Origin of the sequence: Mycoplana azooxidifex, assembly GCF_014196765.1 — a bacterium.
In the GTDB taxonomy this organism is placed as follows: Bacteria; Pseudomonadota; Alphaproteobacteria; order Rhizobiales; family Rhizobiaceae; genus Mycoplana; species Mycoplana azooxidifex.
The window spans coordinates 57,672-115,342 of sequence record NZ_JACIEE010000013.1 but is presented as its reverse complement, the minus strand read 5'-3'; the positions used below and the strand labels follow the sequence as shown (position 1 = coordinate 115,342).

Here is a 57,671-nt window from a genome sequence, read left to right as displayed (position 1 = left end):
GAAATACGCCCGGGCTCTTCAGCCGTGACGTTGCTAACAGACGATGCGGGCGAGCGGCGCTTCCTTCTCGAATCCCTGGGCGTCGGGCAGGACTATGTTCCGAGCGCCGAGCGCTATGAGGCTCTGCTGCATGCCGATTGGGTCCATCTCGGTACGAATTCAAGCGAAACGTTGGTCCGTGGCCTCGTTGCGAATGGCGTACCGTTCAGCATCGACGTGTCCACACGGCACTTCGACCTTTCGCTTGACGGCGTGCCGCTGGTCTTCGCCTCCGGCCCAGACGATCCGGCCGAGCCTGTCGAGCCTCTGATCGCGAAGCTCAAAGCGGAGGGTGCGCGTCAGGTCGTGGTCACCTGCGGCAGGCGCGGTTCTTTCTACGACAATGGCAGCAAGGTATTTGCCGCGGGCTCCGTGCCGGTGACTGTGGTCGATACCTGCGGCGCGGGTGATAGCTTCATCGCCACCTTCCTCCTGTCGCGCATCGCCGAAAGCCTGTCCGAGGCGGTCGCCCTCGATCGGTCCGCTGCAAGGGCAGCGGAAACCTGCACCCACCTCGGTGGGTTTCCCCAGCCGATCCGGGCAATTCCCCAATGGCTGCTGGACAAATACGATGGCGTCATCCGCAAGACTCAGGGGGCATGAACATGAACACCATCAAGATGAGGCCGCCTGTGGCTGCAGCAAAGGGGGACCGCTCCTTCTGGCTGCAAAGCATTGATGCGGACGCGGTCACTCCGCCTTTTCTGGGAGACGCGGATTGTGACGTGGCGATCGCCGGCGGCGGATATGCCGGCCTCTGGACGGCTCTCCGTATAAAGGACCAAGCCCCGCAGATGCGCGTGACCGTTCTCGAAGCGGATTTCTGCGGGTCGGGCGCCTCGGGCCGCAATGGCGGACAGGTCCACAGCTGGTTTGCGGAAATTGACATGTTGCGCGCGCTTGTGGGCGAAGATGACGCGCTCATGCTGTGCCGGGCGACGACCGATGCCGTCGAGGAACTGAGCGGCTTGCAGGCCGCCGGCACCGTCGACATGGATCTTCGGCTCGACGGGTGGCTGTGGACCGCAAGCTCAACTGCACAGGAAGGCGCCTGGGCGCAAGCTTATGACTTGTGCCATACGCTCGGCGAAGAGCGCTTCCGGCCGCTCCATCGCGCAGATATCCTGCTCCGCACGGGTTCCGTCGCCTCCTATGCCGGCGTCGTCGAGGACAGGGCAGGGACCGTCCAACCGGCAAAACTGGCCATCGGGTTACGCCAACTGGCCCTTTCCAGGGGCATCGTCATCCACGAGCATAGCCCGGTTCTCGAAATCGCGCCGGGCGACCGACCGCAATTGCGAACCGCGAATGGCGCGCTTTCTGCCGGCAAAGTGGTCCTGGCCGCAAACGCCTGGCTGTCGGCCATTCCGGAACTGCACCCCTATCTCTATGTGGTCAGCAGTCAGGTCATCGCCACGGCACCTGCACCCGAAATATTGGACGAACTCGGCTGGGTGGATGGCGCATCGGTCTGCGATGCGCAGCATCACGTGCTCTATTATCAGCGAACGCCGGGCGGAGAGGTCATCTTCGGGCGGGGCACGGGCGGCATTGCCTTTGGGGACCGCATAGATGCCCGCTTCAACCGCAGCGGCGACGCGGGGGTGGACAATATCCGTGAGATGCATCGGGTCTACCCGCAACTCAAGGGAGTGCCCGTTCTCTACGATTGGACCGGTCCTATCGACTGCACGGCGCAGCACCTGCCGGTTTTTGATCATCTCAGGGACCACCCGAACATCTTCTATGCCATGGGTTTCAACGGCACGGGCATCGCGCAAGCGCCGGTCGCCGGGCGCATCATGGCAAGCCTTGTCCTCGGACGCGACGATGTGTGGAGCCGGTGTGGGCTGGTCGGCATCGACAAACGGACTCAGCTGCCGCCAGAGCCCCTGCGTTATGTGGGCGCCAAGGTCGTGCGCCGGGCCATTCGCCGGAAGAACGACCTCGAACTTCTCAACAGGAAGCCGGATCGGGTGACGCGGTTCCTGGCCGGGCTCGCGCCCTAACGGTACGCGTCCTCACGGGGTGAAATCAGAATAATGGAGCGGGAACGATGGCTGATCTGTCGCTGAGAAACATACGCAAGGCTTATGCCGATCTCGAAGTCCTCCACGGCATCGACCTCGAAATAAAATCGGGAGAATTCATTGTCTTCGTCGGTCCTTCCGGCTGCGGAAAGTCGACATTGCTTCGCTCGATCGCCGGTCTTGAGACGATAACATCCGGCGACCTCGTCATCGACGGAGAGCGGATGAACACGGTGGCGCCCTGCAAGCGCGGTATCTCCATGGTGTTCCAGTCCTACGCCCTCTATCCGCATATGACGGTCTATGAAAACATGGCCTTCGGATTGCGCATTGCCAGGGCTCCAAAGGCTGAGATCGACGACAGGGTTCAAAAGGCGGCGGCGATTCTGCAATTGAGCAAGTATCTAAAGCGGTTGCCGAAGGCGCTTTCTGGCGGACAGCGGCAACGCGTTGCCATCGGCCGCGCCATCGTACGCAATCCGCGGGTCTTTCTCTTCGACGAACCGCTTTCCAACCTCGATGCGGCGTTGCGCGTGGCGACGCGGATCGAGATCGCGAAGTTGAAGCAAAGCATGCCGGACGTGACCATGATCTATGTGACCCACGATCAGGTCGAGGCGATGACTTTGGCCGATCGCATTGTCGTGTTCAAAGACGGGAACATCGAGCAGGTTGGAACTCCCCTTGAACTTTATAAGCGACCGGCCAACCTTTTCGTCGCCCAGTTCATCGGCTCGCCCGCGATGAATCTTCTCGAAGGCACGGTCGTCGGGAAGTCGGAAGGCGTTATGCACCTCATGCTTGAGTGCGGTGCGGCGCTAGACGTTTCCGCCGATCGCGGGGCGCTGCCAGTGGGCGAAAGAATCAGCATCGGCATTCGCCCTGAAAACACGCAGATCACCGCATCCGGGGAAAGTGGCCCGGTGCTCACCGGCACGGTCGATTTTGTGGAGTATCTAGGCGAAGTTCAGATTCTTTACGTCGATCTGGCCGGTTCTGCCCAAAAATACCTGATCAAGGCAGCGGACGAAAAAACGTACGCAAGGACGGACACTATCCGCTTCACTGCCCGAGCGCATGACATCCATCTATTCGACGCGAAAGGTCGTTCCATCGCCGGGCGGGCTCTGGAGCCTCGCGAGCTCGCGCAATAGGGCCTTCAGCGCAAGTTATTGTATCCGAAGAAGCAGCTGCGGTTGCGCACGGCTTGCTATGGCATATCCATCAAGCTGTCAGCGCTGCCGCTTGATCGGTTCTCGCCGCCGGTATCAGAGACGGTCGCCTCACGTATCGCCTTATACGATCGCTTCAGCCCCTTCGGACCGCCAGGGACAACGGCTTCGGCCGCGCGAGCCATTACAAACCCGCATGGGCTCATCAGATCGTTTCATGGTGCGATTCTGGTTCTTCCCTTGACTCAAACTCGACCATCTTCTCTAAATTTAGTTGTCAGACGACTTACACAATTGGGAACGTGCCGCTGACCCATCAATCAGGAGGATCTCGTGAGAAAACTGTTAACACAGCTTGCCATCGGCGTTGCCGCACTGGCGTTCGTGACCGCCGCACAGGCCGGCGAAACGCTTGACCGCGTCATTGGCAACAAGGCTTTGGTCGTCGCCACCAACAGCGGGTGGCCGCCGCAGAGCTATCTCGACGACAACAATGAGATGGTTGGCTTCGATATCGACGTTGCCAGGGAAATAGCAAAGCGCCTCGGTGTCGAGGTCAGTTTCCAGACGCCGGACTGGGCGACGTTGACCGGCGGACGCTGGCAGGGGCGCTACGATCTAGGCGTCGGCTCCGTGACGCCGACCAAGGCTCGCGCCCACGTCATCGATTTCGCTGGCATCTACTACTACAGCCCCTATGTCTACGTGCTGCACAAGGACAGCGAGGCGAAGTCGGTTTCCGACCTGAATGGCAAGATTATCGGCGTCGAAACGGCTACGACCTCCGAGGATTTCATTCGCCGCCAGCTCGAAATCGATGCGCCGGGTCTTCCCCCGATCGAGTACAAGATCGAACCGGGTGAAGTCCGCACCTTTGCTGACTCCATGCTTCCCTTCGACGACCTGCGTCTCGGTGCCGGCGTCCGCCTCGATGCCGTCATCGCCCCCGAGCAGACCGCGCTGAACGCGATCAAGAACGGTTATCCGCTGCGTATCCTCGAGGGCGAGTACGCGTTCAAGGAGCCGCTGGTCGTTATCGCCGAAAAGGTCGATCCGGATTGGACGAAGAAGGTTGGCGAGATCATCGAGGAAATGAAGAAGGACGGCACGCTCTCAAGCCAGACCACAAAGTGGTACGGCAAGGACTACAGCGCCGACTGAACCGGACACAATGCGGGCGGCCATGGTCGCCCGCAATCTTGCTATCGTCGTTGCTTGCGCGAGTGAAAATGTCCTATCCCCAGACTTACTACAAAGACACAATCGCCGATCCGAAGGTCAGACCAGTCCTGTCAGGAACAACCGAGTGTGACACGGTGATCGTCGGTGGCGGGCTTGCTGGTCTGACAACTGCGCTCCAACTGGCGCGGGCTGGCCAATCGGTCATCGTGCTCGAAGCCGAAAGCGTCGGCTTTGGAGCTTCAGGCCGAAATGGCGGTTTTGTCAGCCCTGGATTTGCCGCGGGGGGCGACAACATCGCCCGGATGGCGGGACCGGACGCAGCAAGGCAGATCCACCGCCTCTCGATCGAGGGGGTGGACTTCGTGCGTGACACCATCGATGCGCTGAAGATAGACAGCGCGAAGATGCAGCCGGGCATCACCGGCGTCCTGCGCTATGACGATGGTGACAGCCTCAAGGCGCATGCCGAAGCCATGCGGGAAAACTATGGCTATGAGCTTGAGTACCGGGACACCGAACAGGTCCGCTCTGTCCTCAAGTCCAGCCGTTATTTCCAGGGGCTGCGCGATCCCAACGCCTTTCATATCCATCCCCTGAACTACCTTCGCGGGGTCGCAGCCGAGATCGAACGCCTCGGCGGGCGGATCTACGAGGGCTCGGCCGCCACTGACGCTGCGCTCCATGGCGCCGAAAAGACGATCGGTACGGCCGGTGGCCGCTTAAAGGCGCGCCACGTCGTCTTCACCACAGGCGGCTATACCGGAACCCTGAACGGTCGGCTGAAGCGGTCGTTCCTTCCAATCGCCACCTACGTGATGCTGAGCGAGGAAGCGCCCGACCTGATTCGCACAGCCATTGCGACGACGGATGCGATCGGAGACAACCGTCGTGCGGGAGACTACTATCGATTGGTGGAGGGCGGCAAGCGCGTGCTTTGGGGCGGACGGATCACTACGCGGGCCGCGTCACCCGTCGCCCTGGCCGCGGAGTTGCGCCGCGAAATGACGGGCACCTATCCGCAGCTTAAGGATCTGAAGACGGAGCTCGCCTGGTCCGGCCTGATGTCTTACGCACGCCACCTCATGCCCCAGATCGGCGAGATGCAACCGGGTGTCTGGCACTGCACGGCGTTCGGCGGGCATGGGCTGAACACGACGGCCATTGGCGGCAAGCTGGTTGCCGAGGGCATTCTCGGACAGTCGGACCGCTACAAGCTCTTCAGGCCGTTCGGGCTTGTATGGGCCGGCAGCTATGCTGGGCTGGCCGTGGCCCAACTCACCTACTGGAAACTGCAGGCACAGGACTGGTGGCGCGAACGCGCAGCCTAACGCCGGAGATTAAGGCATGATTGGTCGTCTGATACTTACCTATCCGGATGTTGCGCGGCGGTCCGGGATGTTCCTGATGCTGGCGCTCGTGACGCTGGCGGTCTACGGGCTCGGTATCAGCCCGGCCTGGATCGGCCACCTGCTGCCGACATCATCCTCGTGGTTGGAGGTCAATCCGACGCTGGGCCGGCTGATCGGGGCGCTGATGATCGCGCTGATCATGGCCCTGAACTGGAAGGCGTTGCGGCAGTTGCCACGCCGATGGCAGATCGCCGGCGTCTGGATAGAACTCTTCGTCCTTCTGATGCTGTTCTTCTATTCCTTCGACCTGTCCTTCGCCTTTATCGCCAAGAAGATCGGCTTTCTGATTTCGCAAGGCGTCGTCACCACGCTCTACATCTCGGTGGTCTCCATCGCCATCGCCACTGCTATTGCACTTGCCGGTGCTATAGCGAAACTGTCGAAGAATGGCGTCGTCTATGGCCTCGCTACCTTCTACACCTCACTCTTCCGCGGCCTGCCGCTTCTAATGCAGATCTACATCATCTATCTCGGCCTGCCGCAGGTGGGTTATGTCATTGGCGCCATACCAGCTGGCATACTCGCGCTGTCGCTCTGCTATGGCGCCTACATGACGGAAATCTTTCGGGCAGGCATCGAGAGTATTCCGCGCGGTCAGACGGAAGGTGCGACCGCACTCGGTCTCAGCCCCAGCCAGACGATGGGGCTGGTGATCCTCCCCCAGGCGATGCGGGTCATCATACCACCGACCGGCAACCAGTTCATCGCCATGCTGAAGGACTCTTCGCTCGTCTCGGTGGTTGGTGTCTGGGAGCTGATGTACCTGGCGCGCACGCTGGGGCAGACGGAATTCCGCCACATCGAGATGCTGATCACCGCCTCGATGATCTACTGGATGCTTTCAATCGGGCTTGAATTGATGCAGGCGCGCATCGAAGCCCGGTTCGGACGGTTCAATGCCCGTTGACGCGTCATCCCGGCTGGTGGCACGCGCGCGAATATGCGTGGCGCAATACTGGGTTTCACCGCCTTTGCGGTCTTCTCCGGCACGGACGTGTTGGTGAAGCTTTTGGCCGAACGCTTTGCCGTGCCGCAGGTCACTTTCATGGTGACAGTTGCCGCACTTCTGCTGCTCCTGGTCCAGGTCGGTACGACGGGCACACTTGCGTCGCTCCTGCCGCGCTATCCGGGCCTTGCGCTCGCGCGGGCATTCCTGCTCGCGCTGGACACCATCCTGATCCACTACGCGTTTTCGATGCTGCCCTTGTCCGAAGCCTATTTGCTCGCGTTCCTGACCCCGATCCTCGTCGCCGTGCTGGCGTTTCTCCTGCTTGGAGAAAGGCTGTCGCCAATTGCGTGGTCCGGGGTGATCGTCGGCTTCTTCGGTGTTGCCATCGCACTGCGGCCGGGCATGATATCTCTCAACCTCGGCCATGCGGCAGCGGCGGGCTCTGCGCTTGTGTTTGCGCTGTCGCTCCTGCTGCTCCGACGCACAAAGCAGACCGAGCCGGACATGGCCCTCGTTTCGACGCTGCTGGTGGTCCTTGCCGCAGTCGCCTTGGGGGCCGCCCTGTCGACCGGCGGATTTGAACCCATCGGCATGTCCGATCTGCTGTCCGCCTTCGCCGGCGGCCTTTTCCTTTTCGGAGGGCACCTGCTGCTCGTCCGCGCCTTTCGCACCGGCGATGCTTCGGTCGTCGCTCCCTTTCAATACAGCCAGATCATCTGGGGATGCCTTTACGGCGCCTTGTTCTTTGCCGCACCCACCGAGCTTCATACGCTCGCGGGCGCCCTCGTCATCATCCTGTCAGGCTGGCTGGTCCTGAAGTAACATCCTAGAGACACAGAATGCCCACTTCGATCGACATGGCCTCCTCCGACATCAATATCAGCGGCGTGCACAAGTGGTATGGGCACTATCACGCACTCGACGATATCAACCTCACCATCGCGCGTCGGGAGAAGGTGGTCATCTGTGGCCCCTCGGGCTCCGGCAAGTCGACCTTGATCCGCTGCATCAACCGCCTCGAAGCTCATCAGCAGGGCAGCATCGTTGTCGGCGGCATTGAGCTCGACGAGGACGAGCGCAAGGCAGATGCCGTGCGTGACGATCCTTGAGAACTGCGTGCTTGCCCCAATGTGGGTCAAGAAAATGCCGCGCAAGCAGGCCGTCGAGATCGCTATGCACTACCTGAACCGCGTGCGCATTCCGGAACAGGCCGGGAAGGATCCCGGTCAGCTTTCAGGCGGCCAGCAGCAGCGCGTGGCGATTGCAAGGGCGCTGTGCATGAACCCGAAGGTCATGCTGTTCGACGAGCCGACCTCTGCGCTCGACCCCGAGATGGTCAAAGAAGTGCTGGATACGATGGTCGCACTGGCAGGCGAGGGGATGACGATGGTCTGCGTCACCCACGAGATGGGCTTTGCCCGCCAGGTCGCCGACCGCGTCATCTTCATGGACCAGGGCCGGATCGTGGAAGAGGGTCCGCCGGACGCATTCTTCGCCCGTCCGAAGACGGATCGCGCGAGCCAATTTCTCAGCCAACTCCTGCACTAAGCGTGCAGGCTGCGCGGCGAATCTGCTGCGGTTCGACCGTGTCTGGGCTTGAGGGCGACACGTCGATCCCAAAGTTATAAGACAACAGACAACTTGAGCCTAAGCAGGGGCGTTCGCGAAATCAGGATTGGCGATGCAACGCCGTTGGTTGCAGGCGCTCGGGTCAATGCGCTGCGCTTGACCTTCTCAAATTCGTCAGACAAGAACATCGTATCATTGTTCACTCGGAGTGAGAGGAAATTGGTCGAACCCCTTCGCGACACGCGCACCTTGGTCATCCAGCTTCGCGACCGCATTGCTGACCTTGTCCGCGAGGAGGGGCTAAATCCCGGTGACAAATTGCCGACCGAAGCGCAACTGACGCAGCGCTTCAAGATTTCCCGCCCCGCCCTGCGCGAGGCGCTGAAACTGCTCGAGCAGGACGGCGTCATCTATGTAGAGCACGGACGGGGCCGCTTCGTCTCCGCAATGTCCGCCATTCACGTGGACAGGCCGATCACGGTGTTCGAAAGCGTCACCGACATGGCGCGGCACTATGGCTATGCGACGGTCAACAAAGTGCTGTCAATCGCCGAGGAGGCGCCCGAGGCCGACACGGCCGAACAGCTGCGGCTGGACAAGGGCGAACGCGTCATCCGGCTAGAGCGCTTGCGGCTGCACGGGGACGAGCCGATTCTCTACTGCATCGACTACATTCCGCGCGGCATTGTCCCGACCCGCTTGTACGACATCGATTGGAGCGGCTCGCTCCTCGACCTGCTGGACCAATACAAGAGCAGGCCGCGCATGTCGGCTGCGACCGTATCCGCGGTCATGCTTCCGGACGACGTCGTCCAGCGCAACGACCTGCGTGACTTCGGCCCCGCTCTCCTGATCCGTGAGACGTGCTTCAACGCCGCTGCAAAGCCAGTGGTGCACGCCCTCGACTATCACCGCGGCAGCCATTTCGCATTCAGCCTGGCACGCAAGTGAACAGATGGGAAACCACCGGAGAAATGACATGCTGCAGAAAGGCGCTGTAGCGCGCGCAGACCTACCGAGGCCGAACGTGTCTGTCGCGGCCGCCGAGGCGATTTTTCGTGACCATTATGGGCTTGTCGGCGATATCGTCGAACTTGGCAGCCAGCAGGACAGGAACTTCCGCATCGATGTCGGCGGCAAGCGGTATGTCCTGAAGATCTGTCATGCCGAGTATCGGCGCATCGAACTCGAGGCCCAAAATGCGGCGATGCAGCATCTGGCTGCTTCTGCTTCCACTCTCCTCGTTCCGCGGGCGATCGTCGCCAGCTCCGGTGAAACCATCCTGTCGATCGACATCAGCGGCCAACCTTGCCAGGTTCGTCTGCTCGATTACCTCGATGGTGAACCGCTGACGCGGCGGAAATTCCTGCCGGCGATCACCGTCGCAGCCCTAGGCCAGGTCTGCGGCCAGTTGGCGAAAGGCCTTGTAGGCTTCGACCATAGCGGCCTCGATCGACAGATCCAGTGGGACCTTCAGCAGGCAATGCCAGTCGCGACCGCATTGCTAACCGCCGTTCCCGACAAGCGAGTGAAAACGCGAATTGCCGCCGCGCTGGAAGAGTCCGAACGCCATATCGCTCCGCTCCGCACCGGACTGCGCAGCCAGGCGATCCATCACGACATTACCGATGACAATGTCGTTGCCACGCCAGATGCCGACGGCAATCCGATCCCGCGCGGCGTGATCGATTTCGGCGACCTGACGCACGGCTGGCTGGCGGCAGACCTTGCCGTCTGCTGTTCGGCGTTGCTGCACCACTCGGGAGGCGATGCTTTCGTTATCCTGCCCGCCGTTAGGGCATTCCATGCCGAGCATCCGCTCAACGAGGCGGAGCTCAAGGCGCTCTGGCCGCTCGTCGTGCAGCGGGCATGTGTCTTGGTGGCTAGTGGCGAATATCAGCTGGCGCTGGAGCCGGACAACGAATATGCCGCCGGCAATATCGAGAATGAACGCACGATCTTCGAGGTCGCAACCAGTCTGCCGATCGAGGTCATGCAAGCGGCGATTCTGGAAGCGGCCGGCATGGCAGCCGCTGCCCGGCCCGTGCCGGCGATGCAGCGACTTCTGCCGGATATCGCGCCCCCCTCTTTCCGGACGGTGAACCTGGATACGCTGAGCCCGCTCTTCGAAAGTGGTAATTGGGTCGACGAGGGCATCGAGCGGAAACTCCTGCAGGAGGCGGCGGCCGAAACCGGCGCTGCGATCACCCGCTATGGCGAATTCCGCCTGTCACGCACCCGGCACCACGCCGCGACGGCACCCGAGACCCATGCGCTTTGCATCGAGGCGCAGGTTCCGGCCGGTTCCAGGCTGGTTGCGCCGTTCGCCGGTGTCGTCTCTGGCGAAAACGGCGCGCTGCGCATCGACGGTGACCACGTCTCCCTGTTGATCTTCGGTATAGAGACTGCAAACGTCGAAGGCCAGATGATCGGCGCAGGCGCCGCGATCGGCAGGGTTGACGCTTCCGGCCAATTGCGGGTGCAGTTCTGTCGCGAAAGGGATTTGACTCCGCCACCATTCGTCATGCCACATCAGGCAAGCGCTTGGTCTCACCTCTGCCCATCTCCATCGGTGCTCTTTGGCAGCGATTTCGACGCTCCGGGATTGGAAAGTGAAGCATTGCTCGAAATCCGGCAGGCGCATTTCGCCAGACCGCAGAAGAACTATTACCAGCAGCCGCCGCAAATCGAGCGCGGATATCGCGAGCATATGTATGCCATGGATGGCCGGACCTACCTCGACATGGTCAACAACGTCGCGCTCCTCGGCCATGGCCACGAGCAGCTCTCCGCAGCCGTTGGGCGGCAGTGGTCGTTTCTGAATACCAATTCGCGCTTTCACTACGCTGGGATTGTGCAATTTACCAGGCGGCTCGCCGATCTTGCCCCCGAAGAGCTGGACACGGTGTTCCTGGTCAATTCCGGTTCCGAGGCCAACGACTTGGCGCTGCGGCTCGCCTGGGCGCATTCCGGAGCCCGCAACATCATTAGCTTGCTCGAAGCCTATCATGGGTGGACGGTGGCGAGTGACGCCGTCTCCACCTCGATCGCCGACAACCCGCGGGCGCTGAGCACGCGACCGGGCTGGGTGCATGCCGTAACATCGCCCAACACCTATCGGGGGATGCATCGCGGCCCGGATTCGGCGGCCGGCTACATTGCCGATGTCGAGGCGGCGCTCGCGGCGATTGAGGCCAAAGGCGAAAGGATCGGCGGCTTCATCGCCGAGAGCGTCTACGGGAATGCCGGCGGCATCCCACTACCACGGGGGTACCTCAAGGAAGTGTACCGGTTGGTGCGCGAACGTAGTGGTGTGACCATCGCCGACGAGGTTCAGGTCGGCTATGGCCGGCTAGGCCACTATTTTTGGGGCTTTGAAGAGCAGGGCGTGGTGCCCGACATCGTCACCATAGCCAAAGGCATGGGCAACGGTCACCCGCTCGGAGCTGTCATTACCTCACGCGCCATCGCGGAATCGCTAGAAAAGGAGGGCTATTTCTTCTCCTCCGCCGGCGGCAGCCCGGTGTCCTGCACCGTCGGTATGACCGTGCTCGACGCGATGCGCGACGAGAAACTGCAGGAGAACGCACGCGCCGTCGGCGATCACCTCAGGAGTCGGTTAGAGGCGCTTAGAACGCGCATCCCGATCATCGGCGCGGTGCATGGCATGGGCCTCTACCTCGGCGTAGAGTTCGTTCGCGACAGCGAAACGCTGGAGCCGGCCACGCAGGAAACAGCGGCCATCTGCAACCGGCTTCTCGACCTCGGCGTTATCATGCAGCCGACCGGCGATCACCTGAACGTGCTGAAGATCAAGCCGCCGCTCTGCCTGTCCCGACAAAGCTCGGATTTCTTTGCGGATATGCTGGCGCGAGTATTGGAAGAGGGCTGGTAAGCGCGCGCACCTCCGGACTCCGTTCCGCCCGATTCACGATCTGTTCAATCGCCAGATGCGATGTCGAACTTTGCCCCCTGCTAGCTACTCGATCTCGATCTTTGCCACACGGCGGAATGGGCTCGCTAGGGCCGACCCGTCAAGCTGCTGGACGTCGTCGCCGTCCCAGGGGGAGGGCACGGAGGCGCGGCTGAGATTGGCTGAGGGCATCGGCATCCAGCACTTCAGCTCCTGCTCGGCATATTCAACAATGCGACCGGGGGAGGAACCGGAGGCGCGCCGAACTGATCGCCATTCGACCAGAATGCGTCTAAAAATTGATCAGAGGCTTGCTTGGTTCCCGCACCGAAGTCCTGCCTGCACAGCTTTCCATTCAGCTCTCTTCCGCTGTACATTTTCGCAATCTGTAGAGCTTGCGACGCGTGCGTGTATCTGCGGCCACTGCTACCGATACGTAGCCGTGGATCGCGTCTTCTCAGCGTGGCCGAAATCTGGGGTTTGTGACCGCAGATGAAGGCATTTGAAGGGGAAAGACACCTCAATGCACGGAGGGCGCATCATCATCTTCCAAAAACGACCGGATCCCGTCTCGAGCAACCGTGGCCAGGAACTCGTTGAATGCGTCTCGATCGGTCGCGAAGCCATCCTCCCACCCGAAGACGTCTTCGTTCTGAGTGATCACCTCAAGGCTCCAATCTTTGTTGGTGCCAGCAGGCCGGAAGATGTCGACGAGCACTGTGATGTCGTCCTCGGTGAACTCGCCGGATAGTTCAGAGTGTTCGTTCTTAGGCTTTTTGGGCATCTAAGTTTCCCTGTGGCTCGACTGTCACATCAGCCGTTGCTGGCGTCAGCTCTATGGCCACTGCCGCAGTGGTGCAAGTCCCCGCTACGGAACAGCGGCGGAAGCAATAGTTGTTGCGTCAAGCGCTTTTACTGGCGGGTTGGACTGGTATCCGCCCGTGGCTAAGGTGTTCAAAGTTGCGACAGCGCTACGGACACCCACCATCGTCGATTTCCTGCGGCAACGATCGGTAACCTTAGCCCGGACGAGGATTGTTAGTTTTACCCCAATACACGCAGGGTCGATGATGCGATCCGCCCGAGTGCCTAAGCATTGGAGAATTGCACAGAGCCAAACGTCGGACTCTGCCGCCATCCACAAAATCGTCGTTAGGAAAGAACTTGGGAGCGCTTCCATCAAATAAGGTTCTAAAATGTAATTAGCTGAGATGCGGGCTCCCCAGCCAAGCCGCCGGGGAGCGTCGTTGTTGTCCGGCCCCGGCCCCCGCGTACCAGACAGCCTTCCTGAATCCCGGTTATGCCGGGTGATCGACGCATCCATTCTCTGGGCACTGGAGGGCATAACCTCTGCCGCGAACCGTTCGGATCAGATCCGGGCCACGCGCCTGGAGCGCGCGACGAACATGGCCAATATGAATATCGACGGTACGAGGTTCAACGTCCGCATTGACCGGCCAACAGGACTTTATGAGCTCTTCGCGATCGCAGACCATTGCCGGTTCCTGCAGCAGCCGGCGCAGGATACGGAATTGCAGCGCACTCAGATGCACCGAGTTTCCGCCCCTGCGCACGCTCATCATTGCGAGGTTCATTTCAAGATCGGCAAACCTCAGGAGGCTTTCCGGATTGTCGCCGGGTTCGATAGCGCGTTGCGTCTGAGCGAGACGACGCAGGAAACCCATCAAGGACGCAGGATCGAAAGGGCGTTGAAGGAAGAGGTCGCATTCGCCGGGGCGGACTGCCGCTCCGTCCCTTGACAGGAGTATCACGGAAGCCGACGGAAATTCCAATCGCGCGCACGAAAGGAGGGCCGGCCCTTGTCCCTCTTCGCCCGGCCAGGCGATCACGAGCGCGGAAATATCCAGCTCGGCCAGCGACCCGATCTCCGATGGCTTGCTGACAAGCACCGCGTCAAAGCCTTCGCCTGCCAGCAGATGTCTCAGCAACAAGAAGAGCTGGGCGTCTGCGACGCAAACAAGAACCTTGCTCATCAGCCGTGTCCGGTCTCACAAGGGCGCAAATTCGCCTCCGTTCACGTCAACGATCGCACCGTTGATGAAGCCGGCATCCCGTGAGGCAAGAAAGCCGGTGACAGCTGCTATATCGCCGACGTCACCCAGACGACCGACGGGGATCCGACCGAGAGCGGCACGGTTCGTCTCGCTGTCGGCTGGTCCGGTCATTTCGGTCAATATGCGGCCGGGCGCGATCATGTTGACGGTCACGCCGCTGCCGGCGCAGCTTGCGAGCAGCGAACGGCAAAGTCCGGCAAGCCCTGCCTTCGAAACCACATAGGCGGTTCCGGCGACCCGCGGGACGGTCCGACCAGCAATGGAGCCGATCAACACGATACGGCCAAAGCCCCGCTCCAGCATGGCCGGAAGCACCGCCTGACAGCACAGCATCGTGCCGGTCAGGTTGACGGCAAGGACACGGTTCCATTCTGCCAGGTCCAGCGTCAGGAACGGTGACGCACCGTTCCCACCCTTGGGCGAGATGCCTGCATTGCAGACCAGCGTGTCCACCGGTTGCCAGTGCGCCTCCACCTCACGAAAGAAGCTGGAGATCTCCTTCGGCAAGGCAAGATCGACGCACCTTGCCAGAATCCGGTGGGCACCAAAGCGGCGAACGAGCCGGTTCCTGGCGGATTCGACATGGTCCGGGTTCTGCCCGAAGAAAGCCACGTTGAAACCTGTCTCGAGGAAGGTGGCGACCGTGGCCAGTCCGATGCCGGAGCTGCCACCTGTCACCACCGCGACCCGTTCTGGCCGTTGGTTCATCACGCCGCCTGGTCCATCGCCGCAAAGATCGAAAGCGCCGGATGCGCATCCGGATCCGTCATAACCTCGATCAGAAAGGGCTCGTTCGCCTCAATGGCGGCCGCTATCGTCGACGAGAGCTGAGCAGGATCGTCGATACGAGCCGAACGGCATCCGCAAGCGGCGGCCAGCGCGGCATGATCGACGGGCGCGAAGTGGCATGCCGAGGTGAAGCGGCCAAATTTCACTGTCTCGGCATCGCGCTGGAAACCGAGAATGCCATTGTTCAGAACGATGATAACCACGGGAACTCCGAGACGGACCATGGTTTCAAGTTCCGCCCAGCTATGGGCAAAGCCGCCGTCACCGACGACCGCGACCACCGGTCTGTCCGGCTCGGCGAGTTTGGCGCCGATGGCGAGCGGCACGCCCCAGCCGAGTCCGGCCAGCCCGCGGGGCGTCACAAACCGGCTTCCCGCGCGCGGTGCTCGCAACTGCCCGACGACCCACATGGACGAGTAGCTCGCATCGGCAACGACAGTCAGATCGCGATGAAGCCAGGGCTGTAACTCACTCATCACCCGCTCGGGCCGGATCGGACCGCGATCGCAGTGCGCCACAGGCTGGCGCGCCTCCTCGAACTGTGCCCAGCAGTCGGCGATCTGCCGTTCAAGATCGGCACGAACCGTATGGCGGGAGGCGAGATCCTCGTTTTCGAGCGCATCGCACAAAGCCTCGACGGTTTCCCTTGCATCGCCCGCAAGCCGGGTTGCTTCGTAGTTTCGCCCGATCTCTGTCGGATCGATGTCGATATGAAGTAGCCTGGCCGATGGTGGGATCTGGCTCCAGTTGTCGGTACCGTTCTGGTTGGTGCGTGTCCCGACCAGGATTACGAGGTCAGCGTTCTCGAGAAAGGGCCGGGTATAGGTGCCGAGAGATCGGGGACCGGTCAGGGAGCCGAGTACACCGAGCGACAAGGGATGGAATTCGCTTACGGCACCCTTTCCCATGTTTGTCGTGCAGACCGGCAGGCTCGCCAGTTCCTGCAGCCGGGAAAGCTCGAACGAAGCGCTCGCGCCGTGCACACCGCCGCCGGCGAGCACGACCGGTCTCTTCGCCTCGGCGATCCACCGTGCCGCGCGCTTGATCACCTCGTCACTCGGCCGGCACCGATCGAGCGGGTAGCGTCCAAGGCTCGTGCGTCTCAGCCCCTGTTGCGGCTTGATACGGGCCCGCAACAGATCCGCCGGGAGCAGCAAGGCAACAGGCCCCGGGCGGCCCGAGGTAGCAGCCGTGAAGGCCGCCTCGATGTAGTGCTCGATCTGATCTTCGACGTGGACCCGCCGGACCCATTTGGTGCAAGCCTGAAACAACCCAATGTGGTCGAGCTCCTGGAATGCGTTCTTGTCGGCCTGGTCACGATCGACCTCCTGCACCAGCGCCACGACGGGAATGCTGGCCTTTAAGGCTTCGGCAAGTGGCGGAACCAGAAGTGTCGCTGCGGGGCCGTTCTGCGCGGCCACGACACCGACCCTGCCGGACAGGCGCGCATAGCCATCGGCCATCGCCCCACCCATATTTTCCTGGCGATAGGCGATCTGGCGGATGCCGCGCTCCTCGGCGGCGAGCACCAGTGCCGAGGGCAGGCTTTGCGCGAAGAGAAACTCGACCTCGTGCCGCAAGAGCGCTTCGGCCACACGGTCGGCGACGGTTTGCTCGATGGAAATGCTATTCATGACTGGCTCTCCTGGCTGCGTTCCTGGTCGGTGGTGATGAACATTTCAAAGGCTTCGGCGATGGCATCGATCTCGCAGGCCGTCATCGCCGTCGAAAGGCAGGCCGCCGCCCCGAAAGGCAACAGAACACCCCTGCCGAGAAAGAAACGGCCAAGGCGGCGCATGATTTTGGCCTCTGCGCCAGACATGACGGCATCGGCATAGGTTGTCGGTAACGTCCGCTTGGCGTGAATACGGAACAAGGACGCGCTCCCGGCGATCGTGAAGGCCGCATCATGGCGCGCGGCGATCGCCGTCAACCGAGTTCTCAACCCATTCCCCAAGTCCTCCAACTGGACGAAGGCATCGGGGGTCATCGCTTCCATCGCCACGAGGCCCGCCACCATGGAGACAGGATTGGCGGCGAATGTACCGCCCTGGGGTACCGCCGGCGACTTTCCGTCCGAGCGAAAGACCTGCATGACCTCGGCGCGACCGCCGATCGCCCCGATCGGGAAACCGCCGCCGATGATCTTTCCGGCGGTGATGAGATCGGGCCGAAGCCCAAACCTCGCCGAGGCGCCTTGATAGCCCTGGCGCAGATTGAGAACTTCATCTGCGATGATCAGCGTGCCGTTGCGGCGCGCGAAGCTGGAGAGACGCTCGAGAAATTCGGGGAGGGGAGCGAGAAGCCCGGCCCGGCTCGGCACAGGATCGATGAGAATGGCTGCCAGGCGCCCGGCATGTGCCGCAAGCGCGTCCTCCAGTGCGTCAATCCGATTGAAGTCCAATACGACGACGTCATCCGAGATGCTCTCGGGCGCGCCACGGTAGGCTTGAAGCCGCGGCGCGAAGCCGGAAGGAAGGCCGTTCTGCCCGTTTTCGGCCCAGTCATAGGCCCCGTGATAGGCACCGGAGAAGCGGACAATGGCCGGTCGGCCGGTGAAGGCTCGGGCTGCCTTGAGCGCGAACATGACAGCTTCGGTCCCGGTGTTGACAAAGCGAACCTGTTCCATGGCCGGGATCCTAGAAACGAGAAGTTCGGCCAGAGCGATCTCGTGTTCGGTTGGATTGGCAAAGCAGGTACCGCTGCGCAGCAGACGGCTGACAGCGTCGGCGACAGGTTCATAGCCGTGCCCGTGAATCAAGGTCGTAAAATTGTTGTTCAGATCAAGGAAACGGTTGCCGTCCACGTCCGTCACGTAGGCGCCCTTTCCAGCAGCCATGTAGATCGGGTGGGGATCGAGATCGATGGTGGATCGGGTGAGGCCGCCTGGTAGAACCCGGCAACCGCGGCGGTAGAGACGACTGGACACGGGGCATCCCCCGGCCGGACCGGCTGGCGCATGGCTGTGCATTGGACTGCTTTCTGTTGCGGTAACTTCGTGACTTTATAGAAGCTTCACATTTTGTTGCAACAAAAGAAGCCGACGTCAAGTCCACGCATCAAAAAGTTTACGAACGGATCCGCCCATCAAGAAGTCCGGAGCGCAACTGGCGATAACCTTCGCGGATATCGTTCTCGAATGCCGCCCGCAAAGCCCCCCGGTCACCATCCATCATGGCTTCTATCGCCATCTGATGATTGCGCACACCCTGCCGCTCCTCGGCAAAGTGCGGGTAAAGCCCATAGAAGGACGGACCAACGCGCAGCCATTGCGCCTCGATCATGGCGACCAGGTGCGGCATTCCGCTGAGGCGATAGACGAGAAAATGGAACTCCTTGTTGTGCCACAGCGCCGCCGCATAGGATTTTGCCAAAAGCGCAGAATTGATTTTTGTCTGTATTTCCATCAGATTTTCAACATCTTCCGGTTGGCGTCTTTCCATCGCCAACTCTGCCGCCAGCCCCTCGAGCGCCAGGCGGATATACGTGATCTCCCTCAGGTCAGCCTCCGTCAGAACGGGTACAATGACCGTCTTCGGCCCAGCGTAGACTAGCGAGTTGTCCGCGACCAGCCGGTTGATCGCATCCCGCGCCGGCGTGGAACTGACACCCAATGCCTCGGCAACCGATCTCACCGTCAACTTGTCGCCGGGACGGTAGACCCCCCGCGTCAATCGGTCTCGCAACTCTTCATAGGTGGTATCGCCGAGATTCGGCGCCTGCATCTGCTTCCCCAATGTCGATTGTGTCGCACTCATTTTCGCCTCAAGCGTGTTGACAGACTTCTTTTTTGGTGCAACAAAAATGCAAATGTAAAGTCTTTGCAAAGTTTGGCGCACTAAAACCTATAACGTTTCAAGGTTTGCAAGTCACCGCCTTACGCTTCGGAGCGAGCTCTACGAGCCCTTCTCCGGGCCGGCTTCGCACAACTCGAAAGCATCCAAACAAAACAAAAGGGGAATGAATTGATCGGACAAAGCCTTTCACTTCGCGGAATCCGCAAGGCGTACGACGCCACATACGCCGTTCATGAGACAGATCTCGATATCGGGGCAGGGGAGTTTGTCTCAATCGTCGGTCCGTCCGGATCGGGAAAGACGACGCTTCTAACGATGATCGCTGGTTTCGAACGGCCGACGACCGGCTCGGTCGTCGTTGGAAATGTAGACATCACGCGGCTCGCTCCGAACCGACGCGACATCGGGATGGTCTTCCAGAAATACGCCCTGTTTCCTCACATGACGGTTCGCAAGAACCTCGAGTTCCCGCTGCGAATGCGGAAGCGACCCCGCAGAGAGGACCTCGGCAAACGCGTGGACGCCATGCTGGACATGGTGCAGTTGAGCGCGTTTGCACATCGCTATCCGCACCAGCTCTCCGGTGGACAGCAGCAACGAGTCGCTGTCGGCCGTGCGCTGGTATTCAATCCGCCGGTGCTGCTGATGGACGAGCCTCTGGGCGCACTCGACAAGAAGCTCCGCGAGGCGATGCAACTGGAAGTCAAACGACTTCAACAGCAACTCGGCGCGACCGTCGTCTACGTCACGCACGACCAGGAAGAGGCTCTCACGTTGTCGGATCGGGTGGCGGTCATGCACAAGGGGCAGCTCGAACAGATAGGCAGTCCACTCGAGCTGTACACCGAACCGCAAAGCGCCTTCGTTGCTGATTTCGTCGGTACGATCAATTTCATTCCGGGCGTGGTCGTCGGATATGAATGCGGCGCCGCGACGATCCGCATCGCCTCCGGCGCGATCATCGAGACTGCCACGACGGGGACGCAGCCACTGCCTGTCGGGACAATGGTGTCGATCGCGGTGCGACCGCAGCACATCGGCGTTTGCCCGCCCGGAGCTTCGGGCGTGACCGGCACGCTGGAGAACCTGGTGTTCTCCGGCGCGAGCCGAACCGCCCACGTCCGTCTGACGGATATGGAAGGGCTGACACTTCGCATACAGGTGCCGAATGAACTTGCCGGCCTGCCAGAACTGGGCGGGATGCTGGCGGTCGCTTTGCCATCCGACAAGCTGAAGCTTTTCCACGCCGAAAACGGGAGGCGCCTGTGAGCATGCCCCGCTCTCCGATACGCGCCTTGCGCGCCCTGGCCGACACCGGTCATGCCAGTCGTTACAGTTCGCTGACATCTGCGATACTCGTCCTGCCACTCCTCGCCATTTTGGCTATTGGCTTCATCTATCCGGTTACCGAACTGGTCGGGCTCAGCCTTTCAAACGGTGGTGCGAGTTACCTGCGGCTTGGGCGGGATCCGCTCTACCTCGGCGTCCTGGCAACCACGATGGCAACTGCAGCGTCCGTCGCCGTCAGTTGCGTGCTGCTCGCCTATCCCGTCGCCTACGCCATGACACGCCTGCGCGGAGGAGCAGCATTGCTGGCTGCCGCGTGCGTCTTCATCCCGCTTTGGACCTCGGTCCTCATTCGCTCCTATGCCTGGATCGTCCTGCTGCAGCGAAACGGCATCGTCAACGAACTGCTTCGCACCACGGGCTTGATCGACCACCCTCTGAAACTGCTCTACACGCAGGGAGCGGTCATTCTCGGCATGGCCCATATTTTGCTGCCCTTCGCAATTCTCCCGATTTACGCCACGCTGAGAACCTTGCCCGCAGATCTCGTCCGTGCTGCGGCCAACCTGGGCGCAGGACCCCTGCGCGGGTTCCTGCTCGTCACCTTGCCGCTCAGTCTACCGGGCGTCTTTGCCGGTTCGGTTCTGTGCTTTGTTCTCGCACTCGGCTTCTACATCACACCGGCCCTGCTTGGTGGACCTGGTTCGATGCTGATGGCGACACTGATCGGACAGCAAACCGTTGTCCTTCTCGACTGGCCGCTCGCCGCAGCGCTGTCAACAATTCTCCTCACCGTAACCCTGTTGACGGTCTTCGTGTTCCGCAAAGCAATTTCACTGAGCAAAGGGTTCCAAAGTGTTCATTGATCGAAACATCGCCCAGCGGGCCCTTGCGGCGGACGGCAGTTCGATGGGCACACGCTCCACTGACATCAAGCTGCAGGTGATCCTCTCCTGCATTCAGACCCTCGGCATCATCGCGCTGCTCTTTTTCCTGATCCTGCCGACCCTCATCATCATCCCGATGTCGATCAGCACCACCGCCTATCTGCAGTTTCCTCCCCAAGGTCTGACATTGGACTGGTACCGGGCGTTCTTCAACGATCCGGACTGGATGTCCGCCACCTGGTTCAGCCTGAAGATCGCTTTCGCCACTTGCTTCGCCGCCACGACCGTGGGGACGATGACGGCCCTGGCACTGGTTCGGGGAGACATACCGTTCAAAGGTTTTTTGCACGCGCTGTCGCTTGCGCCGATGATCGTGCCGCACATCGTGCTCGGCGTGGCACTCTATCTGGTGTTCGCCCCACTGGATCTAACAGGTAGTCTGACAGGCTTTCTGATCGGGCACACGGTCCTTGCAGTCCCCTTCGTCGTGATTACGGTAACGGCCGCCTTGCAACGCGTTGACCCCGCCTTGGAACTGGCCAGCCTCAACTGCGGTGCCAACCGCCTGCAGACCTTTCTGCACGTGACGCTCCCCAATATCGCGCCAGGCATTTTCTCCGGCGCCGTCTTCGCCTTTCTTGCCTCGTTCGATGAGGCGACGGTTGCCTTCTTCATCTCGGACGTGGACGGCAAGACGATCAGCCGCAAGATGTTCGAGGATATCGACTTCAACTTGACCCCCGTCATAGCTGCGGCATCAACGGTAACCGTCGTCGCATCGCTTGCCCTCATCGGCATCGCCCAACTTCTTTCTACAGACAAAGAAACCAGAACCCAGAGGAGTGAATGCCCATGAATTCGACACGACGCCCATTCTCACGCCGGCTTTCGTGGCTTGCCGTTCTCGTCTTCGCGACGTCCGTTATCCAGGCGCAGGCTCAGGAACAGGTCATCATCGCATCCACAGGCGGTGCTTATGACCGTGCCTTGAAGAAGGCCTGGTTCGATCCCTTCACGGCAGAGACCGGTATTGCGGTGATGGTCGTTTCCGCCACGAATGCAGAAATGCGGGCCAAGGCAGCCGCCATGGTCAAGGCGGGCAATATCAACTGGGACCTCTATCTCGACGGAGAGATTCAGGCAGCGTCCGAGGCGCACCGGGAGGTTACCGAAGACCTCACGGAGTTCTGCGCAGCCTATACTGCCAGACCCGATCTTGCCCGCAATGCGTGTGCAGCCGGAGGCGCCTTGCTCCAGTCCACGGCAACCCTGCTCGTCTATCGCAAGAGCGAGACAACAAGGGTACCGGAGACCTGGGCCGACATGTGGGACTTGGCCGGCCTTTCCGGGCGGACGGGCATTCCCGAACTTCGATGATCCCTGGCGCGTTCTTGCCGCGGCGCTCCTGGCGGACGGCGTCGAAAAGGGTGGCCTCTTTCCTCTCGATGTCGACCGAGCATTTCACAAACTGGATGAAATCAGAGACGACGTGACCCTTTGGTGGAAGACCGGCGACCAGAGCGTGCAGGGCTTCCGCAACAACGAATACGACCTCGGCCAAATCTGGTTGACCAGGGCAAAAGCAATGAAAACCGAGGGGCTGCCGATCGACTGGTCATACAAGGCATCCTTCCTGGTTGGCGACCGCATAGCCCTGATCAAGGGCGCCCCCAACAAGAGCAACGCCCTCAAGCTCATAGCGTTCTGGCTCGATCATCCGACCGTACAGGCCGAGGCTTGCGACATACTCTCCTGCACGCCGCCAAGCAGCGAGGCCATCGCGCTGATGTCCGCCGAGGCGCGCAAGTCGATGCCGACAACCAGGGACCTCAAGGACAGTGTGATCATTCCCGACGCTGAGTGGATCAATGCCAACGCCAAGATGCTGCTGCAGCGCTGGAACAATTGGGTGCGGTAGGGGGAGGGCCAAAGGTTACCGAAGTCAGCCGGCCAGTGCCGGCTGACGAAGGTCACAGGAAAAGATTGGGGCAAGTTCAATGACCGACCTCGTTGTCATTCATTCCGAGGATCCAGATTTTTATCTTCTTATGAGCCACATCCTGGCCAGTGCCGGTTTTCCGACGGCGTTGGCGGAGAGTGCGGACGCACTGTCCAAATCCAAAGCTGCCGACGCCCTGGCGACGATTGTGGATTGTAGCGCAGATCCAAGCACCGTTCTCCTCTTTTGCCGCGCCCACAAATCGAACTCCGCAACGGCCCATCTCCCGCTCTTGGCGCTCATTCCGGCACGACAGGAGTGCCACCTTCTCCAATTGCTCAAGGCCGGCATCGACGAAGTCTTCGTCCGACCCGTCTCCCCCGAGCACATCATCGCCTACCTGAACGGCCTTTGCGACAAACGGCACGGTCATGTCCGCGTAAGATCGCAGCCAATCCTGCGTTTTGGCGATCTGGAAATCGATGAGCCCCTGCCCATGATCAAATCCGACATTGGCTCGGCCCAACTCAGTCCCATCGAGTTCCGACTGCTCAAGCGACTTATCGAGGAACCGGGCCGCGTACGGGACCGAAATGATCTGATAGAAGCCGCCTGGCCGCCCAATTTTCATGTCGAACACCGGACCGTCGATGTGCATATCGCTAAGCTCAGACGGCGGCTGGAACAGACGACGGGTAAAAAGATGATTCGGACGATCCGTTCGAACGGATTCGTCGTCGATGGCGCCTAAGGCGGCTTTGAAGAATCTTGATGTTTCTTTAGCAGGAGCTTCGTTGTCACGGCGCGCGCGGCATGGCCTTCTTCCCGCACTGGTAGCAAGTGGAGAGTGTCATGCCCAACGCTCCTGAAGATCCCCGGGATCGGTCCGCCGCTCGTCAGTTCCGTAATACCGCAGCGATGATCACGGCCGCCAGCCCCAACTTCGCGGCAGCCCATTACCAGGGCATCATGGCGATCTATGCAGCACCACGCGATGGCCGCATCGTTCAGCTGGCGCAAGGCGGGCCCCGTATCACCGACTTTGTCCGCTGCTCCTATCTTGGCCTCGACAATCACCCTGCCATCGTTGCCGGTGCTGCGGAGGGGGTCCTCAAAGCCGGCGCCTTGCACTGGTCGTGCGCCCGGACCCGTCTCAATTTCGAGACCCTGGGAGAACTCGAGACCGACCTTTCCAGTCTGTTTCGCGCGAAGGTCCTGACCTTCACCACCGTGCTTGCGGCCAACATGAGCGCTCTTCCGTTGCTGGCATCGGGTCATCTGACGGGAGGGCGGAAGCCGCTGGTCGTGTTCGACCGCTTGGCACACGCGACGCTGGCATATCACAAGGCGACAATTGCCGCAGAAACGAGGGTCGAGACCCTTCCTCACAACGACATGGCGGCATTGGAAGCACTGTGCCGCAGCCACCCAGCCGTCATCTATGTCTGCGACGGAGTGTATTCGATGGGTGGAGCTGCACCGCTTGCCGATCTGCTTTCGTTGCAGGACCGCTACGGGCTCTTCCTCTACATCGACGATGCACATGGCGTTTCCCTCATCGGCACTGAAGGCTCGGGATTCGCACGATCCGTATTTTCGGAATTGGGTGAGCGAACCATCGTCGCCGCTTCGCTAGGCAAGGGGTTTGGCGCGTCCGGTGGCATCCTCATGCTGGGAACAGCGTCTCAAGAGCTGTTGTTCAGGCGATTTTCAGTCGCGTATGCATTCTCCGCTTCGTTGAACACCGCCGCAATCGGCGCCGCACATGCATCGGCAGAAATTCATCGAACGGAGGAGCTCGCCGCAAGGCAGCTGGCACTGCGCCATAACCTGGCCCTCCTTGACGGGCTACTGCCATCACCGGACAGCCATTCCCATCTCCCCATTCGCACCGTTCGCTTCGGTGACGAACTTCTTGCGGTCGCTGCCGCCCGGCAGCTGCTTCAGCTCGGCTTCTACACTTCCGCCGTCTTCTTTCCCACGGTCGCACGTGGTGAGGCTGGCCTTCGGATCTGCCTCACTGCGTCCCACAGCGAAACCGAGATCCGTGGTCTTTGCGCGGCAATCGACAGCATCAGAGAAGAAGTTCGCCAGCACTTGTAAGCCGCCGCGAGATCCTGCCAGAAAGGGAGGCGTGAAATTTGCAAAGATGGCTTCTCAAGATCATTGACCTTGCGTCCACGGCTCAGGACGCCGGCATGCTGAAACGTGAACTGGGCCGTATCGTCGAGCGTGCCGGCTTTGACAAATTCATCTACCTGGATATCCGGCCATCGGGCACGAGGCTGGTTTCCAATGCCTCATTCGAATGGCAGGAGCGATACCTGAGGGGAAACTGGGCATTGCACGATCCCGTCATCATGCTGGCAAGGAAAAGTGTGCGGGCGTTTCGCTGGGAGCTGAAGCAATGGCGCATGCTGGCAAGGTCCCAGGCCGGTGATCTGTTGTCGGCGTCACAGGCGTCGGGCATGCGTGGCGGCCTGTCGATACCTATCAAGACAGGCTTCGGCCACTTGGCCGTACTGACGATGACGACCGTCCAGCCGGAACGATTTGCCGATCTGCCGGTCGACGAAGTGGTTGCGGCGACAGCCGTCGCACAACTCCATTGCCGCCTACAGAATTGCATTGGAACGGCGACCGGGACGATCGTGGCGGCCTTGACGCCGAAACAGGCGCTGTGCCTGCGATGGGCTGCAGAAGGCAAATCGATGAAGGACATAGCGGCGATGGAGGAAATCAAATCATCAACCGTCGTGTTCCATTTGAACAACGCGCGCAAAACCCTTGAAGCGGTGTCTCTGCCTCAAGCCACAGCCATCGCGACAAAGCTCCAGCTGATATGATTTGGGGCCGGGTCGGAGTTTGCGGCACAGAGTGTGCTTCGTCTGGCGGTCGAGACGATCATTTCCGGCAAGATGAGCCACTCGAGCGTCTATGCAGCACCGGGCCACTCCTGCTCCTTGGAACGCCGCCTGTGCCAGCCCGCCCCCACTCACATCGACCATAATGTTGACAACGGCGCCGCTTGAAGTCGCTCTCCAAAGGAGGTGATGCGGTCATGATCGTGCAAGACCAAACCACGCACGAACCGCTCACCTACAGCGTCCTGTAGCTGACGTAACCCGCGAAAATCATCTGCCTTTACGGTCGCGGAAGCCTTGACTTCGATACCAATGATCCGGCCACGTCGATCTTCGATCACGACATCGACTTCATCGCGATCCTTTGTTCTATAGTGTGAGAACGCCATGCGCCTTTCGGACCAGGACGCTAGCTTCATAAGCTCCGAGACGACAAAACTTTCCAGCAGCGCGCCGAACCGGGTTTTGTCTTCAGACAGCCGGACCAACTCATCCTCACGCAATGCGGCGAGCAGTCCGGTGTCGATGAAATGGAGCTTCGGCGTTTTAACGAGCCGACTGAGCCGGTTGTTCGACCATGGAACCAGGGTTTTCACGAGAAACAGACGCTCAAGGATAGCGATGTACTTCTGGGCCGTTACCCCGGACAGTCCTAGCGCCGAACCGAAGCCGCTATTGTTGATCAACTGCCCCGCATGCTCGGCGAGTATATTCAGGAGGCGTGGCAGACGATCGAGCTGATCTATGTTGGCGATGTCGCGGACGTCGCGATCCAGTATCAAGGTGACATAGTCCTCGAGCCATGAGACGCGTCTGGCCACGGAAGCTCGTCTCAGGGCTTCAGGATAGCCGCCGGCTAGAACGACGTTCATCATGTCTTTGCCCAAGACAACCTCACCCTCGACCGCCGGCTCTTCTCCCGCGAACAGGCGATCAAGCATGCGGCCCGGGCTTGACCGGATTTCAGCCTGTGCAAAGGGAAGGAGCGGGATAACGGCCATGCGCCCGGCCAAGGAGTCGGCAATCGTCGGTATGGTTGCCAGGTTAGCGGAACCTGTCAGCAGAAAACGGCCGGCCTCCTCATCATATCTACGCTCGCCTTGATCGCGAGCATCAGGTCGGCGCCCGTTGCACATCGTCGATAACCGCACGCTTGATCCCTCTGATAAAACCAGTCGGATCCGCTTTCGCAGCATTCAGGTACCGGCATCATCCAGTGTGATATAGGGGCGGTCCTTATCCGAAAACATGCGCGCAAGGGTCGTCTTCCCTGCCTGTCGCGGCCCGGTTATCAAGACCACACGGGTATCTGCCAGCGCAGCCTCGACCAGAGGAAACGCCTTGCGTTCAACAAGGGTTAAGGTGCTCGATCATTCGACCATTCTTAATTCATGGTCCGACTAATTTAAAGCATATAGCCGTCTATTTTTAATTCATGCAATGTCCAACTTTCAACACGATATCGCACGGGCGCTTGCGGTGAGCCTCGTCGAACTGGTTGTTCCTGACCAAGACGCCTGAGTTGATCGCACCGGGCGCGATGTCGCAAGCGGATACAAGCAAATCCAAAGTCGCCCTTCACAACCGTATTCAAGTGGGTTATATGTTCTCCACACGGAGAATGATTATGGCTGTCACATCACGCGCTTACACGCCTGCGGAAGCAGCTGCCGTCAGCGAAATCGCCGTGAAGTCGGTGCATAACGCAATCGACAAACGGATCATTGCCCGACGTCTCACTGAAGATGAAGGGCGAGCGCTTTCCGACGATGACTTGCTGCGTCTCAAGCTATGGTATGGGGTCGGTTCGATCCTGTCGGCTGAGCGCCGTCAGCGGCTCTTCGACACGATAGACCAAAATCCCGATGCTGACACCGTTCGAGCAGACGATTATCTGATCGTGGATGTGGCCCGCGCACGCGAACAGCTTGCCGCACGTGCGGAGGCACTTCGGGAAGCAGAACGGGTTATCGGGAGCGTAAAGGGTGTTCTTGGCGGCGAACCGGTCTTCAGTAAGACCCGGGTTCCAGTCAGGACGATTGCCGCCATGAAGGCTCAGGGGGCGACCACCGAGGAGATCGTCGATGGTTATCCGTCGCTCACCACGCGTATGGTCGAACTCGCGGAGATCTGGACCGCCGCTCACCCGGCACGGGGCAGGCCGCGCAAACTTTCCGACCTTGGCGCGACCGTGAAATCTGCAAAGCGTCTCTCGCTGCCGAGGGCCGCCAACAAATCGTCCGACAGCTGACATCGTGAAGTTCCTGATTGATGAATGCCTGCACACGCTCTCGTGGCCGTTGCTCAGGATAACGGCCACGACGGCTTCCATGTAAACTGGTTAGACTTGAGCGGCGAAAAGGATTGGGATCTGATGCCGCGCATCGTTGCTAAACCTTCGTGACCAAAAACGCGCGCGATTTCAGAAAACTCTACGGCAGCGAAGAGATCCATGCCGGATTAATCATCATCGTACCTCAGGTCGTTCCGGCATTGCAGCGAGACCTGTTCGCACTCATCCTGGAGGAGATTGCCGGCGGCGAGGAACTCCTCAACGAGGTCATCGAGATCAGCATCGAGGGCGATGAGGCGGTTCTCAGCCGCTATTCTCTCCCGGCAACCTGAGAACAGTCACTACGCTCATTCCACGAGCAGAGCACCGATCCGCTCTCTATTTCTGCCCCCCAATCCTCGTAAGATCGATGCGAATACCAGCGTTGTCGGGTTTGATCGGATCGTCCTCCGGCTTCAAGGAGGGGGCGTCTTCCCCTTCTTCGTCAGCATCATCGACCTCCACTGCCGATTGCTGGACGACAGCGCCACCCGGATTCTCAGCCTGAAACACACTCTCGCCCTCGAATTTTCCGGTCTGCCAGGCGTGTACCGCATCGTCGAACAGCTGCGGGAACACCTCTTCGCTCGTCGGATTTCCATACCATTTCGCAACAATGCGGAGGATCTTTGCAAACATTGCCGTCCCCATCCGCAGGTTGGCGCAGGGGTCTACGAGATCGCCCTTAAGCTCCGACGCGTCCTTCAGGCCAATGCCCGCCGGGATCTGGGTGAGACCGACCCGCACGACAGAGCCACCAATGTTCTCACGGACAATTTCGAGCGCTTCCTCAGGCGTTTTCGGTTTGGGAACGAGGATCAGACGGCCGCCGGACTTAACCGTGACGACGAGCGGATCGTCCGAGCCGGCCGCCTGTACGAATTGTTCGACGATTGCCGGCTTCAACGATGGGTCGGCACATTCCTTGATCAGCGCAGCATCCAGCATGCGAGCTCCATGTTTCAAATGTTGAATGAGATGACGAGCGGCAGATCAAACAGGCGGGCCCAGGCCTCGCTGCTCGCCTGCTGAATGTCGATGATAGACGTCCCCGCAGTCCACCAGCCGTTTCCGACTGCGACGATGGCGTCGGGGCGGTGGAATGCCGATTGCAACACCGGCCAGACGAGGAGCAGCTCGTAGCAGACCAGCGGCGCGACTTTCGCATTGCCGACGTCGACGACGGGGCTCGCGAAGAAATGTGCCCGCGCGCCGCCTTCATCATCATTGCCATCACCAATCCAGCCTCGCCATGGCTGCCACATCGATCCGGGGACCGGCATCCGCTCCCGGTAGAGAACCTCGTTCTCCTCAGCTGATATCGTCACGAGCACGTTGTCATAGCCCTGCTGATCGATGATTGCCGCTCCAGCCATGACGGTGATGTCCGTCCCGATGAGCCCTTTCTGCCAGAGCCGGCCAACCGTCGGCGTCCAGAAGCCAAGAGCGCTCTCCGGCAGCACGATCGTCGTGCCCGGCGGGTGACCGCGAGCTATATCGATCAGTTCCCTTTGACGATGGAGGCCCGCTTCACGTCCGAGGGATGCACCCATTTCAAGGTCGACACCGATCCACGACGCAGGTAGAACCGGCGGTGTCCACTCGGCGGCGGACCAGAGCCATAAGCCTGTCATGGCCATGGCTGCAGCCGGCCGATATTGCGTCGTCATGACGCCCAGGCCGGCTGCCATCGCTGCCAGACCCCACCATCCCCAACCTGCGAACAAGACGCCGGCTGCGGTGATCGGATGTGCCCATCCCAGAATGCCAAACGGTGGAACCGCCATGGCACCGCAAGCAGCCACGTATCGAAGCGGCCTCTGCCATCCCTGGTGAACCGTCCAGAGCACGGAATGTACGATGACAAACGCAGAGGAAGCGACCAGCCAAAGCAGAAGACCGGGCCAGATATCCTGTTCATAGAAGTTCGCAACCCCCAGCGGCAAGCCACGCGATGCAGCGAGGAAGTATGCCCCGGAGATGGCAGCCGCCTGCAGGCGCGTCCGCGCCAAAGACCAGAGCAGCGGGAAGGCCGCCACTATCGGAAGCAGGAGCGCATCACCACTCCAGCCGATCCAGCCGGTGCTGGTAGAAAGTGCGACAAGCACGACCGTCCGAAGAAGTTCACGGCGCATAGGTCCATACCTCCTGCGCCAATCCGAGGATGCCGTCCATTGGAAGAGGCCCGAAATACCGGCTATCGAACGACCCCGGAAATTCGGAATGTAGAAAGACCGTACCAGGCGGAACGACACCACCGTCATGAGGCGCCATCTCGCGCCCTTGGCCATCCATCCGAGCGACACGCGAATGAGGCATCGGCCGACCATCGACACGCACATCGTCACTGATTTCGATCACCTGTCCGGATGTCGCCACAACGGTCTTGATCAGTGGCGCGACGCGGCCGGCGCAGAGCCCGAAGCGCAGATATCCTCGCGCGCGCGCCTGGCGCATTTCGTTAGTGGCCGGGGGGCAGATAAAGACCAGATCGCCGACCAGGATCGGGCGATCGGGTTCGACGATCCGCCACAGACCCAGCGGTTCGCTCGGCGTCAGATTGACCCTGAAGCCTGCACCTCCGAGCAGCACAATAAAGCCAAGCGTGAACAGGCTGACGCTGGTGATCCGGTAGAGCCAGACAAGCCGGCTGAGGCGCCGGAGTATTCTCTCTCGATGGCGCATTTTCATATCAGGGTAAGCCCCTGGGATCTCGTCTGGCGAAGTGTCTCAGCCTGCTTGAGTGCCGTCACACTTCGCTCATGGGCAGACAGCTGCTGCACCGTCCGCATCGTGTTCCAAGCCTGTTGCACTTCGCTCTTCTGCGCGGCGTTCATCCCCGCGGTAACCCGTTGGAACGCCTCGCCATTCGCCTCCTTGGCAGCGAGCGGCAGGAATGTCCGTTCGCCAAACCGTTCGGAGACGGCCTTGGCGAAACCTTCGAGTTCCGCCTTCACCATTTTGTCGGCAAGCGCATATTCAAGACCTGACGGCAGGTCTTTACGGTCGATGGCGTCACGCACCCGTTCAAGCACACTTTTCGCATTGGACGAGAGAGCTGGGATCACCAGCGCGACCTGTCTACGCACCGCCAGTTCCTCGGCGTGATTTCGTCGTTCTGCCGCGCCGCGCTGGCGAAGATAGTCGCTGATGCTGTCGGCAAGCGGCGTGACATTCTTGAGCGCCTGCTCGCGGTCCGATCTGTCGGTGCGGCTTGCGAGCAGACCGGTCTTCCCTTTGAGGGTGCCGAAGGTTTCAGGCTCGCTGGTGATCTTTGCAAGCGTCGTTGCCGCGGCCGACTGGTCGCGCAACATCGCGTCGACATCAACGGCTTTGAAGGCACTTTCCGGCTGAGCATAAACATGGTGGAAGCGCATCGACACTTCCTCCCACTGCTTCTTCAACGCCGGGTCGCCCGCAATCTTGTCTTCGACTGCCTGGCCGACGGATTTCGGGAAAGTGGTAATGCCTGATACCATGGGCTTGGCCTCCTTTGCTGGTCTGAGAACTGTGCTCGATGTTGAGGTTGCGAAGCCGAGTCTGGCTCCGATGGCCGCAAGCCGGCCAGCGAGATCGAGGAGCCTCGAGCTCTGCCGAACTGTCCATTCGAGACGATCGCGGGCAACGGTTCTGGCCACGTTGACAAGGTGAAGGCCGCGGGTTTCGGCGAAACGGAGTGCCTGCCGGTAGATGTTGCCGCCGGCATAGTCGAGCGTCGTTTCCTTCGAATTCTTTCGCGACAGCATCTCGACCAGACCGCCAGCCTTGGCGAAGGATCGGCGGCCGTAATAGACGCCGAGATCTTCGCGGTGGCGGGTCATCGCCACATAGGTGAGGTGCCGGTCCAGCGACAGCGATGCAAGCATCTTGACCCGATCGACGGTTGCGCCCTGGCTCTTGTGCACGGTCGTGGCATAGCCATAGTCGACATTGTTGTAGAGGCGCTGCTCGACCGAGACCTGGCGCAGATGCTCACCTTCGCCGATCGTGACCACGATACGACCGGGCGCCGCCTCCACCACCTTGCCCAGCATGCCGTTCTTGACGCCGATCGAGCCCTCGTTCTTTAGGAAGACAATCTGGTCACCGGCTGCAAAGCCTCTGACACCATCGGTCGTCTTGAACGCAAAACCGGGGTCGATGATGCCCCGCTCGATAAGCTTGGCGCGTGCCAGCTCATTTAGCATGCGGACATCACGACGCAGATGCGCCAGGATCAATGTGGACTTGTTTGGATCGTAGTCGCGGTTCCAATCGGAGATGAGGTTGGTGGCGGCATCTGCCTTGAGCTCGGCGCCGTTCAACTTGCCGTTGGCCTCGTAGGCTTCGACGGCCTTTCCGACATTGCCCCGCGCGAGATCGAGCGATGCGTCGCGCATCCATTGCTCGTTCTGGCGATAGATGGTTTCCAGTTCCGCATAACCGATGCGTTCGGCAATAGCCCGAAAGGCAGCACCCGCCTCGATTGGCTGCAACTGCTCCGGATCGCCGACGAGAACGAGCTTGGCGCCAGACCTGGTGACGGTTTCCACGAACAGCGCCATCTGCCGGGACGAGACCATGCCAGCTTCGTCGAGAACGAAGATCGTCTTGTCGTCGAGCTGGCCACGACCCTGGTTCCAGCACAGCTCCCAGGACGACAGGGTGCGGGAGGGAATCTCCGCTTCCTTCTCCAGGCCTTCGGCTGCCTTGCCGGCTAGCGCCGCACCGACGACTCGGTAGCCGGCCGCCTCCCAGGCTTCGCGCGCAGCCTTCATCATGGTTGTCTTGCCAGCGCCGGCGCGACCGATAACGGTGGCGATCCGGGCGGCGCCTGTGACATGCTCGATCGCCGTTTTCTGCTCGCCCGGCAGACGGTCGTGCCGGGCGAACGTCGCCTCGAGCACGGCATTGCGAACGCCGTGCGAGGATCGCTGCGAAAGCCAGATCGCTCGGTTGGCCATTTCCGCTTCCAGCCGGATCAGTTCACGCGTCGTGTACTTGGCCGGCGCGCGCACGCCAGTTGTAAAGTCGACCCTCTCCCGGTCGAGCCGCAATGTGTCCGGGCTCTGCAGGAGGCGCGCCATCAGACTCTGAAACTGACCTACATCGTCGATATAGCGGTGCAGGATTTTGGCGACGTCACGTTCGTCGAATACGCTCATTTCTCGCGTGATCAGGTCGAGCACGATCTCCGGATTACGCTGTATTTTGCGGGCATTTTCCGCCCGGCGCTCTTCCTGCAGCTCCAGGCGCTCCAAAGCAGCAGCCTCTCCCTTCTCGTCCGCTTTACGCTCGATCGCCTTGGCGCCGACACCGAGATGGATGGTCGGCGTCAGCTCGATGCCCTGCTTTTCGAACGACCGGCCATCGACACGGATATCGAGCCCGGCGAGCGCGAGATGCCGGTTCTGGCAGGCGAACCAGCCATCGCGAAGCGCGTTGAAGTCCGCGAGCCCTCCAGCCCAAAGCTCATAGACGATCTTCCCCGCGTCGTTGCGAAGTGGCTGGCCATCCGGGCCGGTAACAGCGACCTTCTTCGATCCGAAACCATCTTCGGTCAGCGGTCGTAACGTGGTCATCAGATGGATATGCGGATTGCCCGGCGCATCATGAAAGACCCAGTCGGCCACCATGCCCTGGGCCGTGATATGTCTGGCCACAAAATCCCGCACAAGCTCCACGTTCTGCTCGGCCGATAGCTCGATCGGAAGCGCTATCGTCACGTCCTTGGCGAACTGTGCATCGGAGCGTTTCTCGAAATACTCGACCTTGTTCCAGAAGGCTTCCGACGCACCCAACACGGACCGGTCGGCAATCATCGATTGCAGCCATTCCGGGGCATCGACCGGTACGACAAACTCCTCATGCAGCAATCCTTGCTTGCGCGTGTAGTCGATCGTCCGGGCTTCCCGCTCGTAGTCCATTTTGGCGCAGTGCCGATACGCCGCCGACAGCACGGCGCTGCGGCCCGAACCGCGGGCGACGATGCTGACTGAGAAGTGCGGGACGGCCATCGCCAGAAAAGCTCCTTCGATCGAACAAAATCAATGCGTTCGGAAGGAGCGGAATGCCCCGCCGAGGGCAAAAGCAGAGCGTCGCATCAGCGACGTATAATTGCGCCCTTCGGATCCGCTCCTTGCGAACGGTCGGGATGATGCTCAAAAGCGTAGGCTCCGCCTACTCGCATTTCTGTTAGTAGATCGGCACGCCGATCTGAACGACTCTGGCCGCGTGAACCACGATGGGCAGCAACAGAGGACAATCCAGAGATGAAGAAACCATCCTCCAAGATCCGCGAGGAAATCGCCAAGCTCCAGGAACAGCTCAAGCACGCGGAAACGAGAGAGGCTGAGCGCATCGGCCGCATCGCGCTGCGGGCAGGCCTTGGCGAGATCGAAATTGACGAGACAGACCTTCAGGCCGCGTTCGAGGAACTGGCGAAGCGCTTTCGCGGAGGCAAGCGCTTCACGAGCGGAAGGAAAGCGGCGGCAGAAGGGAGCGCGGGCAGCCGGCAATCCGAGACGGTCGCGTCTGGCGCGGGCTCGAGCAGCCCTAGTGAGGCTTGAGCGAATGAGCAGGAACGCAACGTCCGATGCCCGGAAGAAGGACACGCGCGACAAGATCGAGCTTGGTGGCCTGATCGTCAAAGCCGGCCTCCGCTTCGAAAGACGGGCGCTTCTGCTCGGCGCGCTGATCGAGCTGCAGCAACGTCTGAAGGCCGACGGCAGCGAGCGATCAAGGTTGACGGCAATAGGGGCGGAGGCGTTCGGCAATGAAAGCGAGTAGGATCGTTCTCGTCATTCTGCCCGTGGCCATGATGTGTGCTGCCCTATTCACGATGACCGGCATCGAGACATGGCTTGCCGGGTTCGGGAAGACTGAAGCGGCAAAGCTTGCCTTGGGACGGGCAGGGGTTGCCGCTCCTTACATGGCGGCTGCGGCACTTGGCCTGATCTTTCTGTTCGCGGCGGCGGGATCGGCGAGCATCCGCACCGCAGGCTGTGGCGCAGTAATCGGAAGCGCCGCGGTCATCCTGACGGCTTGCGTGCGGGAAGGCGTGCGCCTTGCAGCGCTGTCCTCCCAGGTGCCAGTGGGAAAATCCACGCTATTATATCTTGATCCATCGACCATGGTCGGCGCCGCCGCAGCGCTGGTATCCGGCTGCATTGCGATACGCGTGGCGATGCTCGGCAACGCCGCCTTCGCCCGTGCTGCGCCGAAACGGATCATCGGCAAGCGTGCCCTGCACGGCGAGGCCGATTGGATGAAACTTGCCGAAGCGGAGAAGCTCTTCCCGGACTCTGGCGGCATCGTGGTCGGAGAGCGGTATCGCGTCGACGGCGACAGCGTCGCCAGCGTCTCTTTCCGTGCCGGTACCAGAGAAACGTGGGGCGTCGGCGGCAAGCCTCCGCTACTCTGCTTCGACGGCTCATTCGGCTCCTCGCACGGAATCGTTTTTGCAGGATCGGGTGGTTTCAAGACCACCTCGGTGACGATCCCGACAGCGCTGAAGTGGGGTGGGCCGCTTATCGTGCTCGATCCGTCGAACGAGGTCGCACCCATGGTGTCGAAACATCGTGAGGAGGCGGGCAGGCGGGTCAGGATTCTTGATCCGCGCAAACCCGCAACCGGCTTCAACGCCCTCGACTGGGTCGGCCAGTATGGCGGCACGAAGGAGGAGGATATCGCCTCGGTCGCCTCATGGATCATGAGCGACAGCGGTCGCGCAAGCGGAGTGCGCGACGACTTCTTCCGCGCCTCCGGCCTACAGCTTCTGACGGCGATCATCGCCGATGTCTGCCTTTCCGGCCACACACCGAAGGGGCAGCAGACGCTCCGCCAGGTCCGCGAGAATTTGTCCGAACCCGAACCGAAGCTGCGACTGCGCCTGCAGGACATCTATGACAATTCGGAATCGGATTTCGTGAAAGAGAACGTAGCTGCCTTCGTCAACATGACGCCGGAAACCTTCTCCGGTGTCTATGCCAATGCCATCAAGGAGACACACTGGCTCTCGTACCAGAACTACGCGGAGCTGGTTTCTGGTTCGACATTCCGGACCGAAGATATCGCATCGGGTAAGACGGACGTGTTCATCAACATCGACCTCAAGACGCTCGAGACCCACGCCGGGTTGGCGCGCGTCGTGATCGGCTCGTTCCTGAACGCGATCTACAATCGCGATGGCGCAATGGACGGTCGCGCCCTGTTCCTGCTCGATGAGATCGCCCGCCTCGGCTACATGCGCATTCTGGAGACCGCGCGAGACGCCGGCAGAAAGTATGGCATCACGCTAACAATGATCTACCAGTCGATCGGCCAGCTGCGCGAAACCTATGGCGGGCGAGACGCTTCCAGCAAGTGGTTCGAGAGCGCGAGCTGGATCAGTTTTGCCGCCATCAACGATCCGGAAACCGCCGACTACATCTCCCGTCGCTGCGGCATGACGACGGTCGAGATCGATCAGGTCAGTCGCAGCTTCCAGTCACGCGGGTCGTCGCGGACTCGCTCGAAACAGTTGGCAGCCCGGCCGCTCATCCAGCCACATGCCCACCACGCCCTGTGCGATATCGTTGCACTCGCGAATCGCAGCCTGGAGGATCAATGCGTCAGCAGACCAAGCCGTTCTTCGTCGAACGAAAACCGTCCCGCAAACCCAAGCCTGACGCCCAAAAACCGTCGATCTGGGGAAGGCTGGATGCTGACATTGCACAAGGTCTCAAGGACAAAAATGATACGGATAACGCGGCCGCCACAGGTGGTGACGACCGCGCTTGAGCATTAGGCCGCAGCCTTCACATCGGCTTCCGGCTGCAAGGAATGAAGGAAGCTCACCGCGCGCTGTGCGTGAGCCGCCGTCTGGAAGATCGCCCGCTTGTCGTTGGCCAGCACCGATAGCCACGACTGGAGATAGGATGCATGATCCGGCCGCGGCTCGAGCTCCGGTACGATGCCGAGATCGGCGCACAAGAAGCAACTGCCGAGCTCGGCAATGAGTTCTTCTCGGGCGCGTTCCGTCCGGTCCTTCGCATATCGGGAAAGGTCACGTCCGACACGATGTTCCGCCGCCGTCCAGTGCGTCGCCTCATGGCTGAGGACAGCCGCGTACCCGGCAGCATCGCGAAACGCCTCGAAGGGCGGCATCTGGATATAGTCCATGACCGGCGAATAGTAAGCCTGGTTTCCGCCGTGCCGGATAACCGCGCCGGTGTTGCGGAAGAAGCGATCGGCGCTTTCAATTCGCTCGACGGGATCCCGCACCTTGGCCGGCCGGGTAGAATAGGTGTCGGGCAAACCTTCGATCTGCTCGATATTGAACACCGAATATGCCTTCAGGAACGGGATTTCCCGATCGACATCATTGCCGTTTCCGTCGGCCACCGACTTGGTGAACCGGCTGGCGAAGACGACCGTCGAGCCCGTTTCGCCCTTCCGCACGGCTCCGTCCAGTTCGAGGGCCTGCTTGAAGGTCATCCACATCGAGGAGGAGAAGCCGCGCGACATCTGCTCCGACCACAAGAGCAGCACGTTCATGCCGGAATACGGAAGGCCGTTGTGTCGCACGGGCCGGGTGATCCGGCCATCGGTGTTGGCGGCGCTCCATGGCTTCATCCAGGGACGCACGCCCATTTCGAGATCCTCGACGATCCGATCGGTGATCCGCGTGTAGATGTCGATACGATCCGATTCCGCTTTCTTCGTCATGACTACTTCTCCTTTTCAGGGACCGCGCCTATCGCGGCCCGTCACGGAGGTCCGAAGTCATACCAGGGCGCGCCCTTCCGCAGCAGGGGATGAACCTTGGCATTGCGATCCGACGAAAGATGGAAGCCACCATGGCCTGATGTCATGTGGGCGACGACGCCCTCGGCGTAGACGACCGCCATCTGCGATCCACCCCAGGGGGTGCTTGCCGACATGCGGGTCTGCACGCGGTTCAGCTTGGCCAGATCGCGTTTGTGACCAGCGGTGTCGGCCATGGCAAGGACCAGGTCACCGATGCGGGCGACGGCCAAGCCGTCCGCGCTGGTGGCAAACTCCACCCCCGAAAGATCGGGGGTGGGTGCTGGCATCTTCGACTGGAGGGCGGCGGTCATGCTGCAACCCTCTTGTCGACGTCTTCGTGATGCTCATCATCATCGGGCAGATCCGCATCCCGCGGTTCACCTACGACCACAGCGTCGGCATCGTGTTCCGCCTGATCTTCCGATGGGTTATCGAGATCGCAGTCCCCGTCATCCTGGGACCCCGCGCCGATGACATCCGTGGCAGCGCCTGCCCGGATCCAGTCGAGCAACTCGTCAGCTGGCGGCGCGAAACGACCCGAGGGGTGGACGAAGTGCGCGCAGGCAAAACGCTCGACGAGCGCTGCGCGGGTTTCTCGTACCTTGGGCCTTGACTGGACGGCAGCTTCGGCGCAAGAGGCCTCCAGCGCCTGGCGCGACAGGCATAAGAGGAAATCTTCCGAGCCCATGTTCGGCAGAAATTCGTCGGCGCCGATCGCCTCGCCGGCAATGCGCGAGACCATGCCACTGTTGGACATGCCCCGCCGGCACGATAGGACGTCGATCAGCACGGAGCGAACGGCGACCCTGAGCGTATCCTGATCGAAGGCCAGCTTGCCATGCTCGTCAAACAGTCCGACCGCATGGCGCAAGAAGCGCTTGCCGCCGTAGAAGGTCCCGTCTGCGCCGGAGTCGACGCGGACATTCTGGCCGGCGAAGGCCAGCACCATCAGCGCCATCAGCATGTCATCCTCGATCGGCGCGCGGCCAAGCGCATCGTGCAGGGCATCGGTGCGGAAATCGCCGATCATATCATGGCCCTTCTGGGTGACGTCCGGCCGGGCCATGGGCATGGCGATCGCGTCGCCATCATCACTGCCGGCGGCAGATCCATCGCCACCAGCGCCCTTCGGCTTTGCAGTCTCGGGCATCCGGTATTGGATCGTCTGCACCTTGCCATCGCGGTCGAGATAGAGCGCCGTGTGATCGGACTTCGACGGCTTGCCGTAAACCTGGCTCGCCTTCTTCGGCAGTTCCGGCTGGCCCCAGCTGTTGACCTCGACGATCGCGCCGCGCTTCGGCAGGTTGCTCGTCATCCATTCGTACTGGGCGCCGAGGAAGCCCTCGACATTGGTGGTGTAGCGGCCGTCCTGGTCGGCCGGCGCGAAGAGATCCTCCACCCATTCGATCCCATAGGCCTGAGCCAGATCGTCGCCAAAGCTCGCATCCTTGGCATGCATCCGCTTCTTCGTGAGCGCATTGGCAATCTGCCACCAAGGAGCCGTGTCGCCCTTCTTCGGCTTGTGAGCCTTCCAGACCTCCTTCTGGTCGACCTGCCCTGCTGCCGCAATCACCCGCAACTGCTGCTCGGACGGCATATCGCCCAGCACCATCTGTTCGAGCATGGCCGGCAGGACGTTGGCGAGCAGGCGCAGCTTGCGGATCTGGCGGACGGGAAGGGCAAGAGCGACAGCAATCGCTTCCTCGGTCCAACCGAGAGCGACCAGGCGTTCGATGCCGCGCCATTGATCAACAGGATTAAGAGCCTCGCGGACGCTGTTCTCGACCATCGAGCGCATCGCACCGTTGTCGTTCGCGGCGTCGGCCACGAGGATTTCGATTTCTTCCAGGCCGGCCGCGATGGCAAGGCGCACGCGGCGATGGCCGGCGTCGATGATGTAGCCGTTACCACCATCGGTTTCCGGCGCGACCACCGGCGGCTGGACGATGCCGACGGCCCTGATCGTCGCCAGCATCAGCGCGTCGGCCTGCGGCGACGACTTAGACTGGCGCATCCGGTCGGGGTTTTCCTTCAGCGCGCGCGGGTCAACCTTCATGATCTGCATGGGATTTGTCCTTTCGGGAGTGTTCCGGACCGGCGCCTTGCCAGCCCTTCCTGTCTTCATTTTTTCTCGAAGACACCTCCCGGACCGCCGAACGGCCGGACCGACGCAACTGCGACCGAGCATCCCTGCTGCGAAGGACGAGCGGGGCTGACAGCCCTGCGAAGGACAAGTGGCCGGGATCGCGCAGGCGGCGGTTGGCCATGGCGAACTGGTTGGCCGCACCCTCGCCAACATCCTCCAGCCGGCGGATCGAGGTATCACCCGACAGGGCAGCGGCGATGAATCGGGCCTTGCGCTCGTTGTTCTGCCACATCGAGGCGTCGAGCGAGCCCTCGGTCGCGTAGGCGAAGATAGAGCGCCAGAAACTCGCGCGCCGCTTGGGCGAGGCAATGGCCTGGCACGACCAGCATCGCCTTGGCGATCAGCCCAAGCCGGTGCTGTTCCATGATGGCGGCCGCCATCGTCATCGTCTTGCCGGCGCCGACGGCATGGGCGAGATAGGTCGAGCCATCGGCAATGATCCGCCAAATCCCACGCTTCTGATGCCCGTACAAAGTAAAGGCGCCAGAGGCGCCGGGGAGTTTCAGATGCGAGCCGTCGAATTTGCGTGGCGCAATGTTATTGAAGCGATCATTGTAATCGCGGGCAAGCCGGTCGGTGCGGTCCGGATCTGTCCAGACCCAGTCCTGAAACGCCTGCTTGATCCTCTGCAATTTGTCGCGGGCGGCTTCGGTATCGACGACGTTGAGCACCCGGCGCTCGCCGTCGGCATCCTTGAAGACGTCGAAGATCTGGGTAACCCGGCTGTTCAGCGCATCGGCCAACAGGTCGCCGGCATGGCGGCGGCTCGTTCCCCACACCGACGTGCCGGCGGCGCTATAGCCGAGTTGACGCGCTTCTACCGTCCAGGATCCGAGCTCCGGCATATGGTGGATGCGGATATCGGCCTCCATCTTCTCCTTGACGAAGGCGACGACATCGGCGGCCGGTATCCACGGCGCGCCGAGTCGGGCGGTGATATCCGAGGGTCGGAGGTCAGCTGGCTGAACATCCCGGAGGGCGCGGACATTGCGCTCATAGAGCGGATCGTGCTCGGCCGCGGCCTGCGCGACGGTGAGCTTGGTACGAACAGCCCCGGAGAGATATCCGTCGGCGGTTTGCCACGATCCGTCGGCAGGATCGCGAAAGATGGCCTCGCCCAGCTCATCGACCACTGCCGCGGGATCGCTATGAAGCAGCTCGGCGATATGGTCGAGATCGACGTGACCACGTTCATTCAGCACGATGGCAAGTGCATCTGCGGGAGAGGTGATGGTTGGCGCAGCCGGCGGGGCAATCACCCGTTCGGAAAAAATCGGACCCGGTTTCGCCGTGTCGGTTTCAAGATCATAGTCCTCGATGGAGGCAGCCAGCCAGCAGTCGGGATCGTCACGAAACGGCGCGAGATTCGGCTGGCGATGGGTTTCCTTGACCTCACCGGTCTCGATATCCTCCTGAACTGAGGCAACTGTGTGATTGATCGGACCGAAATCACGAACGAAACTTGACCAGGCGATGCGCAAGCGAACCTGAAGATCGCGCCAGGGCCGGTCGGTCTCCTGGGCTTTCAGGACCTCGCGCACGGCATCGCGGACCGGGATCAACTTGGAGATGATCCGGACGTGCTCTTCCGGCACGCCTTCGCCTGAGCGACCCTTGCGCATGGTGACCGGTACGGCCGAGCCGTCGAGCATCTGCATCAGGCCCTTTGCCCGGTCGAGGAAGAAGCTGCCCTCACGGACAGCGCCGTCCTTCGGCTGTAGATCGACGATTTCCCCGAGCTCGTCCTCCAGATCGATATCGATGGGCGTCGGCTCGCCGTCGTAGAGATCACTCGGCAGGAGCTCGATGGCTGCGGCGAGGGCAGTTTCGAGATCCTCACCGCGACGGCGGCAAGTATAGGTCTCTCCGAACGGCCCCGAGGTCAGCGCATGGGTGCCCAGCACGAAATCGGGATGCCGAGCGAACCAGCGATTGACGCGGATCGCGCCTTCGTCGTCGGTGGCTGGCCTGATCTCATCGACATCGAGCCACATCTGGTCGCCTTCCGGCTCTCCGGTCTTGCGCTTGCGGAAGAAGAGGATGTCGACGACGACATCCGTGCCGGCGTCACGGCGGAAGCTGCCCTCGGGTAGGCGGATCGCGGCGATCAGGTCAGCGGACTTGGCGATATGCTCACGTGCCGTCGTATCGGCCTTGTCCATCGTGCCATGTGAGGTGACGAAGGCGGCGAGCGCGCCTGGCTTCAGAAGGTCGATCGACCGGGTGATGAAGTAGTCATGGAGGCGAAGTCCGAGCGACCGGTAGGCGCGGTCCGAGCGGACGGTGCGATCGGAAAAGGGCGGATTGCCGATGGCGAGATCGTAGACTGGCGCCAGCTCAGTGCGGGCGAAGTCGCCATTGATGATCCGAGCCTTCGGCTGAAGCAGGCGCACGATGCGGGCGGTGACCGGATCAAGTTCGACCCCGGTAACGTAGGCCGCGTCGCGATATGGTTCCGGCATCAGGGCCGGGAAGAGGCCCGTGCCGATACCAGGTTCCAGCACCCTGCCGCCGCGCCAGCCGAGTTTCTGTATCCCGGCCCAAATCTCCCGGATGATGAACTCTGGGGTGAAATGCGCATACTGGGTGCATCGTGCCAGCGACGTATAGTCGGCTTCGGAGACTGCAGTTTCCAGCGAAGAACCGAGGTCGTCCCAGCCGTGCCGGAAATCGACATCGCCCGGCCGCCGGAACATGCCGTTGGCGAGTTCGCCGGCGCCGAAGCCGGTAAAGCAGATCAGCTGCGCCTGCTCCTTCGGTGTCGCCGGTCGTTCCTGCTTGGCGATGCAATCGGCGACGAGGATCGCCGCGACATTCGCGCGGGCGCGATCCTTGCAGGAGGCGGCCAGTCCGCGGTCGCCGTCGAGATAGAAGTTCGTCCGAAGCCTCGCGCGCCGGACAGGCGTGCCAGCGACGGGGAGGGCAGGTGCTGGCGCCGGCGGCGTGGGATCCGGACCGTCGTCATTCGCAGCATCAGGCGGGAACCCACCCAAAGCGGTAACGCCAAGCCCGAGGCCGGAGGAAAGTGCGCTCGAGCCGAACATGTCGAGCGTAAAAAGATCATTACTCATGGGAAAAGCTCCTTTGAATTGAGGGCGTGCGCCATCGATCGGCCCAGGGGCTGGCCGTCCTTGGCGGTGATGCAGGGGGATGGTCTGGCTCAGGCAGCCAGCGATGCGGGGAGGTGACGCAGATTCACCGGCAGTTTGGCTGCGATTTCGTCGTCGCTCAGCGTGTCGAGCAGCTTGAGGAAGGTGCCTTCCTTGCCGCCGTAGAGCATGACTGTGCGATGACCCTGCATCGACTTCGGCCAACGGTCGCCGGTATAGCCGCGATAGTCGTCGGTGGTCGTGCTCCAGATATGCTCGAGCCGTTCTTCACGGCTCATTGCCTGAACCGGCCGAATCTCCCGATCGACGATCGTGGTCCGCATAGCCTCGATCGAGTTCGGGTCCGAGAGGTCGCAGTATGTGTGAAAGTATCGGACGGCGCCATCGATCCGGATCGCGTAAAACACCGAGGTTACCGAACCGATCATGAACTCTCGCATCGCAAAGGTCGGACCGCGCATCCAGAGCGGCGGGAGGATGTCGAGCATGTAGCTATAGGAGCTCTCATCGATCTCGAACCATTCTCCGGCATAGACGGCAGTCTGATCACCGCCGAAACGGTCGGGGCGCTTCGCGTGCCGGTCGAACATGCGGAACATGTCGGCGCGCTTGGCTGCACCCTGAAACACTTTGCGGGGGAGGGATATCGAGGTCATCAGCTTGATCCTTTCGGGATTTGGGACCGAAGGCAGCACTGTCGTTTCGACCTTACTATCCTCTTCAGTCCTTCATGACCCCTCCCGCGTTGCCGGCCTCGTGTCCGGCCGGGTCAAGGGCCGGCGCATGCCGGGCGAAGCCTCCCTTGATGCGGCCGGCGCGCATGCGGCAGGCCCACCTTTCTTTTCTATCTTCCTTTCCTGTTTTTCCTTTTCCCTGCTTTGGAGGACCTCGTTCCAGTCCACCGCCGGCGGACGTAGCCTCTGCCAGTCGCAACCGGACGCCTCGGCGAGCGCACGCAATCGTTCAGCGTAGACGTCCCCTTGGGTATTGGCATCCGTGGCGGCGACCAGGGTAAGTCCCGGCCGAATAGCAAGTGCGGCAAGTGCTGAATCTGTGGCCGGAGACCACCCACCGCCAGTGCTGAGATAGAGAGTTCCGGCCCGCGGACCTTCAAGCGCTGCGAGGCTCATCGCGTCGATTGCGGTCTCGGTGACGCAGAGACGAGAGGCATCGCCTGGTCCTAACCGGAAAAGAACCTTCGAGCCCCCGGTCGAAAAGCCGCGCCAATCCGGCCCACGTTCCTCCCAGCCGACAACGCAGCCATGGCTGTCGACATGGGCCGCCCACATACTGCCAAAGGGTCCTTCGCGAAAGACACACTCACGGATGGCCTGCCGCACGATGGCCGGCGGGATCCAGCGCACCCAGCGAAGATAGCGCCAGGCGCCGGAACCGGGCGACGGCGCGCGCCGGATTCTCCAACGTTCGGCAATGTCCTCTGGCGGCCTTGATGACCGGGAGAACCTCCATTCCGGTCGTGACAACTGGAACCCGACCAGCGATGCGACCGCTCCCGCTGCTGTGGGGAATGGGATTGTTTCGAGAAACATGGCAAGGCCGAAGACATCGCCCTTTTCGTCGCTGAGCGGATCGAACCAGCCTCGTCCGTCGTGCGTCACGATGACGATGCTGCCGCCACGCCGGTATTTGACTGCGCGTCGCGTGCTTTCTTTCATATCGATTTCGTAGCCGGCCTGCTCCAGCACGGCTTCGCAACTGACTTTTGCGCGCAGCGCCTCTAATTCTTCTCGTATCATATTTTCTTCGGCCGCAGAGCGGCCGTCCCTTCTTGATTCCCGTATTTTGCGGGCCACCTTCAACTCGCCGCGAAGAGCGGAGGGTGCAAGAGCGCTGCAAGCAACTGACAAAAGTTTCAGCGATGTGCTGCGGCGAAGCTTCCCTTGCGGCCGACAGGTCGCCAGCGGCAGAAACAGGCGGGTCTCAATGAAACCCGCGGGGGAAATATTCATGCACGATCTCAAGATCGTCTTCGTCATCGAGTTCGTCGGACGGAAGGACGCCGAATTCGTCGCCGGATTTGAACAGGGTGATCGGGACCATCAGGTCATTGCAGAGGTGGAAGGCGTGAGACTGGGCGAGGGAAAGATCGTGTGCCATGTTCAGGTGCTCCATCGGAAGCGGGCCAATTCCCGCTGATGGCTCCTCAAAGGAACAGGTACGGTCGCGATCACCGCGACAACGAAGGCGGAGCGGCGGCAGCTTGCTAGCCGACCCCTTGAGGGTTGATCGACGGAGATCCGGACCTGGTCCAGGACGCCATGAATGGAAGCGGGGTTGGACTGCCTCCGATGTTGCGCTAACGGGATGCTCGATTTCTTACCGGCGGATTTGACGCGTGACCGCCGCGTGTATGACTTGACGCCAAAATTCGGATCGGCAAAACCGAGCGTGATTTATTTCCTTCTGCCTGACCAGACGCAGCAACAGGAAATGTTCCCCTCTGCAGCCATACACAAGGACGAAATTGATGAAGCGACCACAAAAAAACTTCGTGGTTGAGTACAAGGGCGGAAGCCGGCGGAAGCCACAGAAACCGACCTCCATCTGGGGAAACCTGGACCTTCAGTCCATGTCCCGCGACGTCGAAGCCGAGGCGCAATCCGAGATCAGCACTCAAACCATGAGGAGCTCGCTCCGTCACTCTGAGCGCCAACAAAACGAAATGAGGCTGTTGACACCTGCAATGGGTCAGCGAAAGACTTCACTGCCACCACAGGAGGAAAATATGGCCGATGAGACCAGCACAGTCGTTAGCCCGGACAGCGTAAGCGCAGATGTAGTTCCACCTCCCCCGGAAAAGAAACGCCGGGGGCCACGTCCAAAAAGTGCGTCGCTTGACGCGGCAACTGCCGGCACTTCGGCTGCGACTTCCGATATCAAGAAGGCGACACGGAAGCCGCGCGTAAAGCGGGCGAAGGCAGCACCAACTACCTCGCAAACAACTCCTCCTGAAAAAAAGCCCCGAAAGATGCGTACGCCACAGCCCGCAGTCGAAGCGAGATCGCTAGCTGCAGCGGGAGACGAGATGGCTGATCTTCTCCAGTTGGAAGAGGAAAATAGAAACCTCAGGAAGCAGTTGGCCGAAAAACTGCGCGCCGAAAACGCCGATCTTCGCAAACGCCTTGGCCAATCCTAGACCAGGCAAACAGTACTATCCCCGAACTGGTGAATTCCGGATCGGCGTTTAACTGACCATTCCCGGCGATGATCAATCGTTGCCGGGGAAGTTGTCCTCAGTGACGGTAGTTGAGGTTAGACAACGAAGATGAAGTCTCCGTGGAAATTTCTCGTTGGCCTTATGAGGCGACACGATAAGCACGACGCGCCTGATGTCATTTCAGCAACAAGCGAAGAAGCATCGTCAGATTCCGATATGATCGCGCAGACGGCCGAGCTGGAAGCCGTGCCTCCTTCGACCAACCTCGAATTAAGCGCCCCAGCCGGTGCGTCGCAGGAAGGCCCAGAGCACATAGAAGACTTGCCGACGCTTGCGGCAATCGCCGCCGCGGCGGCAGTGGGAAAAGAGGATCAACTAGTAGTCGCCACTAGCGAGGAGGCTGAGAAAGGGCCTCGCCGCCGCGCCAATAAAAGGCGGACGGAAATTAATTCAACGCCCGTACAACTGGCGACGCCAAGAGATCATGCTCAAGAGCTTGATAATGAAATCCGCCGACTGCGATTGCAGCTGGAGCAAAAACTTAGAGTGCAGAATGCACAGTTGCGACAAATGTTGGCTCGGTTTGAAGTTTGAGTGTGCGTTGGAATGCCGGAGCAGTGGGTAGAAGTCCAAATAGCGAGGGCTGCGCTTAAGACGCACTACCGAGAGTTTGGCATTGAGCGGGATAGGAACTCAGTCCTTCAAATCGCTACCTTTCTAATGCGGTTGTCCAAGGAGGGTATTCGCGATGCTGAAGAATCATGCGCAGAATGCTCGACAGCACCCGGCCGGACCATCCAGGTCATAGGCCTGCAGCAGCCGATGGACCTGACTTCGACTGAGTGCGAGCAGTTCGGCACCCTGGACAACGCTCAGGCGCTCGTCACTGATCTTCTGGATGACTTCGAGGCGATGCAACTCTTTCTGCGACATGGTGATCAAACAGGACATGACGACTCCAACCGCTGATGGTCTCGACCAGACTGAAGGTCGTCATCCTTGCTCCCAACGTTGGCATTGACCAGCGCGTCGAGAGGCGAGACTGTCGCATCTCTAACTGGCCCAACTGTCGCATTACTAAATAGCCCTTACAATGTAAAATTGCATAATGCAAATTATGGAATTTTTCTTTCTCATGGAGCGGGAGACCTCGCAGCAGCATGTTGTAGAAAACAGCAAAAGATGTCCGAAACCCATAAAGATGACCCAAGCAAGATATAGGTTCGTATTCCTATCTATAATATATCAATTGTCGCAGGAGCTTGTTTGGCTATTAATATAGGTATTGAAGAGGCATGAAAATGATATTGTGTGTAATATTCGCTCGATGATAAGTTATTTACAAGGATATACATGGCCCTGCCGCGAAGTTATAATCTGATTGGGCGGGCAGTCTATCCTGGCGTCACGTCATCTAGGCTCGCTGCTTCCTTGCAAAGCCCAAGAAAACTGGCATTGTGCCTCCAACCGGAGCCGCATATGCAAAAGCCTCTTCATCCGCATCGCTATCGTGAAACTATGTCAGCCGCCATTGCGCGGCTCGAAGACATTGCGGCTGGCACCGAGCCCCTGGAACGGCTGGCGATTGAGTTTTCTGGCGTGAGCCAGGCTGAACTTTCCACGCGCCGACAGTACCTCAATCACATCGAACGCCTAATCGCCAATTGGATCGGCGACGGCTGTCAGGCGTTTGATGCAGTGGCATTTATGGATGAGCTCGTTCACAGCGAATGCTGGCCGTTTGTCCTCCAACGCGATCTCGGCGACCGCGTCACATATGTTCACTTTGGGCAAGTCGAGCGCATGGTATTGAAGAGCCAAGAAGCGGCTTTCATTGAAGGCTTTTATTTTCGTAAAATTTTAGGTGATGAGGGCGACGCTCTGGAGATTACGTTCGTCTGTAACGGCCCAGTGTGGAATGAGCTCGAACATGGGCCCTATGGACATGCGTTACGCACCGCGTCGCAAATCGCGATCTGCGCAATCCCCATTGGCTCGGAGCTACCCGAAGCGCTCAACGAGACTGTCCTCCATGGAGACGATGAGTTCAAGTCGGATAGTGTTATTTCTCTGGCCCGGAGGGTTGTGGGTAATATCATTGCCATTCTTCACAAGAAGCCGGACCTCTCCGCAATGCCTTATCTGGGGCCCTTGCACTGATTAATATGACTTCGGTAGCGGACTGCGCGACAGATGCTCGAGGCCTGCCGCATCAAGATTGATACGGGGCGTGTGTTGCGTTCCGCTATTCAAGGAATAACCAGTTTCTGGTACCGCTGCCTACCTGGCAACGGCCCTCGGCCGGGGGAAAATCCTGCAAAGGTCCCGCACAATGTGGACCACTGTTTCGACACAACTCTCAAGACTCGAGAGATGGACATCTGGATCTTCCCCATTTGTCACACGGTCGCGTTCCCAATAAAGCGCAGTAGCTAGTGCGTCCAGAATGTCCCCTCGTGGCGCTCCTTCCAACATCAACGCATGAAGTCCAGACGGCGTTAAGGTCGACAACCCACCCTCTCCGAACTCCTCAATGTCCAGCTTAGCGCCCATGGAAGGCCTTGGGCCTACGTAGCTGTCAGTGTTGTCCCCCATCCAAACAATCTCGTGAGGAAGGATTCCAAGGTAGAAACGAGAGTATTCGGGCTGGGGCTCCGGCACTTCCAGCAAGCTCCGTTCGAAGCGCTTCAAGATCTCGATGACAGCTTTCGTTTCTTCCAAAGAGGGTTGGAGGACATATTGCGAGCTATTCGGCGTTATGTGCCACATGAGAATTCCTCTGCCTGCGTCTTTGCATGCAGTTATCAGTAGGTACGCACGCTTTAACGCCGCGTTACAGCTTCCCTTTTGATGTTGTTTTCGTGTTGTTCGGTGAAAAATTATATAAGGAGCGCATCAATATCTGGTCTGGGATGTGGCCGAGCCATGACGCCATGGCTCGCGGATGGCACAGAACGTGGAATTGCGTTCAACCTACAAGACATAGCCCTGTGCCAACCCGCGGTCTGGACGGGTCTACGAGCTCCGCCCGATCGCGCCACGGGGTCGCGAAATTTCTTTCTTGCATGGCTGTCGGTGAACCTTCCTGAAACCAACCAGGAGCCACAGAAATGCGAATCTCTCACCCTTACCGTTACCCGGCAGCGTTCCGGGCGCAGCTCGCGCGGCTTGAACGGCTTTCCCCCGGCATTACCGCGCATGAGGCGCTCGGCACCCCCTCTTCGCAGTTCATCGAGATCGAACATGCGGGAGCGACCACCGAGGACATTGCCGAGCGAAACCTTCGCCTGCGCCACCTTGAAGGCCTCATTGCCGATTGGCATCTGGATGGCGGGACGGTGTCGGTATCACGGATCGACGAACTAGAGGGGACGGCTTCGTCGACCACAATCGAGCTTGACCGCGTTCCGCCAACTGTATCCTACGTTGAATTCGAACCCCGCCGCTCGCTTGATTTCGCGGGGCAATCGCAGAGCCGGATTGAGGGCTTTTATGTGCGCGAGGTCATAGACGACGGCAGGTTTTGCGCGGAGATCACTATTGTCTGCGACGAGCCGGCGTGGAGGACAATGGGAACCTGCGTCTACGCAGATGCAATGGAAGTGGGTTCCCGGATCAGCGTAGGCGTCATTCCGCTGGGGGAAGAGTTCGATCTGCTGGCGGCGGGACAGCTTTTTGATGGCGACACACTGCTTTCGAAAGAACCCGCACTTTTGCGGGCAATCGCAGCGGTCGGCGTCGGGCTGGCGGATGGTCTCTGGAAAAGGTCGATACCATCCCCTGCAATCGGTCGAATGTGCTGAGGCCACTGGCATCGGGCCCCAATACAGCTACAGGGCAAGCCTCAATTATTTGGACGGTGACGTTGGAACGGTACATCGCAGTAATTGCAACGAAAGGACGCTCAACCCGTCGTCGGGGAGCGCCCTTTTTATCACGGACAAGCTATTGCACGAAATGGACTTTGGCACACGGCTATCAATACGGCGCGTGGCGCTAACATGTCGGTAGCCTCTGTCGATTGCAACGAGCACCAGACGGCATTGGAGGCCGGCGAAACGTCGCCAGATTTCGTACCTCTAAGGCTCGAACGCGTCACCCAAGACGTGCGTGACATTTCCGATCGATGTCGAGTACTCGATCCCGTTCCGCGACATTTGCTCAGTAAGGAGATCGAATAGCTCCAGATATGTGTCGAACTCCACCGCCATCCAGTTCGAAAGCTGCTTCCGCATCTCACTATATTCGGCTGCCGCGGCTGCGAGCTTCGTCACGAGGGGTGCTGATATGTTCGAAAGATCGCCGCCCTGCTCGGCCAGCTCGGCCTTGAGATCGTCCAGCGCCACCTGCCCCATTGAAGGGATATGTTCGATGTTAAGGCATTCCATGATCTGTCTGCTTTGCAAGGCAGACACTTCTGCAGTTGGCACCATTCGAAATCTCTCCTGATTGGTCTCATCATCGATGTTGCACCGCAAATGCGCGCGCGCCAATAAGAAAATGCGCGGCAGCTCAACGAGCATCATCGCTGATGTCCGTCCGCCGGGCGGTGTTTCGATACCCGCCCCCCAAAGGCGGAAATCGTATTCGTCTCACCTTTACTCGCGCCCGTTTCCGAGTATGTCGGCGTCGCCGCAGGGATGAGGTCAGCGCAACTCACCGAGCCAGCAGAGACTCGCAGTGATTCCCGTTTCTCCGTGGCAAAACAACGATGACGCCCCTTAAATGGCGATCCGATACGACGTTCCGGATTTGCCAGGCATCCAGTTGCTGCAATATCTGAACTGGGCTGGAAGGTCGTCGTCATCACCGCGCAGGTGAAGCTCTATGCCTTCGTGGAGAGCACGGTTTGTCGCTGTCAGTGTCTGGGGTTTGAACGAGGAAGCGAGGTCGTCCGCGGAACGGCTCTGCCGATGGTACGTGACCGTTCCAAGCAGCAGCAGTTCTTCGCCCATCATCACGCGCTCGGGCAGGCCCGAGAAACGATCGACAAGTTTCCCGTCGCGAAGACCGTATTCCGTAGGCTCCAGAATGGTCTGAATGTTCTGCTGCCAGTTGACGGGCCATCCGAGGTTCGCGAGTGCCTCTGCCGCTTCGACAACGGCGTCAAAGGCCTCGTGATACGCAGATGTAAGACCGCGGATGACGCTGTTTGCAAAGCGGATCTTTTCCATCTCCTGCAGCCGGGCAACATAGTTTTCGAATGCCGCACCAAGTCCCGACGCCAGTCGCCAGCGCCCCGGTAGATATTCGGCATCATCGGCCAGCCGGAATTCAACGGAAAGCCTGGGAAGCCTAACATCCTGTGCGAGGCTGAGGGCCTCGTCGACCGTTCTGGCCGCGGCCTCTTTCCTCATCAGCGATGTCGTCTGCCTCTGATAAAACAGCTGTAGCCGTACTTCACGCACCTCATCGTATTGCAACGTCTGCCCCATCGGAAAGTCCTACTACATACAAGACTGACCGCGTCTTCCTTCGGCCACAAGAGGCACTCGGCTACACATGTGACCCTTCTCGGGACTGAAGGAAACATCTATCTCAGGCGCTGAAGGTCCCTGAGCATATCGCCCTGCCCTTTCAGAACTTTCTCTTCCCGTTGCTTGAGTGTTGTGAACCATTGAGCGCGGCCGATTCCGGGAATCTCGCAGTCCGTCCTGACCGGGGCGGCCACTCCATCTCGAATTCGCAGACCTTCATTTCTCTGACGTCCAACATCACCTGCATCTCTGCCGATACTCTCCCAGCCACAAGAAATCACCGGCGACCTAGTTCTTCCTCCGTCTCCCGGACCACGGCAGACAAGGGTTCCTCGTCATCTTCGCCGGGCAAAATTCCTCCGCCAGCTTCTTCCGTTCACGGGCGGCCGCCTCGGCGGCTTTTCGCATTCTGGCTGGGGACGCCAGGGACGGTTCCCATCGTATCCCGCGCCGTAGTCCGATCCGATCCCCGGGAGCGCGCGCTACATTGGGCATGTTCCGCCCTGGCAATCTTCTCGCCTCGATTGTCCACGTTCTCGGGACCGTGAATGTAATCAAGCTCTTGGCCATACATGCTCTCCGTGTATAGTGGACGTCCACTTCGGGGTGAGGTTTTCGTGAAGTTCCGACCGATTGTTGTTCTGGTTGTTGCTGCAGCTTTGCTGAGCCCGCTTACCGCCGCCTCGGTCTCCGCAGCCGAGCGGTCGGTTCGTGATATCCAGAAGGCGCTGGCTGACAAGGGCTTCAAGCCGGGCGCTCTCGATGGCGTGTGGGGCAAGAGATCGATCGCGGCTCTACGGGCGTACCAGACGGCGAACAGCCTGCCTCCTACTGGGACGGCGGACCAGGCGACGATCGATCGCCTTTTCCCTACGCTTCCAGCGGTAGAAGACCAAAAGCCCGCCGTTGCTGGCTCTGCGTCCGAAAACGTAACGCCATCACAGAAGGTCCCGGCAGTCGAGACAAAGCCGCTCGATCCCGTTGGCGACTCCGCTTCCAGCACGGTCGAACCCACCGTCGAGGTCAAGCCCGTCGAAAACTCCACGCCTTCGCAGCAGCCTCGGAGTGCGCGGCAGGCCGACAGCGTCCCGTCGACGACCGAAAGGTCGGGGGGCGATGCTATCGCTCCCCGGTCATCCGCGGCTCCGTCGGATGGCAAGAACGAGTTCTGGAACCTGGCACTTGTCGGTCTGGCCGTCGGCGGTGCCATGGTGCTCTGGAGGAGACGGAAGCGAAGGCGGCAGGCCGCGAGCGCCAACGGCATGCCCACGGCTCCTGACAGCGACGCCGCGGCAGAGCTGATATGGGACAGGGACGCCTTCCAGGTTCTGACGGAGCAGTCCACAACTGCACGAGCCGCCTCCCCGTCTCTGGACCGTGCGGCGTCGATGGAAGCGCACAACAGAAACGTCACCGACTGGATCAAGGCGAACGCATCCAAAGCGAAATCCCTGTCCGATGGCGAGAATGACGACCTGACCGATATTACCGAGCGGGGACAGAAGACTGGCGTAACTCAACCCCCGATACCCGCCCAGACGGGCACCCTGCTGAATTTCCATCGTGCAAGGGCAGCCGAACCAAAGCCGGCATCCCCTCCCCTGAGGACGGACTTCTCTGCCGCCAGAATGGCCGGAGCCGAGTGGATTTCGCCGGGGAAGTCCGTCACCGTCGCCTCCGTCGCGATCTCGGGCGGCATGTTCTATCTGGGCGGCTTCCTCGGTAAGCAGGGAAGGCTTAACGAAAACGAGAACTGCCTGATCAATCCGGCGCTGACCGTGGGAAGAGGCCGCGATCCGGCGGGCGTGTCCATGGGGTACTGGCCATCATATGGCGGGATGTCTCCGGACGCCAGAAGGTCATATTTGGAGTGGCTGGCAGGCAGCAGGTCGAATCCTGACGACTACATCGGCTACGTATTCTTATACTTCTACGGTCTCGAACGACGCCTCCTACTCGACGTCGACGGCTCCAACGCAGCCTCGGTGCTGGCGGAAGTCAGGCGGCTTCTCGATGTTTACGGGCACAACGGCTCTTTCAACCGTTATGCCACCGAATTGCTGACGGCAGTCGAGCTAAGGAGCGGTGAGCCTTCTGCGCAGTTTCTTGCCGGGGTCGAGCCTAACGGCTACGAGGTCCCTGCTGCGGTGAAGATCGCCCTTGGTATCCGGGTCCGCGACGAACGCCCGATCGAGGCCGATCTGATGCTCCGCTTCGCGTTGACGCATCCGGAGACCAGCGTCCGCACGCCTGCCAAGCGCGTCCCCGCCCTGCTGCGGGAACTTTATCTTCTGGAATTCGCGAAGCTCTATCCGGCTGGCTATCGGCCGAGGGCCGGACGTACAAAGAAGCTCAAGAAGCAATACCAGGCCTGCAGCGGAAGCTTCAATCTCGAAATCAAGGTCCTTGGAGGAGACATCCCCGACATCACCGACCGGGAGGAGCCGATCAGGATAGCGCGGAGGGTGTTCAACGACTGCATGGAGCAGCTCGACGACTACAGCCGAGCTCTCGGCCGCCTTCCCGGTCTGCAACCGAACTTACTCGCCATATCCAAGCTCCCCGAGGCTCTGCGGCTGACGGCCGCTGCGAACCTACCGGGCGATCCGCTGGCGGCTATCCGGAGTCTTGCCGACGAAGCCGCGGAGACACGCATCGACCGTCTTGCCGAGCAGGTCGGCCTCGAGATGGCCGCCAACCCGGGCAAGGCCAAGCTCCGCGATCTGAGCCAGGCCCTTTCCGGCTTTGGTATCGGAGCGACTTTCGACCCGGCGTTTGCCGTGAAGTCGTCGGCGGGCGACGAGAGGGCTATCCTGTTTCCAATCTCGCAACCCCTCCCCGCAGAGGCGACCGACGCCTATCGGACCCAGCAGCTGTCGACGATGCTGGGCATGGTCGTCGGACATGCCGACGGCGATTTCCACGAGTTGGAGCGAAAAGCTCTCCTCGATCGGATCGCCGCGGCCGCCGATCTGTCCGGAGACGACAAAAGGAGGCTGGAAGCGGAGATCCGGCTTAATGAAAGGTACCCCGCGCGCCTGGATGACTGGCTGAAGCGTCTGAAAGACGTCCCCGAACGCGCCCGGGACGCTGTCGCCGCCGAGCTGGTCGCGCTCGCTTCCGCCGACGGCGACCTGCACGCCGACGAAGTCAGGAAACTGGAGGCGATCTTCAAACGGATGGGGATCGACCAGAAGTCCCTCTACGAGCGTCTTCACGCGGGAAACAGTGCGACGCGTACGGCCGGGCACCCATCGATGCCTTCCGCCCCTTCCCCGAAGACGGCGACATCCCTTTCACCGACCCGCATCGACCTTTCCAGGCTTCAGAACATCCGCTCGGAGACCCGGGTTACCTCGAACGTCCTCGCCGACATTTTCGTCGACGAAGACGAAGAAGGGGCCGCTATGCTTGCCGAGACCCCGGTAGAAGCCCCTCAGAGCGACCTCTTCGAAGGCCTCGAACAGCGATACGGTGCGTTCCTGTCCGAAATCCTGCAGCGCTCGAGCTGGTCCAAAGACGATTTCGAGCATCTTGCCCGAGACGCTTCCCTGATGCCGGGCGCGGCGAAAGAAGCGATCAACGACTGGGCTCTCGACCGTTTCGACGAGCTCATGATCGAGGGCGACGATGAACTGGACATCAACAGCCATCTCCTTCCTGCACCTCCGACAAGTCCAGCAGCTATCAAAAAAGGCATGCCCGCATGACCACCAAGCAACCCGCCATCAAGCCGCGTGACCGCGACACAATCATCAGCGCGCTTCGGGCGGGTGTCGTCCCGAGGCTAGGACTCCAGCACATCCAGGTCGGACGTCAGCGCGAGATCGAGGCGCTTATCCGAGACATACGCCGGGTCGGGGAAGGCGGATCGAGCATCCGTTTCGTGATCGGAGCATACGGGGCGGGCAAGACCTTCTTCCTTTTCCTCGTCCGGCAGATCGCCCTGCAAAGCAAGTTGGCCGTGTGCCAGGCCGATCTTTCTCCCGACCGCCGCATCCATGCCACCAACGGCCAGGCTCGTTCGCTCTATGCTGAACTGGCGCGGAGCCTCTCGACCCGCACCGCGCCAGACGGCGGCGCTCTACGCAACATTCTCGAAAGCTATATCCAAAAGGCGACCGAAAAAGCGGGAGCGTCGGGCGTACCGATCGAGACGGCGGTCAAGGATGGCCTCGGCGACATCCGCGAGATGGTGGCGGGTTACGACTTCGCTACCGTGGTCGCCGCTTACGCCCGCGGATACGAAGACGGGAACAGCACTCTCCAGGACGCCGCTCTCCGCTGGCTCCGGGGCGAATACACCACCAAGACCGAGGCGCGGCAGGATCTCGGCGTCAGGACGATCCTCGACGACGCGTCCTTCTACGACGGCCTGCGACTTCTGGCGAGGTTCGTCCGCGTCGCCGGGTTCGGCGGGATGATCGTTTGCCTCGACGAACTGGTGAACCTCTACAAGCTGCAGAGCGCCCAGGCCCGGAAGCAGAACTACGAGCAGATTCTCCGCATCCTGAACGACGTGCTCCAGGGGACCACGGAGGGTATCGGCTTCATCCTCGGCGGAACGCCCGAGTTCCTGCTCGATACCCGCCGGGGTCTCTACTCCTACGAGGCGCTGCAGAGCAGGCTTGCCGAGAATAGTTTCGCGGTGAACGGCCTCGCCGACTATTCGGGGCCTGTTATCAACCTCCCTAGCCTCACCCCGGAAGAGCTCTTTCATCTGCTGGAAAGGCTCCGCGACGTATTCGCGGGCGGTGACCCGGAGAAGCATCTGGTCCCGGACGAGGCTCTCGTCGCGTTCATGGAGCATTGCTCGAACACCATCGGTGACGCCTACTTCCGCACGCCTCGAAACACCGTGAAGGCGTTCGTGGACCTGCTTGCGGTCCTCGAGCAGAACCCCGAGGTCAAGTGGAACGACCTGCTGACCCATGTCGAAGTGGGCGAGGATCGCCAGGGCGCGGACGAGGCGGAAATCCCTGCGGACGCGGATGACGGGGACGACGAGCTTGCAACCCTCCGCCTTTGAGCGCCTCGGTCAACCGATCCGGCGCTGGATCTGGACGCAGAAATGGCAACGGCTGAGGGACGTTCAGGAAAAGGCGATCCCCGCCGTTCTCGCGGGCGGCGACGTCGTCGTATCCGCCCGCACCGCCGCGGGAAAGACGGAAGCTGCTATCCTGCCGCTACTGACCCGCGTCCTCGACGGCGACGGGCGGGACGGCTTCCGCATTCTCTACGTCAGCCCGCTAAAGGCGCTCATCAACGACCAGTACCGTCGGCTCGAGCCGCTTTGCGAGGCCTGCGATATTCCGCTCCATAAATGGCACGGCGACGTGTCGGCGGACGCCAAGTCGCGGGCGCGGAAGAACCCGAGCGGGGTCGTGCTCATCACGCCGGAATCACTGGAGGCGTTACTCGTCCGCCGGGGCAAGGAAATACGCTTCCTGTTCTCTTCGCTGGAGGCGGTCGTCATCGACGAACTCCACGCGTTCATCGGGACCGAGCGGGGCATGCAGCTCCAGTCCATCCTCAACCGGATCGAGATCGATTGCGGGCGGGAGCGGATCGACCGCATCGGCCTCTCGGCGACGCTTGGTGATATGCGGCTGGCCGCCGACGCGCTCCGGCCTGCCGGCGGCGCGAACGTCGCGGTCATCGAAGGGAACGACCAAGGTAACGGTCTCAAATTACAGATCCGGGGATACTACGACAAAGAAGAGGTCGCAAAAGACAACGGCGACGAGGACGGTGAGACG

At 60.6% G+C, this 57,671-nt stretch carries 45 protein-coding genes and 6 pseudogenes (2 of these 51 cut by a window edge); 30 read left to right on the top strand and 21 right to left on the bottom strand.

The window, feature by feature from the left end:
• The 10 genes and pseudogenes from GGQ64_RS24725 to GGQ64_RS24680 form a co-directional block, all read left to right on the top strand.
• A protein-coding gene (locus tag GGQ64_RS24725) for a PfkB family carbohydrate kinase (RefSeq protein ID WP_183807989.1) crosses the window boundary here: on the top strand, positions 1-642 show its 3' portion. 222 nt of this gene lie to the left of the window's left edge; only the last 642 of its 864 coding nucleotides appear in the window; its start codon lies beyond the left edge, outside the window; its stop codon occupies positions 640-642.
• 2 nt (positions 643-644) lie between these two features.
• A complete protein-coding gene (locus GGQ64_RS24720; protein WP_183807988.1) occupies positions 645-2,048 on the top strand; it encodes an NAD(P)/FAD-dependent oxidoreductase in 1,404 nt (467 codons plus the stop codon).
• Positions 2,049-2,095: 47 nt separating this feature from the next.
• Complete coding sequence (locus tag GGQ64_RS24715; RefSeq protein ID WP_183807987.1) at positions 2,096-3,223, top strand: ABC transporter ATP-binding protein; 1,128 nt, start codon at positions 2,096-2,098, stop codon at positions 3,221-3,223.
• 351 nt (positions 3,224-3,574) lie between these two features.
• Positions 3,575-4,402 carry a transporter substrate-binding domain-containing protein gene (locus GGQ64_RS24710; RefSeq protein WP_183807986.1) on the top strand — a complete coding sequence of 276 codons (828 nt, stop codon included), beginning with the start codon at positions 3,575-3,577 and terminating at the stop codon, positions 4,400-4,402.
• Positions 4,403-4,470: 68 nt separating this feature from the next.
• Positions 4,471-5,751 carry an NAD(P)/FAD-dependent oxidoreductase gene (locus GGQ64_RS24705; protein WP_183807985.1) on the top strand — a complete coding sequence of 427 codons (1,281 nt, stop codon included), beginning with the start codon at positions 4,471-4,473 and terminating at the stop codon, positions 5,749-5,751.
• Positions 5,752-5,767: 16 nt separating this feature from the next.
• Positions 5,768-6,739, top strand: coding sequence for an amino acid ABC transporter permease (locus GGQ64_RS24700; protein ID WP_183807984.1), 972 nt, complete (start codon positions 5,768-5,770; stop codon positions 6,737-6,739).
• A gap of 33 nt (positions 6,740-6,772) precedes the next feature.
• Positions 6,773-7,603, top strand: coding sequence for a DMT family transporter (locus GGQ64_RS24695; RefSeq protein ID WP_183807983.1), 831 nt, complete (start codon positions 6,773-6,775; stop codon positions 7,601-7,603).
• A 50-nt stretch (positions 7,604-7,653) separates the two neighbouring features.
• Positions 7,654-8,329 (top strand): annotated as a pseudogene (locus GGQ64_RS24690) (amino acid ABC transporter ATP-binding protein); the annotation flags it as partial.
• A gap of 240 nt (positions 8,330-8,569) precedes the next feature.
• The gene (locus tag GGQ64_RS24685) at positions 8,570-9,301 is read left to right on the top strand and encodes a GntR family transcriptional regulator (protein ID WP_183807982.1); all 732 of its coding nucleotides are present in this window, start codon (positions 8,570-8,572) and stop codon (positions 9,299-9,301) included.
• Positions 9,302-9,329: 28 nt separating this feature from the next.
• Positions 9,330-12,245, top strand: a complete 2,916-nt coding sequence (locus GGQ64_RS24680) for an aminotransferase (RefSeq protein ID WP_183807981.1) — start codon at positions 9,330-9,332, stop codon at positions 12,243-12,245.
• Between the two features lie 84 nt (positions 12,246-12,329).
• Here the strand turns inward: GGQ64_RS24680 and GGQ64_RS24675 are convergent.
• The 7 genes and pseudogenes from GGQ64_RS24675 to GGQ64_RS24645 all read right to left on the bottom strand — a co-directional run.
• Positions 12,330-12,553: pseudogene (locus GGQ64_RS24675) on the bottom strand (hypothetical protein); the annotation flags it as partial.
• A gap of 230 nt (positions 12,554-12,783) precedes the next feature.
• The gene (locus GGQ64_RS24670; protein ID WP_183807980.1) at positions 12,784-13,047 is read right to left on the bottom strand and encodes a hypothetical protein; all 264 of its coding nucleotides are present in this window, start codon (positions 13,045-13,047) and stop codon (positions 12,784-12,786) included.
• Positions 13,048-13,561: 514 nt separating this feature from the next.
• Positions 13,562-14,257 (bottom strand): winged helix-turn-helix domain-containing protein, encoded by a 696-nt coding sequence (locus GGQ64_RS24665; RefSeq protein ID WP_183807979.1) that lies wholly within the window; start codon positions 14,255-14,257, stop codon positions 13,562-13,564.
• A 15-nt stretch (positions 14,258-14,272) separates the two neighbouring features.
• Positions 14,273-15,046: a 3-oxoacyl-ACP reductase FabG gene (fabG, locus tag GGQ64_RS24660; RefSeq protein WP_183807978.1), complete on the bottom strand. Its 774-nt coding sequence runs from the start codon at positions 15,044-15,046 to the stop codon at positions 14,273-14,275.
• Positions 15,046-16,761: an acetolactate synthase catalytic subunit gene (locus GGQ64_RS24655; protein ID WP_183807977.1), complete on the bottom strand. Its 1,716-nt coding sequence runs from the start codon at positions 16,759-16,761 to the stop codon at positions 15,046-15,048. Before GGQ64_RS24655 ends, fabG begins: the two co-directional genes overlap by 1 nt.
• The gene (locus tag GGQ64_RS24650) at positions 16,758-18,098 is read right to left on the bottom strand and encodes an aspartate aminotransferase family protein (RefSeq protein WP_183807976.1); all 1,341 of its coding nucleotides are present in this window, start codon (positions 18,096-18,098) and stop codon (positions 16,758-16,760) included. The genes GGQ64_RS24655 and GGQ64_RS24650 overlap by 4 nt, the downstream gene beginning before the upstream one ends.
• 97 nt (positions 18,099-18,195) lie before the next feature.
• Positions 18,196-18,885 (bottom strand): GntR family transcriptional regulator, encoded by a 690-nt coding sequence (locus GGQ64_RS24645; protein WP_183807975.1) that lies wholly within the window; start codon positions 18,883-18,885, stop codon positions 18,196-18,198.
• A 207-nt stretch (positions 18,886-19,092) separates the two neighbouring features.
• On the opposite strand from GGQ64_RS24645, the gene GGQ64_RS24640 reads away from it, so the two are divergent.
• The 7 genes and pseudogenes from GGQ64_RS24640 (at position 19,093) to GGQ64_RS24610 (ending at position 25,883) form a co-directional block, all read left to right on the top strand.
• The gene (locus GGQ64_RS24640; protein WP_183807974.1) at positions 19,093-20,193 is read left to right on the top strand and encodes an ABC transporter ATP-binding protein; all 1,101 of its coding nucleotides are present in this window, start codon (positions 19,093-19,095) and stop codon (positions 20,191-20,193) included.
• A 2-nt stretch (positions 20,194-20,195) separates the two neighbouring features.
• A complete protein-coding gene (locus GGQ64_RS24635) occupies positions 20,196-21,077 on the top strand; it encodes an ABC transporter permease (protein WP_183808033.1) in 882 nt (293 codons plus the stop codon).
• 43 nt (positions 21,078-21,120) lie between these two features.
• Entirely contained in the window at positions 21,121-21,954 is an 834-nt protein-coding gene (locus GGQ64_RS24630; RefSeq protein ID WP_183808032.1) for an ABC transporter permease, read from the top strand.
• Positions 21,945-23,016: pseudogene (locus tag GGQ64_RS24625) on the top strand (extracellular solute-binding protein). Before GGQ64_RS24630 ends, GGQ64_RS24625 begins: the two are co-directional and overlap by 10 nt.
• A gap of 79 nt (positions 23,017-23,095) precedes the next feature.
• Positions 23,096-23,788: a winged helix-turn-helix transcriptional regulator gene (locus GGQ64_RS24620; protein ID WP_183807973.1), complete on the top strand. Its 693-nt coding sequence runs from the start codon at positions 23,096-23,098 to the stop codon at positions 23,786-23,788.
• Between the two features lie 101 nt (positions 23,789-23,889).
• Positions 23,890-25,140 carry an aminotransferase class I/II-fold pyridoxal phosphate-dependent enzyme gene (locus tag GGQ64_RS24615; protein ID WP_183807972.1) on the top strand — a complete coding sequence of 417 codons (1,251 nt, stop codon included), beginning with the start codon at positions 23,890-23,892 and terminating at the stop codon, positions 25,138-25,140.
• Positions 25,141-25,235: 95 nt separating this feature from the next.
• Positions 25,236-25,883, top strand: a complete 648-nt coding sequence (locus GGQ64_RS24610) for an autoinducer binding domain-containing protein (protein WP_183807971.1) — start codon at positions 25,236-25,238, stop codon at positions 25,881-25,883.
• 149 nt (positions 25,884-26,032) lie between these two features.
• Here GGQ64_RS24610 and GGQ64_RS24605 read toward each other — a convergent pair.
• Positions 26,033-27,256, bottom strand: a pseudogene (locus GGQ64_RS24605) (ATP-binding protein); the annotation flags it as partial.
• A 272-nt stretch (positions 27,257-27,528) separates the two neighbouring features.
• Between GGQ64_RS24605 and GGQ64_RS24600 the strand changes: the two are divergent.
• On the top strand, positions 27,529-28,152 hold the full coding sequence (locus GGQ64_RS24600; protein ID WP_183808031.1) for a DUF433 domain-containing protein: 624 nt from the start codon (positions 27,529-27,531) through the stop codon (positions 28,150-28,152).
• Positions 28,153-28,301: 149 nt separating this feature from the next.
• The gene (locus tag GGQ64_RS24595; protein WP_246422912.1) at positions 28,302-28,526 is read left to right on the top strand and encodes a hypothetical protein; all 225 of its coding nucleotides are present in this window, start codon (positions 28,302-28,304) and stop codon (positions 28,524-28,526) included.
• 46 nt (positions 28,527-28,572) lie between these two features.
• Here GGQ64_RS24595 and GGQ64_RS24590 read toward each other — a convergent pair whose 3' ends face one another.
• Genes GGQ64_RS24590 through traA form a run of 4 tightly spaced genes read right to left on the bottom strand, consistent with a single transcriptional unit; the run spans position 28,573 to position 34,229 of the window.
• On the bottom strand, positions 28,573-29,181 hold the full coding sequence (locus GGQ64_RS24590) for a TraH family protein (protein WP_183807970.1): 609 nt from the start codon (positions 29,179-29,181) through the stop codon (positions 28,573-28,575).
• A gap of 14 nt (positions 29,182-29,195) precedes the next feature.
• Positions 29,196-30,368 (bottom strand): conjugal transfer protein TraB, encoded by a 1,173-nt coding sequence (locus GGQ64_RS24585; protein WP_183807969.1) that lies wholly within the window; start codon positions 30,366-30,368, stop codon positions 29,196-29,198.
• Complete coding sequence (gene traF, locus GGQ64_RS24580; protein ID WP_183808030.1) at positions 30,358-30,918, bottom strand: conjugative transfer signal peptidase TraF; 561 nt, start codon at positions 30,916-30,918, stop codon at positions 30,358-30,360. Before traF ends, GGQ64_RS24585 begins: the two co-directional genes overlap by 11 nt.
• 2 nt (positions 30,919-30,920) lie before the next feature.
• On the bottom strand, positions 30,921-34,229 hold the full coding sequence (gene traA / locus GGQ64_RS24575) for a Ti-type conjugative transfer relaxase TraA (RefSeq protein WP_183807968.1): 3,309 nt from the start codon (positions 34,227-34,229) through the stop codon (positions 30,921-30,923).
• Between the two features lie 255 nt (positions 34,230-34,484).
• On the opposite strand from traA, the gene traC reads away from it, so the two are divergent.
• Genes traC through traG form a run of 3 tightly spaced genes read left to right on the top strand, consistent with a single transcriptional unit; the run spans position 34,485 to position 37,000 of the window.
• Positions 34,485-34,781, top strand: a complete 297-nt coding sequence (gene traC / locus GGQ64_RS24570; RefSeq protein ID WP_183807967.1) for a conjugal transfer protein TraC — start codon at positions 34,485-34,487, stop codon at positions 34,779-34,781.
• Positions 34,782-34,785: 4 nt separating this feature from the next.
• Positions 34,786-35,001 (top strand): type IV conjugative transfer system coupling protein TraD, encoded by a 216-nt coding sequence (gene traD / locus GGQ64_RS24565; protein ID WP_183807966.1) that lies wholly within the window; start codon positions 34,786-34,788, stop codon positions 34,999-35,001.
• Positions 34,988-37,000, top strand: coding sequence for a Ti-type conjugative transfer system protein TraG (gene traG, locus GGQ64_RS24560; protein WP_246422911.1), 2,013 nt, complete (start codon positions 34,988-34,990; stop codon positions 36,998-37,000). Before traD ends, traG begins: the two co-directional genes overlap by 14 nt.
• On the opposite strand, the gene GGQ64_RS24555 is transcribed toward traG, so the two are convergent.
• From GGQ64_RS24555 to GGQ64_RS24530, 6 genes and pseudogenes are all read right to left on the bottom strand, one after another.
• Complete coding sequence (locus GGQ64_RS24555; protein WP_183807965.1) at positions 36,997-37,920, bottom strand: ArdC family protein; 924 nt, start codon at positions 37,918-37,920, stop codon at positions 36,997-36,999. The two genes, traG and GGQ64_RS24555, sit on opposite strands and share 4 nt — an antisense overlap.
• Positions 37,921-37,961: 41 nt before the next feature.
• The gene (locus GGQ64_RS24550) at positions 37,962-38,312 is read right to left on the bottom strand and encodes a DUF7007 domain-containing protein (RefSeq protein WP_343059566.1); all 351 of its coding nucleotides are present in this window, start codon (positions 38,310-38,312) and stop codon (positions 37,962-37,964) included.
• Positions 38,309-40,066 (bottom strand): ParB N-terminal domain-containing protein, encoded by a 1,758-nt coding sequence (locus tag GGQ64_RS24545; RefSeq protein WP_183807964.1) that lies wholly within the window; start codon positions 40,064-40,066, stop codon positions 38,309-38,311. The genes GGQ64_RS24550 and GGQ64_RS24545 overlap by 4 nt, the downstream gene beginning before the upstream one ends.
• A 338-nt stretch (positions 40,067-40,404) precedes the next feature.
• Positions 40,405-43,218, bottom strand: a pseudogene (locus tag GGQ64_RS24540) (lactate dehydrogenase); the annotation flags it as partial.
• 89 nt (positions 43,219-43,307) lie between these two features.
• Entirely contained in the window at positions 43,308-43,913 is a 606-nt protein-coding gene (locus tag GGQ64_RS24535; RefSeq protein ID WP_183807963.1) for a DUF1419 domain-containing protein, read from the bottom strand.
• 72 nt (positions 43,914-43,985) lie between these two features.
• Entirely contained in the window at positions 43,986-45,227 is a 1,242-nt protein-coding gene (locus tag GGQ64_RS24530) for a DUF3991 and toprim domain-containing protein (protein ID WP_246422910.1), read from the bottom strand.
• Here GGQ64_RS24530 and GGQ64_RS24525 point away from each other — a divergent pair.
• The 3 genes from GGQ64_RS24525 (at position 45,226) to GGQ64_RS24515 (ending at position 47,029) form a co-directional block, all read left to right on the top strand.
• Positions 45,226-45,414, top strand: a complete 189-nt coding sequence (locus GGQ64_RS24525; RefSeq protein WP_183807962.1) for a hypothetical protein — start codon at positions 45,226-45,228, stop codon at positions 45,412-45,414. The two genes, GGQ64_RS24530 and GGQ64_RS24525, sit on opposite strands and share 2 nt — an antisense overlap.
• 126 nt (positions 45,415-45,540) lie before the next feature.
• Complete coding sequence (locus tag GGQ64_RS24520; protein WP_183807961.1) at positions 45,541-45,777, top strand: hypothetical protein; 237 nt, start codon at positions 45,541-45,543, stop codon at positions 45,775-45,777.
• A 766-nt stretch (positions 45,778-46,543) separates the two neighbouring features.
• The gene (locus tag GGQ64_RS24515; protein ID WP_183807960.1) at positions 46,544-47,029 is read left to right on the top strand and encodes a hypothetical protein; all 486 of its coding nucleotides are present in this window, start codon (positions 46,544-46,546) and stop codon (positions 47,027-47,029) included.
• Positions 47,030-47,218: 189 nt separating this feature from the next.
• On the opposite strand, the pseudogene GGQ64_RS24510 reads toward GGQ64_RS24515, so the two are convergent.
• Positions 47,219-47,386 (bottom strand): annotated as a pseudogene (locus GGQ64_RS24510) (helix-turn-helix domain-containing protein); the annotation flags it as partial.
• Positions 47,387-47,914: 528 nt separating this feature from the next.
• On the opposite strand from GGQ64_RS24510, the gene GGQ64_RS24505 reads away from it, so the two are divergent.
• A complete protein-coding gene (locus GGQ64_RS24505; protein ID WP_183807959.1) occupies positions 47,915-48,595 on the top strand; it encodes a hypothetical protein in 681 nt (226 codons plus the stop codon).
• Positions 48,596-49,545: 950 nt separating this feature from the next.
• On the top strand, positions 49,546-50,238 hold the full coding sequence (locus GGQ64_RS24500) for a hypothetical protein (RefSeq protein WP_183807958.1): 693 nt from the start codon (positions 49,546-49,548) through the stop codon (positions 50,236-50,238).
• 276 nt (positions 50,239-50,514) lie between these two features.
• Here GGQ64_RS24500 and GGQ64_RS24495 read toward each other — a convergent pair whose 3' ends face one another.
• Both GGQ64_RS24495 and GGQ64_RS24490 read right to left on the bottom strand, forming a co-directional pair.
• Positions 50,515-50,961 carry a hypothetical protein gene (locus GGQ64_RS24495; protein ID WP_183807957.1) on the bottom strand — a complete coding sequence of 149 codons (447 nt, stop codon included), beginning with the start codon at positions 50,959-50,961 and terminating at the stop codon, positions 50,515-50,517.
• Between the two features lie 195 nt (positions 50,962-51,156).
• Positions 51,157-51,870, bottom strand: coding sequence for a hypothetical protein (locus GGQ64_RS24490; RefSeq protein WP_183807956.1), 714 nt, complete (start codon positions 51,868-51,870; stop codon positions 51,157-51,159).
• Positions 51,871-52,529: 659 nt separating this feature from the next.
• Here GGQ64_RS24490 and GGQ64_RS24485 point away from each other — a divergent pair.
• The 3 genes in view from GGQ64_RS24485 to GGQ64_RS24475 are tightly spaced (each overlapping or abutting the next) and all read left to right on the top strand, a layout consistent with a single transcriptional unit that may run on beyond the window.
• A complete protein-coding gene (locus tag GGQ64_RS24485; RefSeq protein ID WP_183807955.1) occupies positions 52,530-55,622 on the top strand; it encodes a TerB N-terminal domain-containing protein in 3,093 nt (1,030 codons plus the stop codon).
• Positions 55,619-56,941 (top strand): ATP-binding protein, encoded by a 1,323-nt coding sequence (locus tag GGQ64_RS24480; protein ID WP_183807954.1) that lies wholly within the window; start codon positions 55,619-55,621, stop codon positions 56,939-56,941. The genes GGQ64_RS24485 and GGQ64_RS24480 overlap by 4 nt, the downstream gene beginning before the upstream one ends.
• Positions 56,904-57,671, top strand: partial view of a DEAD/DEAH box helicase gene (locus GGQ64_RS24475; protein ID WP_246422909.1) — the 5' portion only. The gene runs 1,485 nt beyond the window's last position; the window shows 768 of its 2,253 coding nt (coding positions 1-768); its start codon is at positions 56,904-56,906; its stop codon lies beyond the right edge, outside the window. Before GGQ64_RS24480 ends, GGQ64_RS24475 begins: the two co-directional genes overlap by 38 nt.

Coding starts and splice junctions, on each gene's coding strand:
- GGQ64_RS24500 (WP_183807958.1), top strand. CDS start 49,546: ATGCGAATCTCTCACCCTTACCGTTACCCGGCAGCGTTCCGGGCGCAG.
- traC (WP_183807967.1), top strand. CDS start 34,485: ATGAAGAAACCATCCTCCAAGATCCGCGAGGAAATCGCCAAGCTCCAG.
- GGQ64_RS24520 (WP_183807961.1), top strand. CDS start 45,541: ATGGAAGCGGGGTTGGACTGCCTCCGATGTTGCGCTAACGGGATGCTC.
- fabG (WP_183807978.1), bottom strand. CDS start 15,046: ATGAACCAACGGCCAGAACGGGTCGCGGTGGTGACAGGTGGCAGCTCC.
- GGQ64_RS24620 (WP_183807973.1), top strand. CDS start 23,096: ATGACCGACCTCGTTGTCATTCATTCCGAGGATCCAGATTTTTATCTT.
- GGQ64_RS24645 (WP_183807975.1), bottom strand. CDS start 18,885: ATGAGTGCGACACAATCGACATTGGGGAAGCAGATGCAGGCGCCGAAT.
- GGQ64_RS24505 (WP_183807959.1), top strand. CDS start 47,915: ATGCAAAAGCCTCTTCATCCGCATCGCTATCGTGAAACTATGTCAGCC.
- GGQ64_RS24635 (WP_183808033.1), top strand. CDS start 20,196: ATGCCCCGCTCTCCGATACGCGCCTTGCGCGCCCTGGCCGACACCGGT.
- GGQ64_RS24650 (WP_183807976.1), bottom strand. CDS start 18,098: ATGCACAGCCATGCGCCAGCCGGTCCGGCCGGGGGATGCCCCGTGTCC.
- GGQ64_RS24630 (WP_183808032.1), top strand. CDS start 21,121: ATGGGCACACGCTCCACTGACATCAAGCTGCAGGTGATCCTCTCCTGC.
- GGQ64_RS24480 (WP_183807954.1), top strand. CDS start 55,619: ATGACCACCAAGCAACCCGCCATCAAGCCGCGTGACCGCGACACAATC.
- GGQ64_RS24490 (WP_183807956.1), bottom strand. CDS start 51,870: ATGGGGCAGACGTTGCAATACGATGAGGTGCGTGAAGTACGGCTACAG.
- GGQ64_RS24655 (WP_183807977.1), bottom strand. CDS start 16,761: ATGAATAGCATTTCCATCGAGCAAACCGTCGCCGACCGTGTGGCCGAA.
- GGQ64_RS24700 (WP_183807984.1), top strand. CDS start 5,768: ATGATTGGTCGTCTGATACTTACCTATCCGGATGTTGCGCGGCGGTCC.
- GGQ64_RS24550 (WP_343059566.1), bottom strand. CDS start 38,312: ATGACCGCCGCCCTCCAGTCGAAGATGCCAGCACCCACCCCCGATCTT.
- GGQ64_RS24670 (WP_183807980.1), bottom strand. CDS start 13,047: ATGCCCAAAAAGCCTAAGAACGAACACTCTGAACTATCCGGCGAGTTC.
- GGQ64_RS24525 (WP_183807962.1), top strand. CDS start 45,226: ATGCACGATCTCAAGATCGTCTTCGTCATCGAGTTCGTCGGACGGAAG.
- GGQ64_RS24515 (WP_183807960.1), top strand. CDS start 46,544: ATGAAGTCTCCGTGGAAATTTCTCGTTGGCCTTATGAGGCGACACGAT.
- GGQ64_RS24590 (WP_183807970.1), bottom strand. CDS start 29,181: ATGCTGGATGCTGCGCTGATCAAGGAATGTGCCGACCCATCGTTGAAG.
- GGQ64_RS24610 (WP_183807971.1), top strand. CDS start 25,236: ATGCTGAAACGTGAACTGGGCCGTATCGTCGAGCGTGCCGGCTTTGAC.
- GGQ64_RS24720 (WP_183807988.1), top strand. CDS start 645: ATGAACACCATCAAGATGAGGCCGCCTGTGGCTGCAGCAAAGGGGGAC.
- GGQ64_RS24535 (WP_183807963.1), bottom strand. CDS start 43,913: ATGACCTCGATATCCCTCCCCCGCAAAGTGTTTCAGGGTGCAGCCAAG.
- GGQ64_RS24600 (WP_183808031.1), top strand. CDS start 27,529: ATGGCTGTCACATCACGCGCTTACACGCCTGCGGAAGCAGCTGCCGTC.
- GGQ64_RS24495 (WP_183807957.1), bottom strand. CDS start 50,961: ATGATGCTCGTTGAGCTGCCGCGCATTTTCTTATTGGCGCGCGCGCAT.
- GGQ64_RS24665 (WP_183807979.1), bottom strand. CDS start 14,257: ATGAGCAAGGTTCTTGTTTGCGTCGCAGACGCCCAGCTCTTCTTGTTG.
- traA (WP_183807968.1), bottom strand. CDS start 34,229: ATGGCCGTCCCGCACTTCTCAGTCAGCATCGTCGCCCGCGGTTCGGGC.
- GGQ64_RS24715 (WP_183807987.1), top strand. CDS start 2,096: ATGGCTGATCTGTCGCTGAGAAACATACGCAAGGCTTATGCCGATCTC.
- GGQ64_RS24545 (WP_183807964.1), bottom strand. CDS start 40,066: ATGCAGATCATGAAGGTTGACCCGCGCGCGCTGAAGGAAAACCCCGAC.
- traG (WP_246422911.1), top strand. CDS start 34,988: ATGAAAGCGAGTAGGATCGTTCTCGTCATTCTGCCCGTGGCCATGATG.
- GGQ64_RS24705 (WP_183807985.1), top strand. CDS start 4,471: ATGTCCTATCCCCAGACTTACTACAAAGACACAATCGCCGATCCGAAG.
- GGQ64_RS24530 (WP_246422910.1), bottom strand. CDS start 45,227: ATGAATATTTCCCCCGCGGGTTTCATTGAGACCCGCCTGTTTCTGCCG.
- GGQ64_RS24695 (WP_183807983.1), top strand. CDS start 6,773: ATGCGTGGCGCAATACTGGGTTTCACCGCCTTTGCGGTCTTCTCCGGC.
- traD (WP_183807966.1), top strand. CDS start 34,786: ATGAGCAGGAACGCAACGTCCGATGCCCGGAAGAAGGACACGCGCGAC.
- GGQ64_RS24615 (WP_183807972.1), top strand. CDS start 23,890: ATGCCCAACGCTCCTGAAGATCCCCGGGATCGGTCCGCCGCTCGTCAG.
- GGQ64_RS24680 (WP_183807981.1), top strand. CDS start 9,330: ATGCTGCAGAAAGGCGCTGTAGCGCGCGCAGACCTACCGAGGCCGAAC.
- traF (WP_183808030.1), bottom strand. CDS start 30,918: ATGCGCCATCGAGAGAGAATACTCCGGCGCCTCAGCCGGCTTGTCTGG.
- GGQ64_RS24585 (WP_183807969.1), bottom strand. CDS start 30,368: ATGCGCCGTGAACTTCTTCGGACGGTCGTGCTTGTCGCACTTTCTACC.
- GGQ64_RS24555 (WP_183807965.1), bottom strand. CDS start 37,920: ATGACGAAGAAAGCGGAATCGGATCGTATCGACATCTACACGCGGATC.